General features: G+C 71.1%; 38 protein-coding genes, 3 pseudogenes and 2 CRISPR repeat arrays (1 of these 43 running past the window's edge). Of the genes and pseudogenes, 13 read left to right on the top strand and 28 right to left on the bottom strand.

Annotation, left to right across the window (positions count from 1 at the left end):
- The 8 genes from ABTY15_RS25200 to ABTY15_RS25165 all read right to left on the bottom strand — a co-directional run.
- On the bottom strand, positions 1–403 hold the 5' portion of the coding sequence (locus ABTY15_RS25200; RefSeq protein WP_350599592.1) for a dihydrofolate reductase family protein. The gene continues 248 nt to the left of window position 1, outside the view; only the first 403 of its 651 coding nucleotides appear in the window; its start codon is at positions 401–403; its stop codon lies beyond the left edge, outside the window.
- Positions 404–539: 136 nt separating this feature from the next.
- Positions 540–2,348 carry a hypothetical protein gene (locus ABTY15_RS25195; RefSeq protein ID WP_350599589.1) on the bottom strand — a complete coding sequence of 603 codons (1,809 nt, stop codon included), beginning with the start codon at positions 2,346–2,348 and terminating at the stop codon, positions 540–542.
- The gene (locus tag ABTY15_RS25190; protein ID WP_350599587.1) at positions 2,341–7,647 is read right to left on the bottom strand and encodes a hypothetical protein; all 5,307 of its coding nucleotides are present in this window, start codon (positions 7,645–7,647) and stop codon (positions 2,341–2,343) included. The genes ABTY15_RS25195 and ABTY15_RS25190 overlap by 8 nt, the downstream gene beginning before the upstream one ends.
- Complete coding sequence (locus tag ABTY15_RS25185; protein WP_350599585.1) at positions 7,644–10,880, bottom strand: hypothetical protein; 3,237 nt, start codon at positions 10,878–10,880, stop codon at positions 7,644–7,646. Before ABTY15_RS25185 ends, ABTY15_RS25190 begins: the two co-directional genes overlap by 4 nt.
- Complete coding sequence (locus ABTY15_RS25180) at positions 10,877–12,052, bottom strand: Kelch repeat-containing protein (RefSeq protein WP_350599582.1); 1,176 nt, start codon at positions 12,050–12,052, stop codon at positions 10,877–10,879. Before ABTY15_RS25180 ends, ABTY15_RS25185 begins: the two co-directional genes overlap by 4 nt.
- A 28-nt stretch (positions 12,053–12,080) precedes the next feature.
- Positions 12,081–16,715 (bottom strand): DUF6603 domain-containing protein, encoded by a 4,635-nt coding sequence (locus ABTY15_RS25175; protein ID WP_350599580.1) that lies wholly within the window; start codon positions 16,713–16,715, stop codon positions 12,081–12,083.
- Positions 16,712–18,172 (bottom strand): hypothetical protein, encoded by a 1,461-nt coding sequence (locus tag ABTY15_RS25170; protein ID WP_350599578.1) that lies wholly within the window; start codon positions 18,170–18,172, stop codon positions 16,712–16,714. Before ABTY15_RS25170 ends, ABTY15_RS25175 begins: the two co-directional genes overlap by 4 nt.
- A 161-nt stretch (positions 18,173–18,333) precedes the next feature.
- Positions 18,334–20,307 carry a hypothetical protein gene (locus tag ABTY15_RS25165; RefSeq protein WP_350599575.1) on the bottom strand — a complete coding sequence of 658 codons (1,974 nt, stop codon included), beginning with the start codon at positions 20,305–20,307 and terminating at the stop codon, positions 18,334–18,336.
- Between the two features lie 589 nt (positions 20,308–20,896).
- A CRISPR array of direct repeats spans positions 20,897–22,023; the repeat unit is 29 nt; unit sequence CGGCTGACCCCCGCGTGTGCGGGGAGGAC.
- Between the two features lie 348 nt (positions 22,024–22,371).
- Here ABTY15_RS25165 and ABTY15_RS25160 point away from each other — a divergent pair.
- Positions 22,372–23,361 carry a hypothetical protein gene (locus ABTY15_RS25160; RefSeq protein ID WP_350599573.1) on the top strand — a complete coding sequence of 330 codons (990 nt, stop codon included), beginning with the start codon at positions 22,372–22,374 and terminating at the stop codon, positions 23,359–23,361.
- A 24-nt stretch (positions 23,362–23,385) separates the two neighbouring features.
- On the opposite strand, the gene ABTY15_RS25155 is transcribed toward ABTY15_RS25160, so the two are convergent.
- The 10 genes from ABTY15_RS25155 to cas3 all read right to left on the bottom strand — a co-directional run bounded on the left by ABTY15_RS25155 (position 23,386) and on the right by cas3 (position 35,929).
- Positions 23,386–23,940: a hypothetical protein gene (locus tag ABTY15_RS25155; RefSeq protein WP_350599571.1), complete on the bottom strand. Its 555-nt coding sequence runs from the start codon at positions 23,938–23,940 to the stop codon at positions 23,386–23,388.
- Between the two features lie 120 nt (positions 23,941–24,060).
- Positions 24,061–25,287, bottom strand: a complete 1,227-nt coding sequence (locus tag ABTY15_RS25150; protein ID WP_350599569.1) for a hypothetical protein — start codon at positions 25,285–25,287, stop codon at positions 24,061–24,063.
- Positions 25,288–25,600: 313 nt separating this feature from the next.
- Positions 25,601–26,300: a CRISPR direct-repeat array (repeat unit 28 nt; unit sequence GGCTGACCCCCGCGGGCGCGGGGAGGAC).
- Positions 26,301–26,321: 21 nt separating this feature from the next.
- Positions 26,322–26,642 carry a type I-E CRISPR-associated endoribonuclease Cas2e gene (gene cas2e / locus ABTY15_RS25145; protein WP_350599567.1) on the bottom strand — a complete coding sequence of 107 codons (321 nt, stop codon included), beginning with the start codon at positions 26,640–26,642 and terminating at the stop codon, positions 26,322–26,324.
- A 43-nt stretch (positions 26,643–26,685) separates the two neighbouring features.
- Complete coding sequence (gene cas1e / locus ABTY15_RS25140) at positions 26,686–27,609, bottom strand: type I-E CRISPR-associated endonuclease Cas1e (RefSeq protein ID WP_350599634.1); 924 nt, start codon at positions 27,607–27,609, stop codon at positions 26,686–26,688.
- 62 nt (positions 27,610–27,671) lie between these two features.
- On the bottom strand, positions 27,672–28,328 hold the full coding sequence (gene cas6e / locus ABTY15_RS25135; protein ID WP_350599564.1) for a type I-E CRISPR-associated protein Cas6/Cse3/CasE: 657 nt from the start codon (positions 28,326–28,328) through the stop codon (positions 27,672–27,674).
- Positions 28,325–29,152, bottom strand: coding sequence for a type I-E CRISPR-associated protein Cas5/CasD (gene cas5e, locus ABTY15_RS25130; RefSeq protein ID WP_350599561.1), 828 nt, complete (start codon positions 29,150–29,152; stop codon positions 28,325–28,327). The genes cas6e and cas5e overlap by 4 nt, the downstream gene beginning before the upstream one ends.
- Positions 29,149–30,369: a type I-E CRISPR-associated protein Cas7/Cse4/CasC gene (cas7e, locus tag ABTY15_RS25125; protein ID WP_350599560.1), complete on the bottom strand. Its 1,221-nt coding sequence runs from the start codon at positions 30,367–30,369 to the stop codon at positions 29,149–29,151. Before cas7e ends, cas5e begins: the two co-directional genes overlap by 4 nt.
- 55 nt (positions 30,370–30,424) lie before the next feature.
- A complete protein-coding gene (gene casB / locus ABTY15_RS25120; RefSeq protein ID WP_350599557.1) occupies positions 30,425–31,246 on the bottom strand; it encodes a type I-E CRISPR-associated protein Cse2/CasB in 822 nt (273 codons plus the stop codon).
- On the bottom strand, positions 31,243–32,850 hold the full coding sequence (gene casA, locus ABTY15_RS25115) for a type I-E CRISPR-associated protein Cse1/CasA (RefSeq protein WP_350599555.1): 1,608 nt from the start codon (positions 32,848–32,850) through the stop codon (positions 31,243–31,245). Before casA ends, casB begins: the two co-directional genes overlap by 4 nt.
- Before the next feature lie 214 nt (positions 32,851–33,064).
- Complete coding sequence (gene cas3 / locus ABTY15_RS25110; RefSeq protein WP_350599554.1) at positions 33,065–35,929, bottom strand: CRISPR-associated helicase Cas3'; 2,865 nt, start codon at positions 35,927–35,929, stop codon at positions 33,065–33,067.
- Positions 35,930–36,879: 950 nt separating this feature from the next.
- On the opposite strand from cas3, the gene ABTY15_RS25105 reads away from it, so the two are divergent.
- Positions 36,880–37,569, top strand: a complete 690-nt coding sequence (locus ABTY15_RS25105) for a hypothetical protein (protein WP_350599553.1) — start codon at positions 36,880–36,882, stop codon at positions 37,567–37,569.
- Between the two features lie 18 nt (positions 37,570–37,587).
- On the opposite strand, the pseudogene ABTY15_RS25100 reads toward ABTY15_RS25105, so the two are convergent.
- The 3 genes and pseudogenes from ABTY15_RS25100 to ABTY15_RS39855 all read right to left on the bottom strand — a co-directional run.
- Positions 37,588–37,721, bottom strand: a pseudogene (locus tag ABTY15_RS25100) (IS982 family transposase); the annotation flags it as partial.
- Positions 37,722–37,883: 162 nt separating this feature from the next.
- Positions 37,884–37,961 (bottom strand): annotated as a pseudogene (locus ABTY15_RS25095) (50S ribosomal protein L28); the annotation flags it as partial.
- A gap of 579 nt (positions 37,962–38,540) precedes the next feature.
- Positions 38,541–38,717, bottom strand: coding sequence for a hypothetical protein (locus tag ABTY15_RS39855; protein WP_502893584.1), 177 nt, complete (start codon positions 38,715–38,717; stop codon positions 38,541–38,543).
- Positions 38,718–38,794: 77 nt separating this feature from the next.
- Between ABTY15_RS39855 and ABTY15_RS25090 the strand changes: the two genes are divergently transcribed.
- The 3 genes from ABTY15_RS25090 to ABTY15_RS25080 all read left to right on the top strand — a co-directional run bounded on the left by ABTY15_RS25090 (position 38,795) and on the right by ABTY15_RS25080 (position 41,330).
- On the top strand, positions 38,795–39,610 hold the full coding sequence (locus ABTY15_RS25090; protein ID WP_502893583.1) for a DUF6192 family protein: 816 nt from the start codon (positions 38,795–38,797) through the stop codon (positions 39,608–39,610).
- Between the two features lie 3 nt (positions 39,611–39,613).
- Entirely contained in the window at positions 39,614–40,042 is a 429-nt protein-coding gene (locus ABTY15_RS25085; RefSeq protein ID WP_350599552.1) for a RacP protein, read from the top strand.
- A 193-nt stretch (positions 40,043–40,235) separates the two neighbouring features.
- On the top strand, positions 40,236–41,330 hold the full coding sequence (locus ABTY15_RS25080) for an FUSC family protein (protein ID WP_350599630.1): 1,095 nt from the start codon (positions 40,236–40,238) through the stop codon (positions 41,328–41,330).
- 203 nt (positions 41,331–41,533) lie between these two features.
- Here ABTY15_RS25080 and ABTY15_RS25075 read toward each other — a convergent pair whose 3' ends face one another.
- Positions 41,534–42,394: an SDR family oxidoreductase gene (locus tag ABTY15_RS25075; protein ID WP_350599551.1), complete on the bottom strand. Its 861-nt coding sequence runs from the start codon at positions 42,392–42,394 to the stop codon at positions 41,534–41,536.
- An 89-nt stretch (positions 42,395–42,483) separates the two neighbouring features.
- Between ABTY15_RS25075 and ABTY15_RS25070 the strand changes: the two genes are divergently transcribed.
- Together ABTY15_RS25070 and ABTY15_RS25065 are read left to right on the top strand one after the other, a co-directional pair.
- Positions 42,484–43,215, top strand: a complete 732-nt coding sequence (locus ABTY15_RS25070) for a TetR/AcrR family transcriptional regulator (RefSeq protein WP_350599549.1) — start codon at positions 42,484–42,486, stop codon at positions 43,213–43,215.
- A 390-nt stretch (positions 43,216–43,605) separates the two neighbouring features.
- The gene (locus ABTY15_RS25065) at positions 43,606–46,119 is read left to right on the top strand and encodes an ATP-dependent Clp protease ATP-binding subunit (protein WP_350599548.1); all 2,514 of its coding nucleotides are present in this window, start codon (positions 43,606–43,608) and stop codon (positions 46,117–46,119) included.
- Between the two features lie 325 nt (positions 46,120–46,444).
- Here the strand turns inward: ABTY15_RS25065 and ABTY15_RS25060 are convergent, their stop codons facing one another.
- Positions 46,445–46,999: a hypothetical protein gene (locus ABTY15_RS25060; RefSeq protein WP_350599546.1), complete on the bottom strand. Its 555-nt coding sequence runs from the start codon at positions 46,997–46,999 to the stop codon at positions 46,445–46,447.
- Positions 47,000–47,193: 194 nt separating this feature from the next.
- On the opposite strand from ABTY15_RS25060, the gene ABTY15_RS25055 reads away from it, so the two are divergent.
- From ABTY15_RS25055 to ABTY15_RS25035, 5 genes and pseudogenes are all read left to right on the top strand, one after another.
- The gene (locus ABTY15_RS25055; RefSeq protein WP_350599543.1) at positions 47,194–48,363 is read left to right on the top strand and encodes a damage-control phosphatase ARMT1 family protein; all 1,170 of its coding nucleotides are present in this window, start codon (positions 47,194–47,196) and stop codon (positions 48,361–48,363) included.
- Positions 48,364–48,611: 248 nt separating this feature from the next.
- On the top strand, positions 48,612–49,361 hold the full coding sequence (locus ABTY15_RS25050; protein ID WP_350599540.1) for a hypothetical protein: 750 nt from the start codon (positions 48,612–48,614) through the stop codon (positions 49,359–49,361).
- Positions 49,351–50,082, top strand: a complete 732-nt coding sequence (locus ABTY15_RS25045; RefSeq protein WP_350599538.1) for a Fic family protein — start codon at positions 49,351–49,353, stop codon at positions 50,080–50,082. The genes ABTY15_RS25050 and ABTY15_RS25045 overlap by 11 nt, the downstream gene beginning before the upstream one ends.
- A gap of 30 nt (positions 50,083–50,112) precedes the next feature.
- Positions 50,113–50,277 (top strand): annotated as a pseudogene (locus tag ABTY15_RS25040) (suppressor of fused domain protein); the annotation flags it as partial.
- A 116-nt stretch (positions 50,278–50,393) separates the two neighbouring features.
- Positions 50,394–50,828 carry a hypothetical protein gene (locus tag ABTY15_RS25035; RefSeq protein WP_350599536.1) on the top strand — a complete coding sequence of 145 codons (435 nt, stop codon included), beginning with the start codon at positions 50,394–50,396 and terminating at the stop codon, positions 50,826–50,828.
- A gap of 62 nt (positions 50,829–50,890) precedes the next feature.
- Here ABTY15_RS25035 and ABTY15_RS25030 read toward each other — a convergent pair whose 3' ends face one another.
- From ABTY15_RS25030 to ABTY15_RS39850, 5 genes are all read right to left on the bottom strand, one after another.
- Positions 50,891–51,028: a hypothetical protein gene (locus tag ABTY15_RS25030; RefSeq protein WP_350599534.1), complete on the bottom strand. Its 138-nt coding sequence runs from the start codon at positions 51,026–51,028 to the stop codon at positions 50,891–50,893.
- A 208-nt stretch (positions 51,029–51,236) separates the two neighbouring features.
- Positions 51,237–52,844, bottom strand: coding sequence for an SMI1/KNR4 family protein (locus tag ABTY15_RS25025; protein ID WP_350599531.1), 1,608 nt, complete (start codon positions 52,842–52,844; stop codon positions 51,237–51,239).
- Between the two features lie 119 nt (positions 52,845–52,963).
- On the bottom strand, positions 52,964–53,461 hold the full coding sequence (locus ABTY15_RS25020) for a hypothetical protein (RefSeq protein ID WP_350599526.1): 498 nt from the start codon (positions 53,459–53,461) through the stop codon (positions 52,964–52,966).
- 97 nt (positions 53,462–53,558) lie between these two features.
- Entirely contained in the window at positions 53,559–54,041 is a 483-nt protein-coding gene (locus ABTY15_RS25015) for a hypothetical protein (RefSeq protein ID WP_350599628.1), read from the bottom strand.
- 844 nt (positions 54,042–54,885) lie between these two features.
- Positions 54,886–55,113, bottom strand: a complete 228-nt coding sequence (locus ABTY15_RS39850) for a barstar family protein (protein WP_502893582.1) — start codon at positions 55,111–55,113, stop codon at positions 54,886–54,888.
- 1,810 nt (positions 55,114–56,923) lie between these two features.
- On the opposite strand from ABTY15_RS39850, the gene ABTY15_RS25005 reads away from it, so the two are divergent.
- Entirely contained in the window at positions 56,924–57,667 is a 744-nt protein-coding gene (locus tag ABTY15_RS25005; RefSeq protein WP_350599524.1) for a hypothetical protein, read from the top strand.
- Positions 57,668–57,671 lie beyond the last annotated feature (4 nt).

Raw genomic sequence — 57,671 nt, 5'->3', positions numbered from 1 at the left:
CCGGGTCGCCGGCGACGAAGTGGAAGGTGGTGTCGGAGAGCGTGAACGAGGGGCGCTCGTGGTGGGTCATGACGAACACCGGCGTGCGGAACGGCGGTTCGTCACCCCACCAGCCGCGCCACTCGTGGTCCTGCCAGGGCCCGCGCTGGGGCCCGAACTTGTTGCGCCCCATGATCTCGGCGCCGATGTTGCGCGCGTAGTCCCGGGTGAAGTGGTCGTCGAGGCCCCGGCTGCCCCCGGGATCCGTGCGCATCGGCCAGCTCGCCGTGGCGCCGGCCCAGGCGAACAGCCGCTCGGGACCGGCAAGGCCGAACGGACTCTCGAAGCTCTGGTTCGCATCGGGACCGGCACCGATGCCGTCGCTCGAGACGTTGAAGTTCTGCACTCGTAAGAGCTGAGCCATGTGTTCCTCCAGTGGTGTCGGACAACGGTAGGACTCTCCGGGCCGGGAAAACTCATCGCCGTATCCACGACCGCTCGAAAACCGGGCCACCCGGTGTCCTCGCCGTCCTCGACCTCATGGCTCCGAAAGACACGCCCTAAGGGGCGCCGGTGACGATGGTGTCGAAGGCCAGCCCGCTGGAGCCCTCGCCGCGGCCGAGGCCGCGCTGGGCGCTGAGCCAGACCGCCACACGGCCGTTCTGCCAGCGGGTGCGGTTGAAGGCCACGGCGATCCTGGTTCCGGCCTGGGTGACTTCCTCCTCGTTGATGAAGTACGGGTTCCCGTCGTCGAGACCCTCGCGCAGCAGACTCGTACGGGGGGTGACGGGTTTGCCGTCGACCGGGCTGAGCATCTGGGCGCGCTGGAGTCTGATGGCACGGTTGCCGCCGGGGACATGGGCGGCGATGAAGGGCAGCCAGTTGTCGGGGACGGAGTTCATCAGCCGGTAGGAGATGGGCGCCGTGGCGGAGTCCGGTGCGGGTGCGGGGCGCAGACGCATCCGGTGGGCGAGGATCTCCGCGGCCACCTCGCTGCCCCGGCGCGGCTCTCCGGTCGGCAGCCGGACCGTCTGCTCCAGGCCCCAGACCATGTTCGCGTTCTCGTCGCGGATCAGCAGGACCTCCTCCAGTACCGGCCCCTCGGCGACCTTCGGCACGCTGGCCGGCAGGAAGAGGCTGGTGTCGGCGGCGACGTCCTCGGTGCCGAGGGTGTCGAGGGTGAACATCGACCAGCGCTGCCAGTCCTCGTCCTGGCCCGCTCCCGCAGGTTTGATCCACTGCCGCTGGCCGAAGACGTCGGTGACCGCCAGGCCGCGGACCGATGCCAGCACACCCGCCCGCAGGTCACAGGGCACCTGGTACCAGTCGTTGCTGAAGACGAGCGCGAACTCGAGGAAGACCAGCCGGGCGAGGTCGGTGCTGTCGGGCTGAACGGCGGCGAAGTTGGTCCGCCCGTCCTCCACCGCCCACCACCGCGGCAGCGGCATGCCCGAGTAGCGGACCGGTGCGGGAAACACGTTCCGGGTGACCTGTTCGGGGACCGGGACGGGGCCGCCGAGCGGGCCTGTCGGATCGATCGAGAAGGCATGCCAGTCCAGGTGTCCCCCTGGGTACTCCGGGGAGGTCAGAACCTTCTCACCCCCGTCGGGCGCGGCAGCGGAGACGGAGAACCGGTGTTCCAACCGGGTCGCGTCCCATGTGCCGTCACCGTGGGGCTGGTCGATCAGCTCGTCGAACCAGGCGACGAGCCGGGCACCGAGACTGTCCAGCTGGTCGCGCAGCACCAAGACACCGGTGATGCCGTCCCAGGCGTGCCCGTTCTCCACCTTCAGGTGCCGGTAGAGCTCGTACCCGTCCATCCGGCGCCCCTGCACGGCCTGGAGGGTCGACCACACCTCGGGGTGGGCGACCCGTGGGGCGTCCGCGTCCTTGTCGCGGTCGGGCCGCTGGACCGGGTAGCGGGTGATGTAGGCGCCGCGCAGATGCTTCAGCCCCGGCTGGAGTCCGAGCAGTTTGAGCCAGCGGCGTCCGATGGCCAGACGCAGGTCGAAGGAGACCCGGTCGTCGCCGGCCGCGAACGGCAGCGGCCGCCGTTCGGCGACGGTCTCCATCGGCCGGTCGGCGGGCAGGCTCTCGGTCGTGCTCCCGGCCGGCCGGAACCGGCTCGGGGTGGCGGCGGCCACCGAGTACATCGCGGTGACCGGCGAGCCCGCGTCCGCTCCGCGGAACTCGCCGAGCTGCCACTGCCGGCTGAGCATCCACAGCGGGTCGCGGACCTCGGCGCGGAGCGCGCGGTCGAACTCGGTGGTACGCGGTCGGCCTTCGAGGCGGTTCCACAAGCCGACGGTCGGGAACGCGCGGGTGTCCAGCGCGGAGCGCAGGTCCTTGATGCGGGGCGGCTCAGCCATGGGTCTTCCAGCGCAGGTTGGAGATGGAGAGGTCGGTGCTGATGGTGATCGGCCGCCGGGTCGCCGACATCACCGTCGCCGGCAGCAGGTGCGCGTACGCGGATGTGTCCAGGTGCTCCGGCTCGACGGCACGGGTCTTGGCCAGGTCCAGGGTCTCGCCGATCGCCGCGACCAGGTCGTCGCTGTTCCAGCTGCCGGTCCGAGCCGGGGGGACGACGAGAAGCATGGCCTGCGGCGGCTCGGAATCCGGGCCGTCGTAGTGGAACGTGATGCCGGTGGTCTCGCTCTGCGCGGGGATCACCTCGGTCCATTCGTCGAACAGCAGCCCGCAGTGCTGGTTCCCGGGCAGCAGCGACTCGGGCGCGTAGTGGGCGGTGAACAGGAGCCGGTCCTGGTCGATGACGGCGCCGGTCGCGAACTCCATGCCGAGCCAGGTGTCGCCCTGCTGGTAGGGCAGCTGGATCGGAACCAGGTCCGGCTCCTGCCAGCCGGGGAGATCACTGAGAAGGCCGCCGTTGGGGCCGCGCAGCGCGTCCGCGAGGATGACGGCCTGCTCCCACTGGCGCGGCCTGTTCCGGACGCGGGCGATGCCGTGGACCCAGTCGTCGACCGGGAAGTCGCGGTTGAAGTCCTGGGTGAGGTGGCGCAGCAGTTTGGTGCTGTCGCCCCGTGCCTTCTTCCAGTCACCGGTGAGCTGATCGGTGGCCGTGAACTCGGGTACCAGGAGTACGTCCTCGCCGAGCATCGCCTGGAGTGCCTCGGTCGCGGCGAGTACCCGGTCCGGCCCGGTCATCGCCTGGTCGTACGCGGCCAGCGCCTTGTCGGCGTCGGACAGCCGGCCGGTGACCTCGCCGTGCAGGGTCTGGGCCCGGTGCAGGAGGTCGGCTCCGAAGGCGACGGCCCGGTCCTGGAACGGGGTGAGGTCCAGTCCGGTCGGGTCGAACTCGGTCAGCGGCAGCAGCGCCGCGACCTCCGTGAACAGTCCGCTCAGTGTCTTCGTCGTCGTCCTCGCCACGTTGCGCAGGGCCTGGAGGCGGGTGTTGAACGCGGTGCGCCGGGTGCCGACGATGGAGCGCAGTTGTGCGGGCTGTGCCGGCCGGGGAGTGGTCGGCCGGGTGGTGAGGAGCCACTCGGCCTGCTGGAGCAGCCGGAACCGGGTGTCCGAGGTCGTCGACGCGGGCAGCCGGTCGTAGGTGGCGATCAGGGCGTCCGCCGCGTCGAGTGTCTTCTTCATGCGGTCGGCGGTGAGCCGGACCGCCGTCTGTACGTCGGAGTACACGGCGCGCCGCCACCGGGCCAGTTCGCCCCAGCCGCCGCGCACCAGGCCGAATCCGCCGGCCGTGACGACGAGGTCGGCGTACCCGGTCAGGAAGGAGTCGATCCCGCTGAGGACCGCCGCACGGTTCGGTGCGGCCGGCGGAGCGGGGAACAGCGGCGCCAGGGAGCCGAGATAGGCGGCTGTGTCCTGGCGGAGCTGGTCCAGGGAGGCGCGGACGGCGGCGGGCCGTTCCCGGGGCAGGGACACCGCGTCATCGCCGGCCCGGTCGACCTGCTGGGTACCGGCGCCGGGGACCAGGTCCGAGGGGCGCAGTGGCCGTGCGGTGGTCAGCAGTGTCCGCAGTGCGGCGATGAGCGGCGCGACCTCGAAGAAGGTGACCTTGTCGGCGATCGGCTCGGTGTGCCGGATGATCAGCTTCGCGTCCGGCCGGGGCTGGTCCTTGGCGATGACGAAGCCGATGATCCGGTCGTCCAGGTCGGTCGTCGCGCGGATCCGGTCGACCGTGTCGCCGGCCGGAACGACTCCGTTCACCGGGTCCTTCGCCACGGCCTCGTCGCCGAGCCGCACCCCCCACAGCATGTCGAGCGGCTGGAGTTGCAGGTCGAACTGGGTGACGGTGCGGCTGCGTTCCTGGCCGTCGACCGGATCCACCCAGGTGACCCGGACGGCGACGTTCATCTGGGTCGGCAGCAGCGTCGGCAGCCAGGCGTTGACAGCGGGCTCGGCCTGGGCCCGCGGGCCGTTGCCGCGGAGCACACCGGCGCCGTGGTCCGGGTGCAGGCCGCTGGTCAGCTTCAGACCCAGGCGGTGGGTCAGGGTGACGCCGCCGCGCGGGGTGCGCACCACCGCCGGGTCGGGCGGGAACCCCTCCTTGGCGTACGCGTCGAGCGTCGCCCCGGCCCTTTCCGTGTTGCCCGACAGCACCTGGTGGGTGGCTTCGGCCACGGCCAGGTCGGCCAGTGCGTCATGGATGTCGAGCAGCCGTTGTACCTCGGCGTTCATCGCCTGTCGTTCGGGCTCGCTCGCCTCCGGCATGGCCGAGGCGCCGAACGGGTACTCCGGGAAGGCCGGTTCCCGGGTCGCACGGCGTACCAGGGCGAGGCCGTCCACGACGTTGCGGGCCTCGATCAGCTCCACGGGATGCGCGGAGTCGACGGCCGACAGCCGCCCGGACCGGAGCGGGAACGCACCGCGCAGCGCCGGCAGGAACTTGTCCAGCTCGACATCGTTGTGCCGGTCGTGCAGGGCGCGTTCGAACCGGTAGCCGAGCAGCGCCCCCAGGGACTGGCCCTGGCGCAGCCCGTCCAGCAGGCTCAGCGCGACCCGGACGCGCTCGGAACTCAGGTTGACGGCGAAGGTTCCGGGGTTGTCGGGTGTGGCGTTGGCGACGTACCCGGCCCGCAGCACCGCGGCGGTGGTGGCGTGGGCGGGTGACGGAGCGTGTACGTAGCCGCCGTTGTGGGGGTCGTGCAGCAGCGGGGTCGATCCGTTCGGCGTGAAGAGCGCGGCGAGGCTGCCGGTCAGCTGCACCGGAGTGAGCGCGGGTGTCCGCGGCTTGATGTCGTCCAGCCATCCGTAGGCGCCGAGGTGGAGGCCGCGCCGCGGTGCCGAGGTGCCGTCGGAGCCGAAGCGCAGCTCACTGAGGCGTTCGTTGGCCAGTCCGAGCCGCCAGGCGTCCAGCCGGTAGGAGGCACAGTCCAGGTGCTCGGCCATCACCCGTTCCAGGGCTGCGGTGGGCACGTCCGCCAGCAGTTCGAGGGCCCGTACCTGCTCCATCAGCTGGGTGGTCGCGTCATGGGGGCCGGTGAGTGAGCCGATGAAGTCCACCACCAGTTGGTCGGGGTCGGTGGTGATGGCGGGATCGGGGGAGTACAGCTTGCGGAAGCGGCTCTCGCTCGGCTGGGCGGGAACGGTGTTCCTGATGTGGATGAACAGGGGGTCCGCGGCCGACACGGTCTCGCTCGCTTCGGCCGCCAGCTTGCGCGCGGCCTCCTCCCAGCCGAGCAGCACGGCGTGGCGGAGCAGCAGGTACAGCAGCGCGGCCGGCGGGCGGCCGGCGGTGAATCCCTCCTCCAGCCGGATGGTCTCCAGGGACCGGCCCGCGTTGTCGGCCAGCCACTTCAGGTAGTTGCGGCCGTCCGGGAGGTAGCCGCGGACGGTTTCGGTCTCCGACAGCGGCCGGTCGTCGACGAGCGGTCCCAGCAGGGGGTGCTGCTCCTCCGCGAACAGGCGGCGGATCACGTCGGGGTCGGGCGTCCCCGCGGCGGTGAGGCCGAGCCGGGCCAGCAGGGCGCGGATCGGCTGGGGCATGTGCAGACGGTCCTCCAGGGCAGGCAGCACCTGCGGGCCGTTGCTGCGGAAGTTCTCGCGGTTGAAGATGTCCTCGACGCTCTGGGCGTACCGCTGGTAGTACTCGGCGGAGGTGGGGTGCAGTGCCAGGATGTCGAGCAGTTGCTGATGCGGGTCGTCGGTGTGCTTGCCCAGGTACTCCACGTGCGCGGCAGCGGCCTGCCAGTCCTGCGCGGCGGCGGTGAGCAGCTTGTTCAGCTCGCGCCGGTGCGCCGAGGTCGGCAGGACCAGCCGGGACAGGGCCGTGGTGGGCAGGATGCCGTAGGGCTGCCGTCCGATCTTGACCGCCGGGATCGGGCCGCGGCCCGACACGTGCCGGACGAAGAACTCGCGGGTCTCGGCCACCACCTGCGCGGGAACGACCGGATGCATCATGGTCTGGAGGTACGAGCCCCAGGTCGCGGGCCACAGCGCGGTGTTCGCGGCGCGCGCGTCGCGCTGGTCGGTCCGGTCCGCGTTGGCCACCCCCGCGAGCACGGCGGGGTCGATCCCGAGGTACTCCGCGAACCACTGCCCGTCGGTCTTGGCGGTCCAGTCGCCGGTCGCGTCCAGGGGGCGCAGTCCGGAGGCCGTCCGCAGCACCGCGTCGGCCTCCGGGCGGGGATCCTGGCCGGCGGGCGCCTGCTCGCTGTTGTTGGTCGGCGTGCCTTGCGGGAGCAGCGCGAATCCGGCGGGACTGCGCAGCTGGCGGGTGATCAGGTCGGCGAAGTCGGCCGCGGACTGCTGCGGGGTGCTGTTCTGGCGCACACCGAACACGATCAGCCGGTCGACGCCGTCGCGGATGTGGTCGTCGAGCGGGATCGCCACCCCCATGCCGACGTCGACCGCGGCCTTGAAGTCGGTCAGCCAGCTCAGCTCCGCCGGGATGTGCAGTTCCCCGGTGTTCTTGTCGACCTTGGGTTTGTCGGTGGAGCCCGGGTCCGGACTCACCGCCAAGGAGGGCGGCACCGGTTTGCCGGGTGCGGAGAACACCTGCTCGCCTCCGACGAATCCGAGCACGGTGAACTGGTCGGGCAGCAGCTGGGCCCGCGCCGCCTGGGTCCACGAACGGGGGGCGACATCCGCCGCGGCGGGCGGCGCGAGCACCAGGAAGGCGATGACGACGCCGTCCCCGGCGCCCGCGGGGGCGCTGTCCAGGCCGATCGGGCGCCGGCGCCGGATGGCGTCGGCGCGAGCGGCGCCGACCGCCGCGATCAGCTGCACGTCGGCGGTCTGGATCAGCTTCCGGTCCCCGTGCGCCCGCCAGACCGCGGTCCAGTAGGTGACCGTCGGCGGCCGGTCGGCCGCGGCCACGGGCTGCGGGCTGAGGACCACCAGCACGGTGTTCTCGGGCGGCACGTCGTGGGGCTGCTCGTCCGGATTGGCCGGGCGGCGGCTCTGGAGCAGCCAGTTCGCACGACCGGCCGGGATCCGGCCGGTCAGCTCCCGCCATGCGGCCTGCTCGGCCGCGGCGTTGCCCCCCGCACGCCACAGGGCGATCCAGTAGGCGTCGAGCGCGCCGACCTCGGCCGCGGTGGGGCGGGGTTCGAACTTGTCGATCGCCCACTCGTCGGGGAAGACCCGTACGAGCAGTTCGGTCGCGGTGAAGCGGGTCTCCAGCCGCACCGGTCCCAGCAGTACCGGGAAGTCGTCGCTGAGCGGGAGCGCGGCGCGCAGGTCGGAAGGGGTCACGGCAGCATCTCCTGGGCGTGCACGGCCATCAGCACCGGCGCCTGGTAGAGGATGTAGGCGATGTCGGCGGAGCTGAGGCCGGCGTGCCAGAGCGGGAGGGACAGGTCCTCGACGTGCTGGTCCTGCTTCTCCGCGTCGTCCGCGGGCTGGTCGAACTCCTTGAGGACCACGGGCTGGGTGTCGCCGTCGAGCCGGATGAATCCGCTGTTCCGGGGGTCGATGTCCGGCCAGGCCAGGTCGTTCCACACCTCCACGCGAGTGGCGGGGCCGATGTCCGCACCGAACCGGGGGTCTCCGGGACGCTCCTTGATGACGAAGAACCAGCCTGCGCTGCCCGGCGGCTGCTCGCCCTTCGCCACCTTCGAGGTCAGGTCGAAGCCCAGCAGGTAGATGTCGGGGGCGACCTTCGCCTCGTACAGCGGCAGCCGGATCTCGGCGAGCGAGGGGTTCGCCTCGTCGACCAGCTCGACCGGGACCCGTTCTCTGGTGGGGTCGGGGTGGGCGTCGCTCGGGTCCCAGCGGGCCCGGTGGGCGTACACGGCCGCGTTCGGGTACTTCTTCAGGAGCTCGCCCCGGATGACCAGCACCAGTCGGTTCTCCTGCGCCCCCGTGGCGCGGTGGTCGTGCGCCCCGAGCTCGGACCCCTGATCCCAGGTGGCGATCGCCGGAATGTCGTACAGCCGCTCCCGGCGCTTCCCGGCGCTCTCACCGGGCCGCGCCGGGACCGCGCGGACGTCCCAGAACTGCCGGAACGGCGTGCCCCGCTGGTCGGTGGGGTACTCACGCCACAGCAGCTCACGGGCCATCTCGTGGTTGAGCCCCACGAGATAGGCCTCGATGAACGCCTGGTCGGTGTCCAGCAGGGTGATCGAGTTCGGCGCCACCCGGTTGAGGTTCGGCACGAACAGGTCCACCGACTGGTCCAGCAGGGCCTCGTACATGGGCATGTCCAGGACCGGGTAGGCCATGGCTTCCAGGAACTTCTCGGCGAACGGCGCCAGCCGCTGCGGCAGTTTCACCGAGCTCAGCAGGCTCCTCGGCACGGTCGTGTCGGCGCGCAGCCCGGCCAGCATCGCGTCGGTGGTGCCGGGGACGTTCAGCGGGCGCCTCGAATCGCTCCGGCCGCCCAGCGAGGCGTCGGTCCATCCCTCGTAGAGCTCGTGGAGCGCCTTCTTGAACGCCTTGGCCTCGGGGCTGTCCTCCAGACCGCCGGCGGAGGGGACGAACGGGTCACCGGGAAGGGTCAGGAGGAAGTTCTCGCTGGTCGGCAGCTGGTCCGCCGGATCGGTGCCCGCGGCGCTCGCGGCCGCGGGCGGGACCGGCGGCGCGGGATGGAGCACCCGGTCCAGCTGGGCGGGCGTGACCACGGCGGCCGGCACCGCCTTGGGCGCGGCGGCGGTGACCCCGTCGGAATCCGCGTCGATCCTCGGTACCAGCGCGTGCGGCGGCCGCTGCTCGGTGAACGGCAGCGTACGCATCAGCCGCGACCCCGGCCGGGTGATGCGCCGCATCGTGGCGGAGAGGGGCGCGGCGGTCACCCGGCTCCGCGATACCCGGAACCCGACCGCGATCCGTTCGTCCGACTCGCTCGCCGCGCCGTCGGCGGCCCGTGTGCCGGCTCCGGCCGGTGGGTCCGGCAGACGCGTGACCACCCGCGAATGGGCCGGCGCGGTCAGGGTCAGGGCCCGGCCGGACGGCACGGCGGGCGTGGTCGCCCGGGTGGCCGCGGGCGGCGGGGCCAGGTGCCTGCCGTGCAGCACGGCCCCCACCTCTCGGGCCAGCTGCGCGGCCCGGATCCGGGCGTTGGCACCGAGGACCTCGCCGACCTGGGCCCAGGCGGCCGCCATGAACTCCTCCTGCCGTTTGCGCACCACGTCGGCGCCCAGGTTCGCCGCGACCCGGTAGCGGGGGTCGAGGTTCAGCTTGTGCACCCAGTCACGGTTGTGCGGGACCGGGCTGCCGTCGCGCTCCGTCAGCAGGCGCGAGGCGGGCGCGTGCCAGCGTCCGTACAGCGGTGGGGTGATGATCGGGTCGGCCGTCGCGGCGGCCGGTCCGGCCTCCTCGGAGACGGAGGCGGCGAGGGCGGTGTGAGCGGCGGCCGGAGCCTTCGTCAGGTAGTCGTCGGCGAGGTTGATCACGCCCGCCAGGGCCCGCTGGAACGGATGCGGATAGGTGAAGCCGAGGTGCTGGAGGTCGTCCCAGTTGTCGTAGTTGTCGCTGACCCGCTCGGGCTGCTGGAGGGCACCGCCCAGCTTCAGCACCCCGCCGAGTTCCGGCGGGACGGTGATGCCGGGCACCAGGGGGCCCTGGCTGCGGTGCACGTCGATGTCGCGGCGGCAGACACTCGGATCCAGTGGCTTGGTGGGATCCAGCAGGCGCACGAGGTACTCGAAGTCGCCCGCGTTGCCCGTCGAGAAGAACCACCGGTGGTAGTACGGAAGCTGCCCGGCCGCCTCCTGACCCGGGTAGGCCGTTCCCCAGGCGGGGTGCAGGGCGCCCGGGGAACGGGACGGGTCCAGCCCCAGGCCCGCCAGCCGGCCGGTCTCGAACGCCGGTACCAGGAAGGCGTGGTAGCCGGTGAGGGGAGAGAGGCGGCGCGGGCAGATCAGTCGGGCGCACGCCTGGTCGGCGTTCTCCCGCAGGACCCGGCCGAGGGCGGACAGCACCCCGGGCATGTCGTCGGAGGCCACCGGTGTGTCCAGGGAGCCGTTGACGTGCACGTGCGCCCAGGCGCCCAGTTCTCCGGCCGGCGGCAGAGCTGCTGGTGCGGCGACGGTGATGAAGGGCAGTGGACGCCCGGCGGCCTTGCCGTCCTCGAACTCCGCGTCGGGGCCCACCCGCGAGTCCTCACCGCCGGCGAGGACGACCAGCGCGAGCCAGGGCCGCAGCCGTCGGGTCGTGGCATCGGGCGCCGCGGGACTGTACCGCCAGGGGAAGTCCTCGTCGTAGAACTCGATGTGGGCGAGGTAGTTGGGCTCGACGTTCGTGATCCACGGCCGCGGCTCCGTACGGGAGATCGCCCGGGGATCCACGCCGATGACGTCGCCCGGCCCGTACAGCTGCACCGTCTTGCTGACGTCACGGCTGAGCGGGACGGTCCCGGTCAGGGGTTCACCGGTGACCCGCAGGGCGACCGGTACGACGGCCCGGGACGCGGTCCCCGGGTCGGTGGTGATCCTCGTGGCGATCCCGGAGCGCAGCCAGGGCAGGAACGTGTAGGCGTTGGAGGTCACGGCGTGCCCGTCGCGTCGGCGTCGAACAGTTCCGAGCCGGTGGTCAGTTCCTCCGCGCCGGGCTTCGCCGCGGCCAGCCCCGATCGCACGGCACCGCCGGCGACGAGCACGAGCTTGTCCGACAGGGCCGCGGCCGCGAACGCCCACCGGCCCGTCGCCAGACCTGCCGCCGTCGTCCAGCTGCCGGTGCCGACGTCGAAGACGAGGGCGCTGGCGTACCCGACGTCGTCGCGTACGTTGTCGCTGCCGCCGATGACGAGGACCTTCGAGGCGCCGAGCGCGACGGCGCGGTGCAGGGCGCGCCCGCCGGGCATGTCGGGCACGGCGGTCCATTGGCCGGTGTCCTGGATGTACAGCTCGGCGCTCGCCCGGCTGAAGGGGTCGAACGTGCCGTCGCCGGGCCCGCCCGGCGCACGGCCGCCGGTGACCAGCACACTGGCGCCCCCTGAGAGCACGGTCGCCTGGTGACGGGCGCGCGGCACGCCGAGGCCGCCGGTCGGGGTCCACTTCTTCGTGGTGGGGTCGTACAGCTCGCAGTAGGTCAGCGCCGTGTCCTCGTCGCGGGCCGTCGGTACGGTGCCCCCGATGACGAGGACACGGCCGTTGGCCAGCACCACGGCGGGGTGGCCGCTCCGGGCGTCGGTCATCGGCTCCGCCTCGGTCCACGTGTTGTGCTCGGGGTCGTACAGCTCGGCGGAGTTCAGTGCCCTGACCGACTGGGCGGAGCGCGGCGTGGTCCCGCCCGCGACGAGGACCTGCTTGCCGACCAGGACGGCGCTGTGCCCCCACCGGGGCGTGTGCATGCCGGCGGCGGCGGACCAGGTGCCGGCGGTCGGGTCGTAGATCTCGGCCGCGGCCAGCCCGGGTGACGGGAACTGTGCCGACCCGCTGATGCCGCCCGTGACGAGGACCTTGCCGTCGGAGAGCCTGGTTGCGGTGTGCAGCCGTCTCGGGGTCTGCAGACCGGCCGTGGCGGCCCACTTCTTCGTGGTGGGGTCGTACAGGGCGGCCTGTGCGAGCGCCGCCGCCGAGCCGTCCGCGCCGCCCACGACCAGGACCCGGCCGTCGGTCAGCACGACGGCGCTGTCGTGCTGGCCGTACCAGCCGGCGGCCGACGGCAACGCCCCGGTCGCTTTCCACTGCCCGGTGGCTGCCAAAGTGGGGCTGGTCATCGCCGCGAACCCTTCCTCGTCGGTGCGTTCATGGAGTGAAGATCTCGGCGGCGTCCGTCAGGACGTCCTGTCCTTGATCGGGCGCCGCGAGCCCGGTCAGGGTGCGGCCGCCGACGGCCAGCACCCGCCCGTCGGCGAGGACCAGGGCGGCGAAGTCCCACCGGCCGGTGGCCAGTCCCCCGGTACCGCTCCACCTGCCGGTGTCCGGGTCGTACGTGACGGCGTCGCGGTAGCCGACGTGGCGGCGGGGACCGCCGGTTCCGCCGACGACCAGCACCTTGCCGGTCGGCAGCAGCACGGCGCGGTGGCGGCCGCGCCCGCCGGGCATGGGAGTGATCGGGGTCCACACCCCGGTCGCCGGGTCGTAGGTCTCGGCGGAGTCCAGCGCGCCGGCCCGGTAGGTGCGGCCCGGGCGCCCGGTGGGGGCGTCGCCACCGGTGACCAGGACCACGCCGTTCGGCAGCAGGGTCGCCCGGTGGCCGGTCCGGGCCGTGGCGAGGCTGCCGGTGGGCGTCCAGGTGCCCGTGGCGGGGTCGTACAGCTCGCAGTAGGCGAGGGAAGCCCAGCCCGCCCCGTTGAACAGCGCGCCGCCGACGACGAGGACCCGGCCGTCGTGCAGCAGTACGGCCTGGTGCCCGGTGCGCGCTTCGGTCATCGGCTTGGCGGACGCCCAGGTGCCGCCGTCGGGGTCGTACAGTTCCGCCGACGCCAGGGCGGACGGCCGGCGGGCGGTGATCCCCGTACCTCCGGCGACGAGCACCTTGCCGCCCGGTAGTGCCGTGGCGGAGTGTCCGTACCGGGGGGAGGCGGGTTGCCCCGTGGTCGCGGACCAGGTGTCCCGGAGCCGGTCGTAGAGTTCGGCGGTGCCCACCGGGGAGCCGTCCGCCGCCAGGCCGCCGACGACCAGTGCGGTGTTCTCGGAGACCTTGGTGAGGGTGTGGGCACGACGTGCGGTGGTCAGGGCGTGCGCCGGGCTCCACTTGCCGGTCGTGGGGTCGAACAGGGCGCAGTCGACGCGGGCCCGGCCGGCGCTGTCGATGCCGCCGGCCAGCAGGACCTGGCCGCCGGACAACAGCACGGCGGTGTCGCCGGCGGAGTCCGTCCCGAAGGCGGCCGGAGCGGTGTCCGTGACGCTCCAGCCGCCCGAGACGGTGGTGGAGCCGACCGCCTCGGACTCCGGGATGACGTGCAGCGTGTCGGCCAGATTCGGATCGTCCTGCACCATCCCGGCGAGCGCGTCGTCCGCCGCGGCCCGGCTGCGGAAGCTCGCCGGGGTCCCGGTGAGTCCGGCGGTGCCGGTGAGTCCGGCGGTCCCGGTGAGTCCGCCGGTGCCGGTGCCGGTCGAGAACGCGCGCTGGTTGTTGCGCTTGTGGGCGACGACGAACCGCTGCCCCGTCAACTGGAGTGTGTCCTCCGCGGCGAAGGGCTGACGCAGGGTCGCCTCGTGCTGCGACAGGGACGAGCGGCTGGTGCTGCTGCCGCGGAGCAGGTTCTGGAACACGACGGGACTGACCCGGCAGAGCTTCTTCTTCCCGGGTGCGGCCGCGGCCGTGCTCGGCGTCCGGACCGCGTCCTCGGTCTGCGCCGCAGCCGTCTGCCGTGCCTTGCTGTCGATGACGATCATCTCGTACCGGGCACTGCGGCGTACGGCGCGGGCCGAGGCGAGAGTCCCCTGCACGGCGGTCAGTTCCAGGCCCGCGTCCTGCTCCTCGTACGCCGGGCGGGACAGTTTCGCGGCGTCGTCCATGTCCTGGAACTGGGCCATGGCGAACCGGTCGCCGGTGACCGAGGCCTGGACCAGGCCGCTGTCGGGCGCCGGGGCGATGCTGAACCGCTTGCCGTCACGTGGGTGCTGAGCACCCACCCGGTCGAGCCGCACGTGCAGCGGGACGGCGCGCTGCCGCACGAACAAGGTGCCGAGCGGGTGCAGGACCAGCCCGTCGGTTCCGGACAGCGTGCGCAGATTGACCAGTGCGGCGGTGCCACCGGTGGGCAGCCGGGTCTGCCATCCTTCCACCTTGCCGATCTCGTCGCTGAGCAGCGCCAGGACGTCGATCGGCGGGAGGGTGGGATTGTGGTCCTCGCCCCAGGTCAGGTCGAAGTCCGCGGAGATCTCGAAGAACAGCAGCGAGATCGATCCGCGACCGCGCGCCCGCCATGGCGCGGGGCCTTCCAGCTGGAACCGCAGGTGGATGCCGAAGAGGCCGACACCGAAGGCCTTCAGGGCGAGGTCGGCCGCGATGTCGATGACGAACGCGAAGGGGGAGAAGCGGAACAGGGCGTCGAAGCTGAGGTGGCCTTCGAGGCCGAAATCATCGAATCCCAGGGCGAGTTCGGCCTGCGCACCGAACTGCGCGGTGTTACTGGTGACGGCGAAGTAGCCCGACACCCGGATGCGGGCGAACGGCTGGTGGATGATGTCGACCGAGATGCGCGGTGGGATCGGGAACGGCAGCGGTGGCGGCTTGAAGGACGGATGGAATCCGCCGACCGACAGGACGAGATCCCCCTCGCCCCAGCCGACGAGCAGGCCCATCCCGCCCTCGATGGTCATGAACAGGATGCGGGACTCGAACAACTGGGCGTAGAACCAAAGGCGTTGCTTGTCGAACTCGATCGCCCCGGCGAAGTTCACCTGGAGGACCAGCAGCGGCAGCTCCTTGGCCGGCAGGATGCACCGCAGCACGCCGATGATCGCGATGTTCCCGGGGATCTCGACGATGACCCCGAGGGAGACACTGATCAGGGTGGGAGTTCCCCAGCCGATCTTCGCCATCGGGCCGACGAGGAACGTGCCGGGCTGCGGAGGGAAGAAGGACCGCAGGTCACTGAGGATCCGGGGCGCGTTGGCGACCACGTCCCGGGGGAACATCACCGACTCGACGGAGCCGGTCCGCACGCCCTCCGCCAGGGCACCGAGGTTCATGCCGCGGTGCAGGCCCAGCAGGCCGCCGACCGCGAGCAGGGTGAATCCGAACCCCAGTTGGAGGCCGATCCCGCCGAACTCGGCGGTCAGGATGATCAGCAGTGAGAAGCCGGCCGAACCGTCCGGCATCCGGGTGGAGAGCAGCCCGATCGCCTTGACGTCGATGAAGCCGGCGAGTCGGAACGCCAGCGCCCCCGCGTACTCCCCCCGGTCGGGGTCGAAGGAGAGGAACCCGCCGCCGCTGACGATGTCGAGGTCCAGGGACAGCCCGACACCCGTCGGCGCCTTGAAGCGGGGCCGTACGTCGACCGGCCCGAGGTTCCCCTTGCCGCCGGGTGCCAGGTCGAGCGGGATCTCGGTGCCGAGCCCCTGGACGACGGCCTGGATCGGTCCGAGGGCTGCCTTCACGTCGGCGGTGAGTCCGAGAATGAAGGAGCTGTCCTTCACCCCGAGCAGCAGGGTGAGTGCGGAGAGGTCGACCGCGCCGAGGTTCACGTGTGAGGCGAGCTGCACTTCCAGCCCTCCGCTGCCTTCGAAGCGCAGGCCGTCGGTCGGCGTGAACCGGGCACCGAGCTCGAAGCCACCCTCGATGCTGACGTCCTTCAGCAGCTTCGCGAGGAATCCGTCGCCGCCGTCCAGGGTGATCAGCACGCTGCCCCGCCGCAGCAGCAGCCGCATCTCGACGTCGAGCCTGCCGTCCGGCAGGGCCCGGATCCGCAGCGCGGAGTCCACCTGCTCCACGGACACCCGGCTCCCGCCGGGCAGCGACAGCAGCAGCAGAGGATCGCCGGGCTCTCGGAGGTAGCTGTGCACGACCTCGGCGGTCCCGGACACGGTCGTACCGGCCGGGGGCTCGATGTGTGCCGCGCCGGGCTGGAGGACGAGCGCGGTGTGCGCGGGAACGTCGGTGTCGAGCCGAAGGGTGAGCGTCCACCGGTCGCTGGTGCGCTCGGCCGTGCCCTTGGTCAGCCCCTCGGGCAGTTCCAGCGCCAGGCCGGGCGGGGTGAGATCGGTGCGCGGTGCGAACGACGCGAACACCAGGTCCAGGGTGGGAGGCGTGGCCGTCTTGTCGAACAGCACCGGCAGCCCGGCGGAGGAGGCGATCCGGTCCAACACGGTGAGGATCTTGACCCCGTCGAAGCCCGGGGCGCCCCAGTCGTACAGAGCGCCCAACTGGGTGTTCGGCTCGCGGAGCCAACCGCCGATCCGGTCCAGGTGGAGGACGTTCTCGGTGAAGAACGGCTTCTGCGGGTCGATGAGACCGACGTTCCGGTCCGTACGCACCAGGATCCCGAGGAATTCCAGCAGTTCGTTGACGCCGAAGTCGTGACCCAGGAACCGGGCCACCAGCAGGTTGAACAGCCGCTCCGGGAGATTCGCGAGGATCGGCGTGGCGCCGGGCAGGTTCAGTCCGGTGAGTGCGACTTTCAGACCGTCGAACCCGGTGATGACGGCATTGATCTGCCCCCCGGCCCGGGCGATCTGGCGCAGGACCTCCGCCGACTGCCCGGCGTCGATCGCCGACTGGAGGTCACGCAGCAGCTCCACGAGGAAGCCGACGGCGCCGGCGGTACTGCTCAGGGCCGGCGCGATGGAGGCGGCCTGGGCGTCGGTCAGCGGGAGACCCACCTCGGCGAGGAACTGCCGTGCCCCGCCCGGGGTGAGACCGGTCAGCGGCGACAGCAGCGCGGTGAGCCGGCCGACCAGCGCTTCGAGGGTGCCGCGCTCGCCGTTCACGAGGTGAGCGCCTTCGGCACGTCCTGCATGGTCTCGACTCCCAGCAGCGCCGCCACGATCATCGGGCCGTACCGTTCCAGATCACGGCGCAGCTCCGGCCCGGCGTGCCGGACCAGCAGCGGCAGCATCGTGTCGGCCACCTGGGTGCGGGTGATGCCGTTGACGGCGGCCGGAAGGCGGTGCCCGGGTTCCGGGATCCCCTGGACGCAGTGGTGGTAGAACCCGGCTCCCTGCACCGCCTGCCAGGCCGCGGCGACGGGGCGCACGGAAGTGAGCAGCCTCCTCACCTCGCTGGAGTGCTGCGCGATCTTGCCCAGCAGCAGCCGCCCGCGGACGCTGGTCCTGAGCTCCGCACGCAGGAGTTCCAGGGCGTGCCGCTGGGCCGCGAAATCGGCGCCCGCGCGCCCGGCCAGGCCGATGCGCACCGCCTCTCCGGCGCTCGGCGCGGTGCCGGACCAGCCTTCCTCGACGGCGGGAATCTCCACTTGGAGGTAATCGAGAACCGTGCGAATCGGTGTGGCCACGCCGAAGAAGCCGACGTGGGCGAATTCCGGCCTGGTCTGGTCGATCCCCAGATTCCTCCGGATGTCCCAGTGCCGGATGATCATGCCGATGACGAGATTCTGGTGATTGATCACCACACTGCCGGAGTCGCCCTTCTGGAAGGAGAGCTTCTCGCCTCCGCGGTAACTGTCCTCCAGGGACTGGCCCGCGACCGGTGTGGGCCGGGGAAGAATCACGAACTGTCGGAAGGTCGGCAGCATCCCTTCCGTCCGGTCCGACTCGTCCCCGCGCTTGTCCATCCAGAGGATCCCCTCCGGGTCGCCGACGGGATCGGTCGGCGTCAGACCCACCAGCGTTCCGTACTTGAGCCGGCCGTTGACCGCGTTGTACACGCGCACGTACTGCTCGGGGCTCGGCAGGGTGCCCAGCGCCGGGCCCTTGCCGATCCCCAGTCCGCTGGTGACCGCACCTTTGATCGGAATGCTGGTCACCGTGCTACCGGTCTTGACCTGCCACACGTTGTGGAACCTGACGCCGGGAGCGAGGGTCGCCACAGCGCAGTCCGTCTCGCTGGCCTGGCGCGTCGCGTCCCACTTGAACCCACCCGTCCAGGTGCCCTCGTGGTATCCGCCGGCCCAGTCCCCGCTCGCCGTGGACTGGGCCTTCACGTTCGTGTCGACGACCAGTCGACCGACGCGGTCTCCGCCGGAGCAGCACGAGCTGTACTCGGGCGAGAAGACCCACATGTCGTCGAGGACCTCGAAGCCGGGGAACAGCACGTGCGAGCAGGAGAGCAGGACAGGGCGGCCGTTCCGGTCCCGGGCGAAGCACCCCAGGCTTCCCGGGCCCCCGTGGTGATTGGTCTCGATGCTGGCCCCGGCGGTGATGAACGGCGGGCCCGAGGTCGCGGCCGTCGGAAGCGCGGCCACGACATGCGTGGTCAGGCCGAGCACCGTTCGCGGCACGCCGTCGCCCTCCCCCCGGACGTACACCCGCCAGACCGGCTCCGTGCTTCCGCCGTCACCGACGCCGAGCCCGACCCCGACGACGCCCGGGAGCCGGTGCAGTCTCCGGCGCACCCCCGGCAGCAGCCTGCGCCAGCTCTCCGACGAGCTCATGACCCTTCCTCCCGTCCCGGGCCGAGACCGACCCCGAGGCAGTCCAGCAGTGGCGCGACGGGGCAGGCGACGCCGTCGCCGTTGGCGGTGGCACCCCAGAGCAGCCCGACGATGCGGCCTCGCTGGTCCAGGAGAGCGGCCCCCGAATCGCCCGGCGCGGTGAACGTCAGATCGGGATCGTGCGAGCCGACGAGCAGTTGCCCGGGGGCAACCAGCTCGCGGCCCCCGATGAACGGGCGGTCGGGGTAGGCGACATCGAGGACGCGTCCCTGCGTGAGGCCGGTGGCCGGACCGTGTTTGGTCACCCGTTCACCGGGTTCCGGGTGGCCGGTCTCCGTGGGCCAGGCACCGCCCAGGGCCTGCCGCAGCCACGCGGGGCGCTCCTGCCGGCCGTCGGGTTCGATCTCGATGAGGGCGCCGTCCACGAAGTGGTGGTCACCGCCGAACTCCACCTGCCCGAGGTGGCCGCGGCGGGCGTACCCCAGTCGGACCGGCTCGACCGACGCGGCAGCCGGGTCGCCCGAGGACGGCAGGGCCCAGACCGTCTCACCTTCCCCCGCTCCGCCGCCGAGGACGACGTGGTGGCTGGCCAGCAGGTAGCGCCTGCCGTGGGAATCGTGCACCAGGGCCCCGGCGACGCCGGGAATCCCCCGGGAGTTGACGATCCGGACCAGCGGTGGCGGGGCCGCATCGGGCAGGCCGAGCAGATCACGGAGGGTCGCCGTGCGCCGGGCCACCTCCAGCACCTGCTCCTGGTGGTCGGCGATGTCGGCCCGGAGAGACGCACTGCCCTCGACCAGCAGCACGTCCCGCATCACGCACAGCAGGTCCACCAGCCTCACCCCTTGGATCGCGGCCGGCACGGGCCAGTCCGGCTCGTCGGAGTTGCGCAGGGCGGCATGGACGAAGGCGGGCCCGCGGTGGCGGTGCCAGGTGACCAGTACGCGCCGGTTGTGGTGGACCAGGTACCGGACCTCCTCCGCGTGCCGCCGGAACGCCGGACCCAGGCGGGCGCCGAGATCGCTGCGTTCCAGGGCCGCGCACGCGCCGTGCACCGCGGGCCAGTCCACCGGACGCCCGCCGCCTCGGGCGAGCGGCATGCCGGGTACGGCGACGGCAGGTCCGGCCGTGTGAGAACCCGGCGGGGCCATCTCGGCGTTCACGTGCTGGAGCGCGGCGGAAATGAAGATCCCATGGGTGCGCGGCCCGAGGATCTGCACGGGTTGGGGCTGCCCGACGACGAGGATCGGGGCGAGCACCCCGCTCGCGATGATGCCGACGACCTTTCCGGCGTCATCGACGATCGGTGCACCCGAGTCGCCCGGCTCGGAGAAGTGCGCACCGCGGACGACGACGGTGGGGTTGCTCGCCGAGCCGCCCGGCGTCACCGCCAGGCCCGAATTCTGCGCGATGCGCGAGGCGATGATCTGCGGGGTGATGTTCGGTTCCGCGATCCGGTAGCGGTCCATGTCGAGCCGGTATTCCCTGGGCTCGGGAACCGAGCCCGATGGCAGCACCAACTCGACTTCGAACAGCCACCCTTCCGTGGGCTGGCCGGACGCCGGAACGACCGGAACCTTCCGCAGGGCGACGATCCTGCCTCCGGTCAGCTCGGTCTTCATCCCGTACTTGCGCACCGCGATCTGCCGCTCGGCCGGCACCGTCGTCACCGGGGTGGTGGTCGACAGGAACCACTCGGAGATGAGGTCCCGCACACCGGTGATCTTCCCGATCTTCGGCACGTCGTTCGATGAGCCCGCCGTGGGGTCGAGCTTGACCAGGGCGGCGTCGACCGCGAAATCGGTCTGGCCGATCCGCACCTTGGCCTGGATCGCCGTGTTGTCGGTCGGCTGGAGGGTCTCCTGCACCACGTCGCCGATGGGGTGACGGCAATCGATGCCGCAGACCGAGCTCGGAGCCGGCGAGAACACCTGGTCGACACCCTCGGCCGCCGGCCCGACGGGTGCCACACCGAGTACGTGCGCACAGGTCAGCAGGTACGTACCCGCAGCCCCGACCCGTCTGACGACCAGCCCCGCGGTGCCACTGTCGAAGTATCCGTCCCTGCCACGGGTCACCCCCTTACCCGCGTACACACTCGGGGAACTGGTGTGCGGAACGGAGCGCGCTCCGAACAGGTCATCGACGGATGGCTGCGTACAGGCCACCTGGCTCGCGCCGGGCGTGGGTGCACCGGTGTCGCCAAGCATCCTGCCTCCGGGTGGGCTGATGGCTTCCAACGTCACGGCGCTCCGCGGAGCACCACGGCTAGAGCGATATCAGCGCACAGTCCGATCCCCCGGGACCCGCCGCGTGTCAGCCGAGCAACCATCCCAACGGCGGAACCGGTCCCTCACGCCGAGGCCGAGGGGATTCGGATCCGGCCGCAGATCTCGGCCGCAACGCATCCACCCGAGGAAGCCGCCGCGTTCACGGTGGAGCCGTCGTCATCGGCCTGTTCGCCCGTGAAGTGGCCCTGACTTCCTGCGACTTCCTATGACTTCCTGGCCGCTTCGCAGCCCGCGATCGAGGTGCGCTGGCCGACCTTGTCAGCCGCTACGGTTGACTCCCGCGTGTACAGGGAGGACGGGTATTGGCACAGGGGTGGCCCGCCGTCTGCCGGCTGACCCCCGCGCGTGCGGGGAGGACCTGCTCGGCGCGGCAATCCTCGCCCACTCGGCGGGCTGACCCCCGCGTGTGCGGGGAGGACCTGGCAGCGCCGGTCCTGATCGCCGGTGCGAACGGCTGACCCCTGCGTGTGCGGGGAGGACGGGCGCTTGGGCAGCAGGTAGATGCCGGAGCGCGGCTGACCCCCGCGTGTGCGGGGAGGACTCTGGAAGATGTAGCCGCGTGCGGCGATCTTGCGGCTGACCCCCGCGTGTGCGGGGAGGACTCGCTGGCGGCCTGGGCCCGCTCCAGGTCGGTCGGCTGACCCCCGCGTGTGCGGGGAGGACCCCACGTAGTCGTGCCGGGCCGACGCCGGCGCCGGCTGACCCCCGCGTGTGCGGGGAGGACTGCGGTCTCGCCGGTCGGCCATGCCGGACTTCCGGCTGACCCCCGCGTGTGCGGGGAGGACGCAAAGCGCGGGCAGGGAACGCGCCGCCGGAACGGCTGACCCCCGCGTGTGCGGGGAGGACATCGCACGGGCCTTGAGCATCGCGGCCGGGTACGGCTGACCCCCGCGTGTGCGGGGAGGACGCCTTCGTCGGGGCGGACATGCTGCCCTGGGGCGGCTGACCCCCGCGTGTGCGGGGAGGACGTCGCGGTGAAGGTGCTGTTGTTCCACCTCGACGGCTGACCCCCGCGTGTGCGGGGAGGACATCGAGTTCCTGACTTCCCCTGAGGGTGCCGACGGCTGACCCCCGCGTGTGCGGGGAGGACCCATCACCACCGCCCGGCTCGCCCGGGCACAGCGGCTGACCCCCGCGTGTGCGGGGAGGACGGCACCGGAATGGTGCCGGAGAACGTTCCGTTCGGCTGACCCTCGCGTGTGCGGGGAGGACCCGGACGTGGACAACTGGCAGCACTACAAAACGGGCTGACCCCCGCGTGTGCGGGGAGGACACGTAGTAGCCGCCGAGGGTCGGCACGTTCATCGGCTGACCCCCGCGTGTGCGGGGAGGACATCGCTGAACTGCTGGAACAGATCGGCCCCGGCGGCTGACCCCCGCGTGTGCGGGGAGGACACTTCCTGACCTGCAGCGGAACGGCGGCTTTGCCGTTTCTTGACCGAGGTTCAGAGGGCTTACACGGCTGCTCTGATTCCGGACCCGTTCGGCCTGGACGGAACTGTTGAGGTGTCAAAGGAGCGACGTCCATGGTGCCACGGTGACGGGAGGAGGGTTCCTGCGCACCTGCAGAACATCTCCCGGCAATAACTGGACGACGCAAGCGTTGTCAGTCCTGCTTGATAGACATGGCTACGGCGTCCGCGACCTCTCCACCACGACCGGGGACAAGCGATCGCCTGACGATGACCACCGAACTTCCCCACCGCTCAGGTGGGGAAGTCGAGCTGTGGAGGGGGACTGCCCATGTCCGTTGCCGCTGTCTACGTGCCCGCGCCCTCGAAGGGGAACCTCAGGATCGGCCAGACCAGGGCCGTGTGGGGGTGGAAGGACGACACCGTCGCTAAGGGGCGGACAAGGGAGGTCCTGGACTCCCTGCGCCCGGGCGACGTCCTGTTGCTGGGCCATCGCGGGCCCAACGCGCGTGTCGCGCCCGGGGAGTGGGCCGACGCTGTCATACGCGAGCTGACCATCGCGAAGGTCGTCACCACCGTCTACCCGGGGGCGGAGACGGTCTGGCCGGACGACCTCTACCCGCACCGGATCGGCCTCGACGTCCTCGACATCGTCGACACCGGGGTCACCGGTGCGCAGCTCGGGGCGGAGGTCGCGGAGGCACTGCGGCTGTCGGCGAACAAGCAGGGTGCCCCGGTCCTGGTCGAGGCTCCGGGCGTGTTCGAGCACCTGGTGGACGCGACCTCGCAGCCGCCCGCCGTCGCCGACGAGCCGGCGGCCTCGGACCCCGAAGGCGCGCCGGATGCGGGTGTCACCGAGTTGGAGAACCGCTTCCTCGACATTCGGGCCGACTTCGACCGGCCCACCGTGACGCTGGCCCGGCGCGAGCAGGCCAAGCTGCGCAGGCTCAAGTTCCGGGCCGACGTGGTGATCGGCTGTGCGCTGTGCGGTCGGACGCTGCCGACCCGGCTGGTGCGGGCCGCGCACATCAAGCGGCGGTCGATCTGCTCGTCCATCGAGCGGCGGGACCTGGAGAACCTGATGCCGGCCTGTGTGCTCGGCTGCGACGCCCTGTTCGAGGACGGCTTCGTGTACGTCGACGAGGGCGGGACGGTGCGGGCGTCGTCGGCGGCGGAGGCATCGCATGACCTGCTCTCCGCAGCCGGCGCGCTGGCGGGTACGACGTGCACGGCGTTCGGGGAGGAGAGCGCGGTCTACTTCGGCTGGCACCGCGAGGAGATCGCCAAGGTGGGTCCGGGCGAGAGCGGCGGCACCGCCTAACGTCGCCAGTTAACGGGACAGGGTTCAGGCGGGCCGACCCCGTCGCGCGGGTCCCGTCGGCAGGTCCCGGCCGAGCGGCACCAGCGCCATGGCCGGGACGCCGTAGGTGAGGACCCGGTCGGCGTCCCTGGTGTGCTGGACGTCCGCGTCCAGCACACCGGGGAACCGCGTCCGTGTGCAGGTCCGCCGCTGGACGGCCGCGACCCAGGCGGCGGCCATCCCGACCCCCGCGTAGGCCCGCGCGCGCCCGTCCCGCCACGTCGGGTCCAGGGCGTGCCCGGCCTCGTCGGCGCACCAGGCGTGCCGCGCCACCGTCCCGTCCTCCTCCAGCACGAACCCCTCGACGTACGTCAGAGCAACCGACTTCAGCGCAGCCGATTTCAGCGCGATCCGCCACGCGTTGCGGAAGCAGTCGCCGCCGTCGCTGCGCCGTGGCATGCCCGCGGGCCAGCCGGACGGGCTCTGCAGGCGCCCCTGGGCCAGGACCACGGCCTCGGCCGACAGCCGGACGGCCGAGGCCCTGGACCGCAGCGCCCCGATGAGATCCCGCTCGGGGCGGGAGATCGTGGTGGAGGACACGCTGGCCAGTGTTGGCAGCGTCCCGCGGCGGCGCGAGCGTTGCTACGCCGTCCGATGCCCGGCCTAGGGCCGGCGCCGTACGCCGTACCCAACCCCCGTGCGGCCGACGCCGATACACGGCTACAGCATCAGCAGTGCCGCCTCGCGCAGGAGGTCATCGGCGCAGCGCGGTTCCATGACCGGGTTGAAGAACTCGTCGAGATCGATGACGCGGCGGAGTGAGGTGGCCCAGTGCTCCACCTGGGGGCGCAGGGCGTCAGGGGTGCTGCCGAGGCGTGCCAGCGTCCGGACGGCCTCGACGCCCGCTGGGTACTGGAGTTCGCGGGTGGCGAGGTCGACCAGGGTGGGGACGGCCCGGGTGGGGTCCTGGGTGATGGCGAGGTCGGCCTGGGCGGCGTGCAGTCGCGACCACGCGTACCCGGCCTGGTGGTAGGGCTCGATCATGGGTAGGAGCGGAGCCGCGGCCGGGCCCAGGCGCGTCGCCTCCGCCAGGCCGTACCTTGCTGGGCTGTCGGCGGTCAGCTGGCGTTCGAGCACGCGCAGCGCCGGGGCTGGGTCGGTGCCGAGGCGGGCCGCGGTGACGACGGCGGCGGTGACGAGTTCGTCGTCGGTGCTGCGGGCGGCTTCCTCGAGCAGAGCGGGGAGTTCGGCGTCGTGGATGTCCCAGTCCGCGAACCGGCGGACCAGGGCCGGGGTGGGGTCGCGGCGCAGGAGGTTCTTGAGTTCGGGCAGGAGGGTGTGGGCCTCGTCCGGCGTGAGGGTGGCGAGGAACGCGTCGAAGCCCAGGCCGGCCAGCTTCCGCAGGACGAGGCGCTGGTGCTCGGGGCGGCGGGTGTGGGCGGCGAGCGCGATCAGCGCGTCGGCGTGCGGGGTGGCGATGGCGGTGAGGACGCGTTGGTCGCCGAGGCGGCCCAGCGAGAGCTGGGCGCATTGGGCGGTGGAGGCGTCGTCGCTGAGGGCGTACGGGAGGAGTCGGTCGGCGAGTGCGGGGTCCGGCCGGGTGGCGCCGGGGAGCCAGCACGCGATGGCGAACAGCAGGTGGGAGAGGTCCCAGGGGGTGTGGTCGTGGAGCAGGGCGGCGGTGAGGACGGCGATGGCATCGTTCTCGCGGTCGCGCCAGGCAGCCGCGAGCCGGTGGGCACGGCGTGAGCCACGGCCTTCGCCGTCGCCCCTGTCGACGAAGCTGCGGGCCACCGTCGCGGCGGCGTCCGCGTCCTTCGCCAGCACCGCGTTGAGGCGGGCATCGGTGTCGCCGACGCCGGGGAAGTACTCGGCCCAGTTGACGGTGAAGGCGTGGTCGGCCCCGTCTTCGGCGAGGATCGCGACCAGGTCGGCCGGGTAGGACACGGCGCCTGTTCCAGCAACGCGAGGGCGGCGGCCGCGCGGACGGCGGCCGCGCGGACGGCCGGAACAGGGTCGGTGAGGGCGCGGGTGGCGGCAGTGCGTCCTACCGACTTAGCGGTGTCGCCAGAAGCTGGCAGACACCCGCCGATGAGGGGAGGAATCCCGGCAGGTGACCTGGACCGCCTTGGTGGACAGCTGACCCTCGCAAGCGCGGGGAGGACAGCGCGACGGCCAGCAGCAGCCACCCGGCCGCCGGCTGACCCTCGCGGGCGGCGGGGAGGACAGCAGTCGGCCGGCGAGAAGGCGCGCCATGACCGGCTGACCCCCGCGGGTGCAGGGAGGACGCGCAGGCGCCGGTGTCGCCGCCACCGAGGGTCGGCTGACCCTCGCGGGCGCGGGGAGGACTGGGTGGCTCGCACTCCGACCCGGTGGAGGAACGGCTGACCTCCGCGGGCGCGGGGAGGACAACAACCTCACCACCACACCCGCGCAACCGACCTGGCTGACCCCCGCGGGCGCGGGGAGGACTCATCACCGTCGACCTGCGACAGGCTGTACAACGGCTGACCCCCGCGGGCGCGGGGAGGACGTGACGGTGACGGTCGGCGTGTACCGCTTGGCCGGCTGACCCCCGCGGGCGCGGGGAGGACTACTCGCAGAACGGCGTGAACGTCCGCGACACCGGCTGACCCCCGCGGGCGCGGGGAGGACTACCTGGCGGTGATCCAGACCAGGGGCATGGCCGGCTGACCCCCGCGGGCGCGGGGAGGACAACAAGAAGCCGAGGCCCGTGCCGCGGGGCGGCGGCTGACCCCCGCGGGCGCGGGGAGGACCGCCACCCCCGGAGCCGTCGCTACCGTCACCGCGGCTGACCCCCGCGGGCGCGGGGAGGACACGGTGAAGGCGCCGTGCCTGTGCCGCTGCGGCGGCTGACCCCCGCGGGCGCGGGGAGGACGTTCCACTGGGGCTGGCCCGCTGCCCGTTTCCGGGCTGACCCCCGCGGGCGCGGGGAGGACCCTTCCCGACGTGCAGCGTTTCTACGCCTTTGCCACTTCTTGACCATCCGTAGGCCGCAGGCCAGTCATCGCGACCAGCGTCAGGCCGTCGAAGTCGACGGGCTTTCGTCGCTGTTCGCCGGCGGTGCGCAGGTCGAAGCCCTGCTCGTTGTCTGCCGAGTGGACCAGGACGGCAACGCCCGTTCCGATGCACCCGCTGACGGCCTGCCAGAGCTCCTCCCGCACCTTGGCGGAGATGGTCCCGACGTAGAGCTGGGGTGTGACCTCGACGAGCCAGCGGGTGAGGGCTCCTCGGACGTGGTCGGGGACGGCGGTTGCGGACAGGACGGTCATGGTCGCCATGGCTGCTCCCTGGCAGGGCAGGAGCGGGCCGGCGGGAGTGGCCTCACAGCGACTCCTCCCCTGCGTAGTTGACGCCGCCCGGGATGACGCCCGACACCGGGTCCCACAGGTCGACCAGTTGTTCCTCGGGGTCCAGGACGGCGATGTCCTGGTCCGGGGCGAGGAGGCGCTGGATGTCGGTGACGACGCGCGGCAGGAGGCGGAACAGGCGCAGGCCGTCGCGGAAGCCGCGGCGGGCATCGGCTTCGGGCTGTGGGGAGGCGTGCAGGGAGAAGGCGAGTGGGATGGTGAGTTCGGCCTTGTAGAGGTCGGCGATGTCGTAGACGAAGGCCTGCTGGTTGCCGCTGTGGACGAAGCCGAGGGCCGGTGAGCAGCCGAGGGCGAGGGTGGCGGCGTGGACAATGCCGTAGAGGCAGGTGTTGGCGGAGGAGAGGGCGAGGTTGACGGGGTCCTGGGTGTCCCAGGAGTCGGGGTCGTAGTTGCGGCGGAAGCGGCCGATGCGGTGCTGCTGGGCGAGGAGGCGGTAGTGGGCCTTGACCCGTTGCCCTTCCAGGCCTCGGAGTTTGGCGAGGCTGCTGCCGGTGGGGACGGTGCCGCGGCCGAAGCGCTGTTCGTACATGGCGGTGGCGACGCCCAGGCGGGCAGTGTCGTCGGCCCAGGCACGGGCCTGGCGTTCGAGCCAGGTGGTGGTGAGGGAGTCGGGCAGGGTCGCGGCGTAGCAGCGGACGCCGCCGGCTCCGGCGATGACGACGGTGGTGCCGTGGCGGGCGAGGGTGGCGAGGGCTCGGGCGGTGATGGAGGTGCCGGGGCCGAGGAGGACACAGCTGAGGGCGGCGGTGGGGAGGTAGACGGTCTCGGTGCCGCGGTGGGGGCTGGTGACCTCGGCGCAGACGCCGGTGTCGTCCTGGACGACGCGGACGATGTCGAGGTAGAGGAAGGAGAGGGAGTCGGCGATGCGCGGCAGCATGGCCACGGTGGGGGCGGCGAGTTTGCGGCGGGCGCCGCCGGGGTCGAGGCGGCGCCGGGCGGTCACTGCTGCTCCCGGTGCGGGGCGATGCTGAGGAGGCCGCAGCCGTAGGCCTTGCCCTTGCCGATTCCGTCCGTGAGGCGGGTGCGCAGGCGGTCGGCGTCGGCGATGACGGCGGTGCCCTCGAACAGGACCCGGTCGTGCCTGATGGGCCGTTGGTCGCTGCGCCGGTGTCCCTGGGCGGCGTCGAGGGGGGTGGAGTGGAGGGTGCCCAGGTTGAGGCCGCCGGCTTCGGCCTGGCGGGTCCACCAGTCGTCGGCGGCGGCGCCCTGGAGGGGGACGACGGCCTTGAGCCGGTAGAGCTCGCGGGTGGCCCGGCTGGGTTTGCGGATGGGGTTGGCGGCGATGCGGTAGCGGATGTGCAGGCCGGACCGGAGCGCGTCCAGCAGGGGGGTGAGGGTTTTGGTCGCGGCCTGGCCGTAGCCGGCGGGCAGGCGGTCGAGGTCGGGCGGTTGTGTGCTCTGGAGGAGGATCTGGGTGCCCGCGGGGGTGGTTTCGCTGCGGAAGAGGATGCCGAGCCGGCGGCGGGCCTCGGTGCCGGCGACGCCGTCGGGGAAGAGGGACATCATGCGGTGGTGCAGGTCGACGGCGCCGGCGTTGTCGCGGCGGGCGTCGCGGCTGCGCGGGTCGGGGATGATGCGGGTCAGCCACAGGGTCATGCGGGGACGCTTTCGGGGCGGGTGGTGTGCTGGTCAAGGTAGCCGCCGAGGGCGGTGAGGTAGGGGGCGGCGAGGCCTTTGCAGCGGTCGGCGGGCAGGGTGAGGGTGCGCTGGTAGCGGGGGCGGGCCCGGTAGGCGCGTCGTCGGGGGTGGAAGGTGAGGGGGTCGTCGGTGACTTCTCCGGCGGGGGTGCTTCCGTCGTCGTCGCCGGGCTGCGGGTGTTCGCCGAGGCGGTCGAGAGGCTGGTCGCCGTGGAAGACGACATCGACGGTCTTGGCGTCGGCGCGGGCCCGGCGGGCGATCGGCAGGTCGACGAGATGGCGCAGGGGGTCGTCGAGCAGGCCGAGGAGCAGCGGGCCTTCGGGTGGGCAGGAGCGTCGGCCGAGGTACGGGGGCCAGTGCGGGTTGCGCAGCGCCGATGCCCACGTGTCGAGGTGGTCCGGGTCTGCGGTGATGACGGCGGTGAAGACGGCGTCGGAGAGGTAGTAACGGTGGGACAGCAGGGTGGCGGTGGGGCCGGAGCGCTTCTTGCCCTCCGCGGTGGTGACGGTACGGGCGGCGGGCAGGCCGCCGCCGACGGTGTGCAGGTCGCGCAGGATGACGCCCGGCCGGTCGACGCGGACGGTCAGCGACAGGGCGGCGAGGTCGCCGATGTCGTCGCCGCGTTTCCTACCGAGAGCCGCGGCGAGGAGGCCGATGACGCCGGAGCGGGTGGGGAACGGCGCGGTGTCGCGTTCGTTGAACTGGCTGGTCTCACCCCAGGACTGCAGGGGCGCGGCCAGGCGCAGCAGCAGTCCCGGGGTGTGGGTGGTGGCGGGGTTCATGCGCCGGCCTTGGCGGAGGCGGTGGCGAGGGCGGATGCGGGAACGGCGGCGGAGGCGGCGTCGGGGGTGGTGCTGAAAGCGGCGTCGAGGGCGGTGTCGATGAGCTGGGGGAAGGAGTCGACGCGGGTGCCCAGACCGCTGAGGTCCTTCTCCTCGAGGCTGGCCCAGGCCGCGGCGACGGTGCCACGGTCGCCGAGGAGCTTGTTGGCGGCGGTGGCGTAGCGGGCGAGGGCGGTGCGGGAGGCGGGTGCGTAGCCGCCGTTCTCGTGGGAGGGGACGGGCTGTTCGAAGGCGGCGGCGTAGGAGAGGGGGCGGTCGCTGCGGACGGCGATGTGGACGAGGTCGGGGATGGTGTGGGGGGCGGTGGCGGTCTTCTTGGCGCGCGGGAGGGAGAGGATGAAGGCCTCGACGAATCCGGCGGCGAGTTCGCGGGCGGCAGCGTGGTCGTCGCCGAGGTTGTGGGCGAGGTCGGCGAGGTCGACGGTGGCATAGCGGTAGAAGACGCCGGCGCTGAACTCGGCGTGGCCCATGTGGGCGCTGCCGGTGGTGTCGCCCCAGGCGGAGGTGACGTCGTCGACGGCGGAGAAGTAGTCGAGTTCGACGTCGGTGCCGTGGGTGGTGAGGGCGTGGGCGACCTGGACGGCGCCGTCGACGCCGGCGTCGTCGACCTCGGCGAGCATGCGACCGAAGAGGTTGATGACGCCGTTGCGGCTGCGCAGGACCGCGTCGACGGCGTCCTTGGGCAGGACGCTCTTGTCGCTGGTCTTCTTGATGTCCTTGGCGCTTTCGAGGGCGGCGCGGTGTTCCTCGGCGAGGTCGGCGAGTTCGGCAACGGCGGTCTCGGGGACGTAGACCATGGCGTTGGTGGTGATGACGGGCGTCTTGGAGTCGGTCTCGAATTTGATGCTGCTGCCTGCGGCCACGTGCTGGCCGGCGCGCTGGGCGAGCTCGGTGGGCCAGCCGCGCTCGTCCTGGAGGAGGCGGGTGACGCGGGCACCGATGCGGCGGGTGCGCAGGGCCTGCTCGCCGAAGCTGTCCTGGAAGTACTCGCGGACGGCGCGCTTCCAGGACTGGCTGCTGACGCGGGTGCGTTCGGTGTCGCCGTAGCGGACGGTCTTGACGGAGTTGTTGTCGTCGCGGTTGAGGTTGGCGAACGGGACGCTCTGGACGACGTGGATGTCGAGGAAGCGGGGGGTGGTGCGGTCGGGACCGGGCATGCTCTGCTCCTTCGGGTGGGTGGGCACGTGGTCGTACGGGGTGGGTCTGTCGTGGTCAGGCTTGGGGTTCGGTGTCCGGTGTGCTCTCGGCGTCGGTGTCCGTGGCGCTGGTCCGGTCGTCGTCGTGCTCGCGGGCCCTGCGCTCGCCGTCCTTCTGCAGGGCGCGGTGGTAGTCCTGGAGCCAGGTCCGCTTGATGGCTCCGGAGCGGCGGCGCCATTGGCAGAGGTCGATGAGGAGCTGGGCCCAGTCGATCTCCACGTCCCGGTCCCGCAGCTGCCGAACGGCGCCGGGCAGGTGGCGGTGGAGTCCGTCGACGCTCTGGCGGGTCAGCAGGTTGAGGCGGGTCTCGGCGGAGGTCTCGCGCAGGCCGACTCCTTGGCCGCCCTTGATGACACCTTCTGCGAAGGCGTGGCCCAGACTGCGGGAAGGCGTCCGCTTGGCGGCGGTGGGTTCGGCGTCGGTCTTCTCGGCCAGGGCGCCGGATGTGTCCTGCGCCGTCTCACCGTTCGCCTCGTCAGCAGCCGGTTCGTCCTTCTTCGACGCCTTGCTCTTCGCGGCGGCGTACTGGTCACGGCGCTGCGCGGCGATCAGGGCCGCGACGGTGTAGTAGGCGCGCTGGACATCACGGTTGTGGGTCTGCTCGTCGGTGAGCCAGGAGGCGACGAAGCGGTGCATGAACGGCACGGCATCCAGGTCCTTGCCCACGCCACGGCGCAGCGCCGCGCGGACGCCGGGGTCGTCATGACTGCGCTGGTCGATCCTGGTGGTGAAGGCTCGTGCCCGTCCCGGTGTGGGGATCGGCCCGGTGCCCTTCGACGGGTTGCCCTCGTCGTCGGTGGGCTTGGCGGGGCCCGGGATGGTGGCGGTGTTGCTCACATGTCCTCCGTGCTCGTGGTGCGGCCACCGGTGCCGGCGGTCTTGGCGGGACGCTTCACCGGCCCGCCGTACAGCTCGATACGTGCGGTGGTGCAGGCCTTGGCCCCGCGCATGGTTCCGAGGGCGCTGTAGGTGACCGTGTCGTAGGCCTGTTCGGCGAGGATGCGGAAGGCCGTGGCGGCGCGGTCGAAGTCCCGTTCGTTGAGGCACTTCCAGAACTCGGCCTCGGCGGCCGGCCAGTAGCGGGCCGCGGCGTCGACGGCCCAGGTGCAGTCGCGGATCTTGGGGGCCTCGGTGAATCCGGCCCAGGCCTTCTTGACCGCCCGGTCGAGACGGTTGCCGTACTGCTCGCCCAGCATGCGGAGCCGACCGATCTCGATGGCGACCGCCGGTTTCGTCTCCTCCGCCAGGTCCAACACCGGCGGGGTCACGGCGTCGACGAACTGGACGTCCTTGGCCTGACCGTCCTGCTCGAATCCCAGCGCGCGCACCCTCAGCTCCTCCGAGACCTCCAGCGCGGTGAAGAACACCTCGGGGCGGCGTGGTTGCGTGCTGCCTGCGGGGTTCTTGAGCAGCAGCGCGTCCAGGTCGCGCCACAGCGCGCGGTGGGAGTCGGCGGGGCGCGGGTAGGGGTTGCCGTCCTTGCTGGTCTGCCAGATCAGGTACGGGTCGCCCTCGCGGGGGATCTTGTCGCGGTAGGCCCAGGTGATGAACGCGTCCTCGACCGACGCACCGGTGGCATCGGGTACGAGCAGCAGCGCGTGCTGGGAGCGGGCCGTGAGCTCGGAGCACGGGCCCTTCAGCGGCGGCGGAGCAGCGACGGGGTCGGGCAGTTCCTCGCGTTCCCACGGGCACAGGTCGCTGTCCCGGCGGACCTCCCGGCGGGGCTCGGGCAGGCCGGCCAGGAGGCTCTCGAAGAGGGTCACGCCCTCCGGGTGGTAGGACAGCGTGCTGCGCAGCGGGCCCGCCGCACTGTTGGCGGCCTTCGTGTTGCCGACGGTGCGGCTGGAGCAACGGCCGGAGGGGCCGTAGTAGTGCCAGACGAGCAGGTGCAGGGCGGCCTGGGCGGGGGTGGGCAGGTCGGGCGTGGTGCTGTTGACGTGCTGGAACCAGGAGTGGTTGTTGCCGGACGGGCGGGTGGTGATGAGCTTGTCGACGCCGGCGGTGTTCGCCGGGTCGCACTGTTCGGCCAGCCTCGGGTCCTGGAGGAAGGGGCGGGCGGGGTCGAACAGGTCGAAACGGTGGTGGCTGCGTTCGTCGAACTCCGTGACCTGCTGCTCGTCGAACTGTTCCTGGGACGCCAGGTCGATGCGGCGCCTCGACCAGCTGCCGGGCCGTCCGGCTTCGTCGAGGCCCGTCATGCGGGCGGTCATCGCGTACAGGACGCGGTACAGGGCGGAGAGTGCCGGCGGGATGGCGATCGCGATCTGTTCGATCTCGTGCGCGCGCAGCAGGAGTTCGCGCAGGCCGACCTCGTCCGGGTGGGCGCTGATGAGGTCCGTGTGGTCGCTGCTGGGGTCCTCGTGCTCGTCCTCGTGGGGGATCCAGCGGACGGGGATCCACGGTTCGTCGAAGAGGTTGTAGCTGGGTGGTGCGGATGGCATGCGGCCTCCGGCGAGGCGGGTACGGGTGATCACAGGGTGGGTAGGCTCTGCGCGTTCCCCGCGAGCGAGCGGGGGTGAGCCGTGCGGCGCTTAGGAAGCGGTCGCGTTGGCGGTCCTGTCCCCGCACAGGCGGGGGTCTCGCTGCTCCCGGACGGAAGTCGTCTCGTTCGGGGGCAGCACAGCCAACGTAGCGCCAAGTGCGGTGCTTACGAGGCTAGTTCTCGGAAATTCCCACCTCCGAGTACGCGATCCGCCGCTCACCCAGGGGGCACGTCCAGCGGCCGCCGTCACGGCGCATGCGTAGCAGCGCCAGGTCGGCCAGCAGGGGACGGTCACGCCAGGACTTCGGGACGGCGTTGTCGTCGGTGCGCCCGCCCAGCCAGCGGCCGGGCAGCGGCACGGTGTGCCGCATGATCAGTGCGATGTCGTCCCGCTTCACGGCGGTCGCGGGCAGCGGCAGGTCACGGTCGGGGGCGAGGCTCCACTCCCCGGCCGTGCGCTCGAACACGCAGACGGCTCGTCCGCTGTCGGCGCCCAGGCGGGTGGTCAGCATGTCCTCGGTGATGCCGAGGCCGCGGTCACTGAGCCGGAACAGATCACCGACCACGTCGTACGGTGCGTCGATGCCGGTCAACGCCGCCAGGTGCTCCTCGGCAATCGCCGCGACGACCCGCTCGGTGTCCATCCGCTCCAGCTCCTGTGCGGCGGCCTTCTCCAGGTCGGCTCCGAAGTCGTCGGCGTAGACCTCGTCCACGAGCCGCTGGACGTCCTCCGGAACGTTGATCACACCGCCGGACTGCCTCTCGAGCAGCAGACTGGTCCGACGCAGCAGGGAGGCGTCATAAACGGTGCCCCAGGTGCGCGGCGCGGCCACGCGCGCCTTGTCGTCGAGCGGCTCCAGCACGATCAGGCGCGGCTCGGTGGGCTTGCCGGTCCACGTCGGGCGGTTGGGGCGTTTGTGACGCTTGCCGCGGCCGGCGCGCTGCAGGAGCTGTGCGAGCGGGGCGAGGTCCGAGACGATCAGGTCGAAGTCCAGGTCGAGGGACTGTTCGACGATCTGGGTGGCCACCAGGACCGAGCCTTCGCGCGGTGATTCCGCTGCCGCGGCGTCCTTCGGCTTGCCGTAGGCGGTCTCGCACGCGGCGGTGATGCGCTGCCGTTCGTGGGCGGGGAAGCGGGAGTGGAGGAGCCGTAAGCCCCCGTCACGCGCGGCGAGTTCGGGCAGGACGGACTGCAGGTACCGGTAGGTGCGCTGGGCCTCGTCCACCGTCGTGCAGCAGACCAGGACGCAGCCGCCTTCGGCGGTGACCGGGGCCAGGATCTCACGCAGGGCCGCGCGGCGGCCCTCCCGCCCCGGCTTCGTCGTGACGTCCTCGTCCCGGACGTCCCAGTACACCTGGCGGGTCTGCACCTGGAGCGTGCGGGCCCGGCTGCTGCCGACCTGGCGCGGCTCGGACACGGCCCCGCTGTCCGCGTCGACGAAGAGCCAGCCGGGGTAGCAGGGCTCGACGGTGGTGGGCTCGTCGAAGCCCGCGCCGCGGCGGTAGGCGTCGACGAGCGACGAGGCGGCCTTGCCGGTCAGGGTCGCCGACAGCAGCACGACCGGGGCTCCGAACGCGCCGAGCCACTCCAGCAGGCGCACCAGCAGGCTGTGCATCCACGGGCCGTAGGCGTGCGCCTCGTCCACCACCAGCACCTTGTTCGAGAGGCCGAACAGCCGCAGGAACCCGTAACGGACCGGGAGCACCCCCGTGAGCGCCTGGTCGATGGTGCCGTTCGCGAGCGGCGCGAGCAGGCCCCGCCGGCCGGTGCGCAGCCACCGGCCGGCCTCCGTGTCCGCGAGCACGGCCGTCCCGTCCGTCGCACCCTCTCCCGGGGCGTAGTCCGGGCTCAACCAGGCCATGCTGTGCAACAGGGTGAGCGCGCGGTCGCCTCCGATGTTCTGCTCCGCGAACGCGCGTACCCGGGTGAACATCGCGTCCGCCGTGGCCATCGTCGGCAGCGCGAAGTAGACCCCGGACGCGCCGGAGGCCCGCGCCATCACGGACGCCGCGTGCAGGGCGGTCTCGGTCTTGCCGTCCCCGGTCGGGGCGGTGACCAGCAGCAGCCCCGGCCCGTTCACCGCGTTGGGGAGGTGCTGCGCGACATCGGCCTGCAGCGCGTTCGGGGCGAACGGGAACTGCTCGGCGAACGCCTTGCCCGGGAACACCGCACGCCCGAGCCCCGCCTCGCGCACCCAGCCAGGGGCGGCCTCGACGGCCACCCGGAAGTGCTCGGCGAGCTCGGCGTCACTGGCCTTCCAAACCGCCCTGAGCTCTCCGGGCTGCCTGGCCTCCCCGGTCTCTCCGGGCATCCGCGGCTCGATCACGTCGACCTGGCTGGCCAGCCAGTCGGCCACCACGACCAGCCCGGCGACCACGACGGCCAACTCCCCCGGCAGCACCGACTCCAGCGGCTTCTCGGCCCCGGTCACCCGGCGGACCGCATGCGCGTGCGCCAGGCGCTGCTCCCGCCACCCCGCAGCCGTCCCCATGCCGGGCTGGTAGCCGGACGGGTTGGCAATCTCCTTGGCCAGCATTGCTTCGGCAAAGCAGCCGTGGTGGCCGCCGAGGAGCTGCGCGATCTGGTGAGCGGGCGACTGCTTGACCGGCCTGCCGAGCGGATAGCCGCACTGCACGAAGAACTCGACCAGACCCCAGTGCGTCGCCGTCTCGTGTCTCAGGTAGCCGCTGCGCGCCGCCGCCGGGTTGTCATCCGTGTGGTCCAGATCCCCCACAAGCTTGGCGAACTCCTCGGCGACCTGCTGCTGGAACTGCGGCGTGATCTTCCCGACATCGTGCAGCCCGGCCCACAGCATCACCAGCTTCCGCGCCTCGTCCTCCGTGACCCCGATGGCCTCGGCGATCCGCTTCCGCACGCGCTCGCTCAGGACGGCATCCCACAGCGCGCCGGCAACGGCGGCGGTGTCCAGCAGGTGGCAGATCACGGGATAGGGGCCCGGGAGACCTGCCCTCTTGCCCCAGAGACGGGGATCCGGCTCGCCAGGTCGGGACTCACCAACGGGCTTGCTGTCAGTCATGATTGAAGGACTATCAGCTACCACCGACAAGCGGCGCGGCCACCGTATCGGGACCGCTGGCAAGCCAGGGCCTGAAGAACTTACATTCGACGCATCGCCCGAGGTCAATGGCTCCTGAACCCGCACGCGAGCGATCCGATAACGGATCCGACACCGCCATCCCAGCCGAACCCCCCAGTAGGGTGGACACTTTGGCCCTACGAGCGGGACCTCGCCACACTCAGGATTCCCAGCGCCAACATGCTCGGATCCCCAAGCGTCCAGGTTGAGTCACCAATGCGGTCTCACCCACTGGCCGACGCAACTAACGCAGCACGTCTTCCACCTGGCTTTCCAGCGCTACCGTGGCACCATCAGAAACAGGCATCTGATGGCTCATGGCACCATGTGAGCGTTCCTTGACACCTCGACAGCCCAACCGCGAAGAGGCCAACAGCCCTGTCGAGCCTCCCCGCAAGGTCAAGGAATAGCAAAGCCGCCGTTTCACTGCAGGTCGCGAAGCCTCCTCCCCGCACCCGCGGGGGTCAGCCGCCGAGCGGCTCGCCGACACCGGTGCCGGACATCTCCTCCCCGCACCCGCGGGGGTCAGCCGCCGCGACCTTCCTCGACACCCTCCTCCCCGCACCCGCGGGGGTCAGCCGGGCAAAGAGCCGCCGGACGACGCCGCGCTCACCTCCTCCCCGCACCCGCGGGGTCTGTCGGTGCGTGACCGAATCGTCGGGCCGGACGACGCCCCGCGTTGCCTTCTTCGTAGCCCTGAAACGGGACTCCTGGCCTCCGGGTTCACATGACTGTTGCCTCCTGTCGATCGTATGACCCGGAGGGTGGGGTCACCGGGCCAGCCAAACGGAGCCTCTCCGTCCAGGGTTCTCCGTGCCGAGGATCGGCCGTACGGTGCCCCGGCGGGGGCGCGACGGGTGCTCCCAGCTGCCTGTAGAGGAGTCCCTCCTTTGAGTCTTCGGCGACTGGCAACCGCACTGCTGGCCCCTCTGGCGGTGATCGTGGCGATCGTGCTGCCCGCCACGCCCGCGAACGCCTACATCCAGGGGTCTGTGATCAACACCGGGAACTGGACCGGGGTGTACATCTGGCCGAACCCGAACGGCGGCAAGAATCCGGCGGCCCAGGACCTGCCGCCCGGCACGCAGGTCTCCCTCGAGTGCACCGTCACGGGAGCCGACTTCGGCGGCGGCAGCGCCCCCTGGTACCTGGTCTCCGGCGAGTGGCCCGGCGGCGCGCCGCACAGCTGGGCCGGGTGGCTCTACGCCCCGTTCGTGGACGGGAGCCGACTGGCCAACTCCGGATCGCTCCCGAAGTGCGACCCCTACGGGGGTGTCATCATCGGCGTCAACAACGGACACAACATCGGCCAGTACTCGTGCCCGGCGGTCGACAACTGCCACGGCTACAAGAACGCGCCTGACGTTCCCATGGGCGGGGGCAACTACGTCAAGGCCGTGTGCTGGACCCGAGGACAGAACTACCTGGGGTACGGCGACATCTGGTACGAGGTGGAGCAGGCCGCCGGCGACCCGCACTACGACTCCGCCGCCTGGGTGTTCGCACCGTACGTGGACAACGGGTCCGCCGCCTACAACAACTTCATCCAGGAGTGCCGGAACCCGCACTACTCCTACTAGATGATCGATTCCAAGGGGTCAGTGATCATATGCGGTCAGTGAGCGCAGGCGGGCTGTCCCGTGTGGTCGTTGTGCCAGATCGCGGCGGTCATTGCGAGGATGCGTTGCATGACGCGGACAACGACACCGCCGGGTGTGCGGCCTCGCCTCCTTGCCCCCGTACGAGCGCGCCCCGCAGCGGTCGTGGTTGCTGCCGGCACACTGCCGGCCCGTGATTCGGCCGAGTCACGGGCCGGCGGCGCATCCGCCCACGAGGGCGGGACGATCAGTAGGACGACTTCGTGACTCCGGGGAGGAATCCGGCGCGGGCTCCTCCGGGCGCGGATGCTAACCACGGCCGCCTCGACACCGATGCTGTCGATCGTCTTGATCGCCTTGGCACTGAGCGTCAGTGTCTGTGTTCGAACCCCCCACTTTGGGTAGCCTGGACCTCTAATCTGGCCTGGTGTCCGAGGGCGCCGGGCGGGTCGGAGAGCGGAAGTGCAGGGGCTGCGGCGGTCGGCTGAGGCCGGAAGTTCGGGCTGATGCCGTGTTCTGCTCGACGGTGTGTCGTGCCAGGCAGTGGCGGGTAGACCGTCAACTGCGGATGCGGGTGGCGGCCGAACTTCGCGGTGCCGGCCGGGTCGAGTGCCCGGTGTGCGGCGAGCGGTGGGTGGCCGGCGTGGATCGGCGTTCGAACGCCGTGTCCTGCTCGCGTCGGTGCGTGATGAGGGCCTGGAGGGTCCGGAACGATTCGTTCGGCGAACGGTCACAGTGACCGCAACGCGAACGGCTTGGTCGGTCAAGTCTGTCAACTGCGGTCATCTGCAAGTGTGTTGTTGTGATCAGCCCACTGGCGCTCTGACTCTTCTGAGCGGAAGCGGGCCGCGTCCCGTCACGGTCAAATACCGTGCCCGGCCCGCGGGTTGGTGGTGAGCCATGCCCGAGGAGATCGAGAACGCCGACCAGGTCGGCAGCGTCAGCCTCAACCGCTACGAGCAGATCGTGGCTGAGCTGCGCAAGGTGGTGGAGGCCCAGTCGAAGGGCCAGTTCGTGATCGGCGACGGCGCGTTGAAGATCGAGCCGATGCGCGAGCAGTACGCCCAGGGGGAGCGGAGCGAGAGGCTCTTCACGGTCAAGGAGTCGGTGTTCCGCTTGGCGGAGGACATCGGCCTGACCTACAAGACCGTGTCGGGCATGCGGTGGACGGCCTCGAGGTGGCCGAAGGAACGCCGACAGGAGGGGGGTGTCGTTCACGGTCCACCGGATCCTGGCAAGGATCGAGGACGAGGAGGAACGCTTCGCCTCGATCCTCACCCCGCCGGAGGGCAAGTCCCGCTGGACGCCGGACGACGCCAAGCGCCGGGTCGGCTGGCAGGTCATCAAGCCGGTCACTCCGCAGGAGAAGGTCAGCGCGATCCACTCCCTGGCCCGGGACGAGGAGGTCGCCGCGACGGTGACCGGCGACTTCCTGCGACGCCCGGCCGTGGCCGCGCAGGTCAAGCCGGAGGACAAGGTCCGGGTGGTCGAGGAGCTGACCCGCGACGACCACGTCGCCGCGGCAGTCGCGCCGGAGTTCCTGCGACGCCCGGCGGTGGTCGCCAAGGTCGCCCCGGCGGAGAAGGTGAAGGTTGTCGAGGAGCTCACCCGTGACGACCACGTGGCCGCCGAGGTCACCACCGGCCTGCTGCGGCGCCCGGACGTCGCCTTCCGCGCGATGTCCGACGACACCGCACGCCACCAGGTCAACCACGCCCAGATCGAGCGCGGCCGGCAGGCCCGCGAGCACTTCGAGGAAACCAGCCCCGTCGCGCCGGCGATCCGCAAGATCGACCGGTCGGTGGAGCTCCTGGACCTGGTCACCGCCTGCCACGCGTTCGTCACCGCCTCGGGCCGGGTCGTCCCGGGCCGGCGGGACCGGCAGCTCAGCGACGACGAGCGCGTGATCATCCACGAGAACGTGGCGAGGGTGCGGGCGACGATCGACTGGATCGAGACGGCGGTCGACACCGGGCAGGTCGACGTCGACGGCGAGCTGGCTCGCCTGCTGCAAGGTGAGTAGGCGATGCCTCGCGCGTCGCAGCGCCGGTCGCCCGCCGCTGAACGGCAGGCCGACACCGTCCGCTTCGTCCTCTTCGAGGCCCGCCCGGCCGGTCTGCGCTTCGACCAGCTGGTCAGGGCCTCCGCCCTGAGCAACAGCCAGGTTCGGGCGGGGCTGGCCTGCCTGCGGGACATCATCGTCGAGAACGGCTGGCCGCCACTGATCTGGACGAGGGCGGACGGCTACAAGTTCTGCTCCGAGCCCGCCGAGCTCCAGGCCTACGAAGTCGCGGTGATCCACGAGAGGCTCACCGAGATCCGCCGGTTCATCACCGGCGTCGTCGCCCCGCACGCCGCCCTGCAGCCGAAGGGGCGGTGGATCAAGCACCTGAACACCCAGCTCGACTCCGTGGAGTCCACGCTCGACGTGATCGCCGACTACATCGACGCCTGACCGGCTGGGGCCGGCCGCCCCCAGCCATCGTCGTGAGGGGAGGGAACAGGCATGCCCGGCACCGCTGCTACCCGTCGGACACCTTCGACGACGAGTGGGCGCAGGTCTGATGGCTCGGTGTGCCGAGCGACCGGCCGACGCCGCGTCCTGTATCGAGGGAGGGCTGACAACCGATCAGGCGGAGGTGGTGGCGATGGCCGTGATCCAGGCCTCGGCGGTGTTCAAGATCAACCCGGCGGGGTTCAACCTGCGCAGAGGCATCTCCCTTCTGGTGGTGATGCTGATCCCGCTGGTCGTCCTCGGCGCGCTGGGCGAGGAGAAGTACTTCCTCAGCACGGCGTACGGCGCGCTCTACACGGGGTTGAGCGACCCGGGCGGGAAGTACGCCTACCGGGCGCCGCGGATGGCGGTGGTCGGCGCGGTCGGCGCACTGCTGACCGCGCTGGGATTCTGGCTCGGCGATCAAGCCTGGGGATGGGTGGCGCTGGCCGCGTTCGCGGTCACCCTGCTGGGCGGCCTGGCGGTGAAATACGGCGCGCACTGGTCCGGCGCCGCGCTGATGCTCAATTTCTGGTTCCTCATCGCGCTACCGCTGCCGGCTCTCTACAAGGCCGACCACGTGCACACCAGCCCCTGGCCGCAGGCGCTGGCCTGGCTGATCGGGTCGGCGCTCATGATCGGCTACGTCGGTGTCCTGTCGCTGGCCCGCCGGCGGCCCGCGCAACAGAACCCGGCCGCGGCGATGATGCCGGGGGACACCACGCCGGTACCGCTGACGCCTCCCGTCATCGCGTACGCGGTGCTCCGGGCCGTCGCCCTGGGGCTCGCGGTCGCGATCCCGTTCGGGCTGAACCTGCCGAACGCGGACTGGATCCCCATCGCCGCCCTGGCGGCGATGAAGCCGAGCCTGCAGCAATCGGAGCTGACAGCCGTGCAGCGGCTGGCCGGGGCGGTGATCGGCGCCGTGCTGGCCGTGGTGTTCCTGCTCGGGGCGGACAACAAGATCGTGCTGGGAGCAGCCGTGGTGGTGCTGGGCGCATTGGCCGGAGCGATCTGGGCGTGGAACTACACCTGGTACTGCGCCGCGGTGGCAGGGGCGGTACTGATCGGTGAGGACGTCAGCAATCCGACCAACCTTTCCGAGGAGGCGCTACGGGTGGCGTTCACCTTCGTCGGCGTCGGGATCGCCGTGGTGGTGATGCTCCTGGGCAACCTGCTGGCCAAACGCTCGTCCGGCAAGGCCCGGCCGCAGCCTGCGGCCCCGGCCGGAGGATCCGGTCGTAGCTGACGACGGTGAGCGAATAGCCCTGTTCTATTCCTGACCTGGGCAAACACTCGCCGGAGGCTTGAAAACAGGCACTCAGCTTGTGGGGCTCGCGCGGGCTCAGCCCGTGAACGGGAACGGGGGTATCCAGGATGATTCCGACGCTGTCACTGCTCTTCGCCGGGTGCGTCCATGCGGACCCGCGCCTTCTGCGCGTCGCACCGGATCTATTCGGCCCAGGCACGCTCAAGCAGGGAGCCGAAGGTAGCGGGCTCTCGCCCGATCAGCTCGGCGAGCGTCGAGTCGACGGCGGTGAACTCGCCGTTCCGCGCCGCTGCGAAGATGCTCAGCATGAGGTCGGCGATCGGGGCCGGGGCGCCGTGCGCCAGGACCTGCTCGCGGAAGGCGTCGTCGGGGATGACGGTGCGAGTGAAGGGCCGTCCGGTGGTCCGGGTCGCGATCTCGGCGACGGTGTCGAAATCGAGCGCAGCCGGGCCGGTGAGCGGCGGGGTGGGCCCCTCGAAGCGGGCCTCCTGGGCGAGGATTGCAGCGGTGGCGTCGGCGAGGTCGTCGTGGCCGGTCCAGGCGACGGGGCCGTCGGCGGGGAGGGCGATGTCGCCGGCGTGGCGGGCGGACTCCAGGAACTGCAGGGCGCTGGAGGCGTAGAAGCCGTTGCGCAGCGCGGTCCAGGGCAGGCTGGTGGCGCGCAACAGGTCCTCGGTCTGGGCGTGGTCGCGGCATGCCTGGAACCGGGCGTCGTGGGCGGCGCCCATCTGGCTGGTGTAGAGGATGCGTCCGACGCCGGCCTGCACGGCGGCGTCGATGGCGACGCGGTGGCCGGCCACGCACTCCTGGCCCGTGCGGTCGAGGGAGACGAGGAGCAGTTGCTCGGCGCCCTCGAAGGAGTGCACGAGCGAGGCAGGGTCGTCGAAGCTGCCCTGTCGGACGCGGACGCCGCGGTCGGCGAGGTCCTGGGCCTTGCGGGGATCGCGGACGCTGACGCCGACGCGGTCGGCGGGGACGCGCTCCAGGAGGCGCTCGACGGTGCGGCGGCCGAGCTTTCCGGTAGCTCCGGTCACGATGATCATTGGGTACTCCCAACACGGTTTCCAGTGGAATCACTTCAATGGTAACACTGGAAATTCCGGCGGAACCAAATCCTCGGTACCATCGGTTCATGGCTACGCGCGACACCACCGACAGCCCTCGGCGCCGCATCGTCGAGGCGGCCGTCGAGCTGCTGGAGAACGGCGGCCCTGACGCCGTGAGCACCCGCGCGGTCGCCGCCGCGGCCGGCATGCAGCCGCCTGCGATCTACCGCCTCTTCGGAGACAAGGACGGGCTCCTTGAGGCCGTCGCCGAGCACGGCTACGCGCAATTCCTAGAGAGAAAGCGCGCGCAGCTCGAGCCCGCCCCGCAGGACCCGGTGGAGGAGCTGCGCCGCGGCTGGGACATGGTGGTCGAGTTCGGGGTCTCCCGCCCGGAGTTGTTCGCGGTGATGAACCGGGCCACCGGCCAGGGATCGGACGTGGCACACCGCGCGGGCCTGGAGATCCTCCATGGGCGGGTGCGTCGGCTGGCGGCCGGGGGGTGGCTGCGGGTCGACGAGGAGCTGGCCGCCCAGATCATCCAGGCAACCGGCCAGGGCGCGGTCATCACCTGGCACTCCACCCCGGCAGACCGCCGCAATCCGGCGCTGCTGACCACCCTCCGCGAGGCCATGGTTGCCGCTATCACTCGCGCCGAACCGACGGTCCCCGCCGCGGAGACCGGCCCCGCCGCCGCGGCGGCGCGCGCGCTGCGCGCCGCTCTCCCCGACGATGCCGATGTTCTGAGCGACGCCGAGCAGCACCTGCTGCGCGAGTGGCTCACCCGCCTTGCAGCAGACGGTGGCGCTCTGCATGCCTGATCGCGCGTCAGGCGCCCTCGTGCAGGTTGAACCTACGCTTCGGCGCACTGGCCGAACTGCGCGAGGCCGGACTCATCCGGCACCTGGGCCTGCGGCCGTTCTCTCGTGCTTCATGACTCGACATCTCGAAGCGTGAAGAACGGCCGCGTCGTGTGCCCCCGGATCCCATGCATCTCAGCCAGTCGAGTGACCAGCGAGGTTAAACGCCAAGCTCAGCGCCTGCCACGCCTCCTCGTGCCCGATCGCCTGTGACATCTGCGGCTCTACCCAGGACGTCCGTCACTCACCTACTGCGTTCGCACGCCGGGACGACCCGGCGAAGAATGGCCGTGTACCGGCAATTCGACTACGGCAGGCTGCGCACAGCCGCTGTGCCGCCCGCCGGACGGGATGGTCCTTGTGACAACTTCGCCCTTCGGGTCCGGCGACCCGTTCTCCGATCTCTTCAACCGCTTCTTCGGCATGAGTCCGGCAACCTCGCCGCCAGCCGTGCAGCGCGTGCCCATCGGGCGACTGCTCAGTGATTCCTCGCACGAGCTGCTGGCGGCGGCAAGCGGCCGGGCGGCCCAGGACGGGTCCGATCTCGACACCGTGCACCTGCTGTGGGCCGCCACGCAGGTGCCGGCCGCCCGGCAGGTGCTGGAGCAGGCGGGCGCCGATCCGGACCAGCTGGCTGCGGACCTACAGGAGAACCTTCCCACCGGCACCGGCACCGGGGAGCCCGGTCTCACTCCCGCGGCGAAGCGTGCCCTGCTCGCCGCCCACGCGCGCTCCCGGACGACGGGTTCCTCGTACATCGGTCCGGAGCACATCCTCGCCGCGCTGCTGGAGGATCCGCGTTCCGGTCTCGCGCAGACGCTGGGGTCCGAGGGGGTTTCCCCGGGTGCGCTGAGGGGCGGCGGAGCCGGCCGGGAGGGGACGTCGGGCAGGAACAGCGACACCCCGACCCTGGACGAGTACGGCCGGGACCTCACCGAGGAGGCCCGCAACGGGCATCTCGACCCGGTGATCGGCCGGGCGGAGGAGATCGAGCAGACCGTGGAGGTCCTTTCCCGGCGTACCAAGAACAACCCCGTGCTCATCGGCGATCCCGGCGTCGGCAAGACCGCCATCGTCGAAGGACTGGCGCAGCGGATCGTCGCCGAAGAGGTCCCGAAGGCCCTGCGCAACCGCCGCGTCGTCAGCCTCGACATGGCCGGTCTGGTCGCCGGATCCAAGTACCGGGGAGAGTTCGAGGAGCGGCTGAAGAAGGTGATCGACGAGGTCACGGCGGCCAAGAGCGGCATCATCGTGTTCATCGACGAACTGCACACGGTCGTCGGCGCCGGCGGAGGCGGCGAGGGTGCCATGGACGCCGGCAACATTCTCAAGCCCGCGCTCGCCCGGGGCGACCTCAGCGTGGTCGGCGCCACCACCATCGACGAGTACCGCCGGTACATCGAGAAGGACGCCGCGCTCGAACGGCGCTTCCAGCCGGTCATGGTGCGCGAACCCACCGTCGAGGAGACGGTCGAGATCCTGAACGGGCTTCGCGACTCCTACGAAGCCCACCACCAGGTCCGTTACACGGACGAGGCCTTGGACGCCGCGGCCGCCCTGTCCGACCGCTACATCACCGACCGGTTCCTGCCCGACAAGGCGATCGACCTCATGGACCAGGCCGGAGCACGCGTGGGACTGCGCGGCCTCGGTGCCCCGACCGGGACCGCGAGCCTCGAGGACCGCCTCACCAAGCTGCGCAGGGAGAAGGACGAGGCCGTCAGCACCGAGGACTACGAACGCGCCGCACAGCTCAAGGAGCAGATCCGGCAGGTGGAGCAGGAGCTCGCCGGGGTCGACGGGGAGCGGGAAGAGGCCGGGAGTGTGACTGCCGAGGACATCGCCGATGTGCTCTCCGCGCGCACCGGCATTCCCGTCTCCCAGCTCACCGAGACCGAGCGCGAGCGGCTCACGAAGCTCGAAGAGGCCCTGCACGAGCGGGTGGTCGGCCAGGACGAGGCGGTCACCGCCGTGTCCCAGGCCGTGCGCCGCGGCCGGGCGGGCATGGGAGACCCCGACCGGCCCACCGGCAGCTTCCTCTTCCTCGGACCCACGGGAGTCGGCAAGACGGAACTGGCCAAGGCACTTGCGGAACTGCTCTTCGGAGACTCCGACCGGATGGTCCGCTTCGACATGAGCGAGTTCCAGGAGAAGCACACCGTCTCCCGGCTCGTCGGCTCCCCTCCCGGATACGTCGGCTACGAGGAGGCCGGGCAACTCACCGAGGCGGTGCGCCGCAAGCCGTACAGCGTCGTGCTGTTCGACGAGGTCGAAAAGGCCCACCCGGACGTCTTCAACCTGCTGCTACAGGTGCTGGACGACGGACGGCTCACCGACGCCCAGGGACGGACGATCGACTTCCGGCAGACCGTGGTCATCATGACCAGCAACATCGCCTCCAAGCGCATCCTGGACCACCAGGGGGCGGTCGAGGACATCAGGGATGACCTGATGGCCGAACTGCAGGCGCACTTCCGGCCCGAGTTCCTCAACCGCATCGACGAGATCATCGTCTTCCACGCCCTGACCCGGGCGGACCTGGTGCGCATCGTCGACCTGTTGCTGGAACGCAGCCGGCGCAGGCTCCACGCCCAGCAGATCAAGCTCGAGGTCACCGAGACCGCCAAGGAGTGGCTGGCCAACCGTGGCTACCAGCCCGAGTTCGGAGCCCGGCCGCTGCGCCGCACCATCCAGACGGAGCTCGACAACCGCCTTTCGAACATGCTGCTCAGCGGCTCGGTCAATCCGGGCGACACCGTCATCGCCGATGTCAAGGACGGCGAGCTGGCACTGACTCTCGGTCCGGCGGCCGCCTCGGGCGGCGCGGACCAGGCGGAGCCGAACACAGCAAGTTCGGCGGAGTAGCCCATCTGAACTGGGATTTCTTTCATCATGAGGCGGGGGTGGACAGCGTCGCCGCCAGGGGACGAGGCGATCCGTGCAGCCGCCTACTCCAAGCGCGAACAGGAACGTCGCCATATGCTCCAAGACGACCACGGTGCCCAGCCCTCGAAGTGAACCGATACCGGCGCAAATGGTTCCCGCAGAGACCCCCTCGCAACCTGTCTGTAGGGGGCTCTCTGCGGTGTGCAGGCAATGACTCGGCCCTACTGGCAGAGTCAGGCCACGACATCGCCGACCTGCTGCTGACCAGTCCGGCGCCCGACCTGCCTACGCGGCTTGGAGGCGCCTATCCCAGCGTGGCGCCGCGCTCCTCGGCCAGGGCCTCGAGACCGTACTTCGCCACGTGGTCCGGGTTCGTCAGGTCGATGGTGCGGATGCCGCCGGCGGCGAGCTGCTCGTTGATCTGGTCCAGGTGCTGCTGGACGAGCTGCTTCTCGGCGTCGGTGGTGCGGCCCTTGTGGGGCTTGCCGGCGTGCTCCAGGCTGGCGTAGTTGACGCGGTCCTTGGCCGCGACCGGCTGGGCCTGGCCGGGGATGGCACGAGGCACCCGCTTGGCGCCGCGCAGCACGTCGGCCATGGGGCCGGCGGACGCCAGCCGGTTGAAGGCCTCGGTCTCCATGACGACGGTCCGGGGCTCGTCCGCGTCCGGGTGGTGGAGCTCGAACGTCACCAGGTCGAGCGCCAGCTCCTCCACGGCGGACAGCTCCTCGGCGAGCGCCTCGATCTCGACCGGGCCGTCTTCGAGGCCGGGGTGTTCCCGGACGACGATGCGGACCAGCTGGGCGTCGTCTTCGACGTGCTTGCCGGTCAGGTCCGAGAAGCGGATGACTTTCTGGCCCATGGGTTCCTCTCCTGGCTGCCTTGATCCACTGCGAGAGCTTACGCTCAAGCCCCGGCCGTGTTCGTGTCGGTGGTGGCGCTGGCCCGGCCCTCCTCCGACTCGGCGGTCATCGCCCGTACGTGCGCCGGTGGCCCTGGCGAGGTCGGTGGCGGGCCGGGCGCCCACTGCTGACGCGAGAGAGACGAGCTCCCACCATGTCGACCGCACCCGTGATCCGCAGCGACGCCCCGAGGTCCTTCGCCTGGGGCGTCTTCCACGAGCGCCACCCCAGGCTCGTCCAGCAGGTCCTCGACGCGCTGCCGTACGGCCCGGCCGAGCGGGAGGCGGTCCGGCGGCTGCTGGCAGAGAGCACCACCGGTGTGCTGGAGCCGCTGGGTGCGGAGTTGCCGGATGCCGCCCAGTGGGCGGAGTGGGGTGAGGGGTTGTGGGGACGGCCGTGGGGTGAGGCGCCGTTCCTCTGGGCGGAGAGCTACTTCTACCGCCGGCTGCTCGACGCGACCGGGTACTTCCGGCCCGGTGCCTGGCAGGGGGTCGATCCGTTCGCGCCGTTCAAGAACGCCGAGTTGGCCGGGGCGGCGGTGGACGAGGAGTTGGCGGCGCTCGGTGGGCTCGAGGAGTTGCCGGTGGCGCGGCGGGCGGAGGCGCTGCTGTCGTCCGCGTTGTGGGGCAACCGCGCTGATCTGAGCTTCCAGATCACTGCGGAGAGCGGCGGATCGACCGCGTCGTCCGATCTGGTCGCCGACGACAGTGCGCTGCTGTGGGCCGAGTTGGAGCGGGTCAGGGGCGGGCGGGTCTGTGTCGTCGCGGACAACGCCGGCCGGGAGCTGCTGCCGGACCTGGTGCTGATCGACCACCTCCTGGACGTCGGCCTGGCGGCGCAGGTCGTCCTGTACGTGAAGCCGTGGCCGTACTACGTGTCGGACGCGACGATGGCCGATGTCCTCGCGGCCGTCGAACGTCTGCGGGCCGCGTCCGCGAAGGCCGCCCGGGCGAGCGGCGAGCGGTTGTGGCGCGCGATGGACAGCGGCGTGCTCGTCGTCCGGACGCACCCGTTCTTCTGTGCGCCGTTGCCGTTCCACGATCTACCGGCCGACCTCCGGGCCGAGTTCACCGGCGCGGCGATGACGATCCTCAAGGGCGACCTCAACTACCGCCGCCTGGTGGGCGATCGGCTCTGGCCGCCGACCACCCTGTTCAGCGAGGCAGCGGGCCACTTCCCGTCGGCCGTCGCGGCGTTGCGGACGCTGAAGTCGGATGTGATCGTCGGCCTCGAGGCCGGCCAGCTCGGCCGGCTCGACGGTTCCGGAACTCCGTGGCGGACCAACGGCCGCCACGCACTCGTCCAGGTCAGTCTCCGCCCGTGATCCGGGAAGACCGGGCCACCGGCCGCCCAGCCACCCGGCCACCGGGCCGTGTGCGGCTGGTGGTGCTCCGGGATGATCGCGCGGTGAGTGATGCGTCGTCGGACAGGGAAAGGTGCCCAACTACGGACAAGCGAATGTGCTCAGTTCCCTTCGCCGACTCACCTCGAGGGCGAACTGCCGGCGTGGGCTGACTCGTCACCGTGATCAACAGAGATGGGACTCGCTGGATATTCAGATGACAGGAGCGCGTGGACCTGCCAGCATCGGCCGGTTGCACCGACGGGACGGATTATCGGAGGAACGCCACGTCCATCAACTGGGACCTGATCCCGCGCCTGCTGCCATGGTCCGCCGTTGACCCCGACCGTCACGCCTTCACCTGGAGCAGTGATGAGGAGGCACAGGTCACGGCGCTGATTCGCGCCGTGGTTCCCGCTGGCGACGCGTACCTGACGAACCGGTACGACTTCGTCAACCAGGTGACAGACCTCCTGGTCGACCGCTACGGCCGGTGGGCCTGCGGATGGCACTGGGCGGTCGGCGAGGGCGGTGGCGGCGGCGTCGTCCAGAGCTGGTGCTGTCCCTCCCATTCGCTGCGGGACGGCCCCGAGTCCGCGACCGCCATCGTCGTGGCCTCCCTCCTGGAGTGGCGCGACTGGCTGGAGGAACTGGCCGAGCGCTTCGCCGAACTCGCTCCGGCAGCCGGTGCGGACGCGGAGGACCGCAGCTGGCACGTCCAGCGAGCAGCAACCCGGCTGGTGACCCTGGCCGTGGACCGGACGTGTGCCGAGAGCGGCTGGCACGGGCTCTGTGAACGCGTGCTGACGTGGTACCTCTCCTCGGCGGGCCTGGAAGGGGAGGAAGCGGGCCAGGTGGTGAAGGGCGCTATCGGCGGGCGCTTCGAGAGCTGGGCCGTGCCGAGTTCCGGCCTGGTCGACGCCGTCGGTGAGGATCTCGCGTTCGGTGTGACCGGGCACCGGCCGTACCGTGACTACTGACTCCCTCGCCGTCTGGTGCACGGTCCGGGAAGGGATTGACTGGGCGTTGGCCGGTGCCGGGACCCAGGTTCCCCTGGAACCGGCCGTCGACGGGCTCACAAGCTGGTTCGACGGCGAGGTCCGGCACCGGTGCCCGCAACGCGCCGACCGGTTGCTGGACGCGAACGCCTTGGCCCGCGCCGACGCCGCTCACCGACGCGCCCTCACTCCGGCCCTTCTCGTAAACTGGCAGCGGATCGTCCTTGGCAGATCTGAGGTCACCTTCCGGGACGGCGATGCTTTCGCGAAAGGCGGCCGCGAGCGCTACGGGCTCACGCCATCCACGTGGCGGGACTTCGCCCGCTGCCTGCGGCAGAGCACCGACCCGACGCTTCCCCTGGCAGCCCGCGCAGCCAGGGCGTATCTCGACGTGGCCTTCTTCCATCCCTTCCCGGACGGGAACGCGCGCTTGGCACTGCTGACGCTGGCCTATGTCCTGGACCTCGACGGAGTACGGCTTGACCAAGTGGCTCCCTTGCAGACCACTCGGTACGCGGACGACCCGGCCGGCAGCGCAGACCTCGCAGCCCTGGTCGCAGTCCTCATCTGCGCGTCCCGTCGCCGGGCCGCCGCCCCTGCCATGGGCTGTGGAAGGCCGCAGCGGGCTCCGGTATCACCGCAGTCCCCGGGTGATCACCGCTCGCCCCAGGGACGTGGCGCCGGAGAGACTCCTCGCACGTGAGCGCGTTCATCTCTCCACGGACCCGGTCTTGAGCACTGCCCGCTGCCTGCGGGACACGCCCGCATCCTGTGGGCCTTGCCGGTGACCACCGCCGAGATCGAGTTCCGCGGGGAGCACGGACACGAGGCGCTGGAACAGCTCTTCGACGAGGCAGGGATCGTTCCCACCGATCCCTTCAGGGCGTCGGTGGTCTGAGCCCGATCTCCGGATCCCGGTGGCTCCCGGTGTCTCCCGGATGTCCGCCTCGACACGCTCGTACGTTTATCGCGGTCTTTTGTGTTCACGCCCTTGAGCGTGAAACGTTGTTCGGCATGAAGATCACGATCACCGTTGAGGACCCGACTCCCGAAGCGCTGGAGAGGCTGCTCGCCCTCGCCGCCCTGCCCGGAGCGTCGGTGTCCGCCGAGCCGGACGACCGCTGGACACCGGAGCTCGCACGCGCCTACTACGAGAGCCTGCCGCCCCGGGCCCGGCACATCATGCGTGAGGTGATCGCGGGAGGCGGTTGGTGTTCGGTGGACCAGGCACGCGGGGACAGCGGGCAGAGCCTTCGAGGCTGCACGGGCGCCTTCGCCCGGCGGCTGCGGGAGGGCGCCCTTGCCGGTCGCTGGCCGGCCGCCTTGCCGGTGCCGGTCATGAGCGTCATCGCCGCCGGCGCGGTGGTGAAGCTGGAGATGCCCGGCCGCGGTACGGACGGCGACCCGCTTCCGGCCTTTCAGACGGCACTGATCGACGAGCGGCAGTAGATGATCACACCGTCAGGGCCCGCGCCGCAGAGGTAGGTCGCCGCGCATGTCCGGGACCCCGGTCAGCCGCCGGACCGCCAGCGCCGAAAGCGGGACCAACCCACGACGAACAGCAGCACGAGGAAGCCGACCAGTGCGAACGGCACGGCCCCCAGCATCGCCATGAGGCCACAGGGCGGCCCGGCGTCCGTTTCTCCCACGTGTCCCCCTCCCCCACCCCCACAGGTACTGCCAACAGTGTCCCGACAGCCCGGCAGCGGGTCCTGAGTACGGATACTCAGCTTGGCGCCGCCGCACGGGCAACCCGGTCAACTCGCGATCCCTCAGTGGTCGGTCAGATCTGTGAACCCCCTCCGCCGCCGTAGCGATGCCCCCGGGGACGGTGACGGCCATCGGTCGCGGCCGATCTCACTCTCCGTCAAGACCGAGAGTGCCAGTGACGGAGAACGGCTCGCCGGCGGCCAGGCCGAGTCGTTCTGCCCAGGACAGTGCCTCGCAGCGGGATGCGTCTGCCTCGGCCAGACGGGCAGCCGCCAGGGTGGGCGGGAGCTCGCCCTGGTCCAGCAGGGCGGCCCACTGGCTCCCGGTGAGGGCCAGGTAGCGCAGGTCGGGGAAGTCGGCGAGCGCGGTCAGGTCCCGGACCTCGGCCTGGGAGAGGTCCAGGCAGCGCAGGTTCGGGATGGTTCGCAGCGGAGTGATGTCGATCGGGGCGGAGGTGGCGAGGCCGAGGGAGGTCAGGTACCGGTGGCCTTCGAGCGGTGCGAGGTCGCCACCGTGCAGGGTGACGCCCAGGGACTCGACGGGCAGAGCCCGAAGCGGGGACAGATCAGCGACAGGGCGGCGCCCGAGTTCGAGTCGCCGCAGGTGGGGAGCGGCCGTGAACGGGGCGAGGTCCAGAGCGCCGGCGGGGCCATCGGAATGGATCAGGACGGCCTGGAGGCCGGGTGGGACGTCGAGGGGAACCCCGTCGATTCGCAGCTCGGGGTCGAAGCCGGGTTCGCGAGGGTCTTCCGTGAATTCGAGCTGTCCGACCACGTCCTCCTCCACCTCGTAGGCACCTTGCTCCAGCAGTTCCAGGTAGCGGGCGAGGAGTGCGGTGACGGAGTCGCAGACGTAGCGCGGCCCGTCGTCGTAGTCGTCGCCGTACTGGATCACCTGGCCGGGGCGACCGGCCGGCGCCGGGGACATGTCGACCGCCAGGCAGTTGCCGTCATCGGCGGTGGCGAACGGGAGCCAGCCCGGGTGCTGCCGGCAGCGGCGGACGGTGTCGAGCGGGTCGGCGTCGAGCACGACCGAGTTCCAGGAACTCTCCCAGCCGGACCAATCCGCGTCCCGGTCGTGCTCATTGGCGGCAGCCAGGCGCTCCAGTGGCAGCCAGCGGAGGTCGCCGAAGAGATCGGGCGCTTCGTCCCCGCTGCCGTCGGCGATCAGGTAGAGCGCACGCAGGTCGGCGGGCAGCGGCCGGCCGAGTCGGCGCTCGGCGTCGTCGAGCGCCGTGGTGGTCACGGGCGGTGGCAGCTTCTCGGGACGTCCCAGGATGTCGGCACGCCGCTCCAGGTAGGCCCGGAACCGGGCGACCGCCAGGTCGGGATCGCCAGTTGGGGCGGCGGTGCCCTCCTCCTGGGCGAAACCCGGAACGGGCAGCCGGTAGTCGTGATCCAGGACGGCCAGGAAGCCCGGATGTTCGTACTGCCGGAATACGGTCTCCCGGGTCGCGAGCAGATCGAACTCCCCGGACGGCCGGCACCGTATCTCCAGCCTGGTGCGCTCCCAGCCGCGGGCCGCGCCCACCGCCGCCGTCACGTCCTTCAGGTCCTGGAAGGTTCCGGCCAGCTCGATCACCTGGGTCGCGTGGAGCGGCTGCGGCTCCACTCCGGGGATGGCGTACTCCGTGGAGATGCCCAGGCCGAACAGGCCTTGGGCGCTGACCTGCACCGCCTCCGTCCATCCTTCGGGTGCGGTCGCCCTGAGTTTCTCGGCCACCCGCGCAACGCCCTGCTCCACCAACTCGGCCATGGTCTGCTCCCGTTCTGTCGGCACTGCTGGGTGATCATCCTGACGGCCATGGCGACGACGGTCGGCGAGGGGGCCACGCGCCTTTCGTCGGCCTGACACGCGGCGCACAGAGCCGAACCTCAGGCGAAGGCGGTCTCCGCGAAGGAGAGCCCTCCCCGCTGACCGTGGGTGAGGAGAAGCCGCGGCGAGAGCTGGGGCTCCTGTCGAAGGTACTGGTGGAATCCTGTGGCCCGGAACCTGAGATCGAAGGAGTGGCCCTCGATGTGCCACTGCGGGCCACCGCGGGCGTCCTCCGGGGTCGAGCGTCGAAGGTGGTCGATGTCGAGACTCACCGCCATGCCCTTGAAGTCGAGGTCGCCCTCGAGGTCCCAGACATCCTCGAAGACGAGCGTGGACGGCGCGATCCAGAGGCTGAAGTGCGTCTCCGGCGCGACCGGATGCACCCAACGGACGATGTAGTCGATGTCCAGCAGCAGGCGCGGCAGCGAGTCGTCGGAGGCGCCCGGCTGAACGCAGAGCCCGTGGATGGTGACCTCGTGCCACCCCATCTCGTCGAAGTCCGCGTCGCTCCAGGTGCTCTTCGTCAGGCCGGATTCCGGGTGAGTGCCTGTGATCATGGCGCCATCCAATCAGGGCAGCGCAGGGGCGACGTCCTGTTCGCCGTGCTCCGCGGCCACACCTTCTTCCGAATCCCGCTTCGGTGCGCCGGACGGTTCAACCGAGAGGATCTGCCAGAAGCACCGCTTGGTCGGCCGTGGGGTCGAACCCGAGCACCGGATATCCGTAGTCGCCCTCCGCGGTCATGGACACCGGCTTGCCCAGTCGGCGGCCGATCGCGCACAGGAGAGCGCACAGGGTGTCCACTCCCACCTGGCCCTGCAGTTCGCGCAGGTCGACGTCGAAATCGATCTCCTCGGCCGACATCGGACGGAAGATCGCCAGTACGTCCGGGACAGGCCAGACCCTCAGATCGACGCTCTCCGCACCGGCGGGACGCGACAGCACCTCGGCCGCAGACGGCAGCGGTGCGACGACACCACCCTCGCAGTACTCCCATGTCCACCCGCTGGACCGGACGAGGTCGAACACCGCCTGCCAGTCCTCGACCGAGGTACCCGGCACGGACACGTCCGGCAGAGCACCCATCAGGCCAGGGTCGAAGAAGTTCCTGACGTCGTCCCACAACAGATCCGGCATCCCGCCATCCTGCCCGGCCGACCTGGCGAGGTGCAGCCCGATTTCCTGGACGGACCCCACAGAGGCTCCCCCGGCGGCTGGCGACGGCACGATTTTCCGCGGAAAATTCTGCGCTCGCGGATCGGCTCCTCAGCCCCTCACAACGGCCAACTGGATGACGGGCTCCAGCACAGCTATCCAGTGACAGCCGAGGTTGGTGGGTCTCGTAGGCCGGTGATCGGCTCAGGGGGCGGAGCCCTGCCAGTCGGGTGAGCTGGCTGGCTGCCGCGGCGTCCGATCCGGTGGCGGCTGGATTTTCCGCGGAAAATTCAGCCGCGGGTGGCGAGCAGAGGCAGAGGCCGAACCCGGCACCTGGGACATCCCGAGCCCAGGCACTCCGCAGCCGCGAGCCGCACTGGCCGACGGCTGGTGGTGACCTGAGCCGGATGGAAGCTCGAGCCCATCCAGGCCCGCCGGCCAGTCGGTCTCCCGGTCCCCCGGACCCGCGGGCCCCTGGTCCCGCGAGGCGGTCGACTCGGAATTTTCCGCGGAAAATCCAGCGCCGACCAACTCCTACCGCATCGCGTCTGGGTGACGCTCCGAGGAGCGCATCGGGCTGGTCCCGGAAGGCTTCGAGTGGCAACGCAGTGGCCCGCCCCGGGCAGAGCCGGGGCGGGCCATGCAGCTCGTGGGCGAGGGCCTGGCAGTACCCGCCCACGGTCTGTCAGTCGATGCCAGCCGATCTCCGAAGCAACGTGGATGGGATCTGTTGGCTACTGAAGCCGCAAGACCCCAGGAGCACGCTCCTCGAAGATCTCGACCAGCCAGTCGAAGACAGTCGGTCCGCGCTGATCACGCGCCGCGGTCAACCTCTCGCTGAGAGCGGGGCGATTCGTGGGATGGCATCGCGAAAGGAGCAGCCCCAGCTGACGAACCTTCTCCTGATATCCCAGGTGGTCACGGGACGCCAGGTGATCTCGCCATTAGACGATGTGGTCATCGTCGTCGGGCTGCCCGAACCGCCACTGAGGCAGTCGCCGAAGGCATCGAGGTTCCTGCCAAAGTAGCCTTCGGCGGCCGTTGATCGTCTCACCGATCAGCCGCCAGAAGTCGTCCAGCGTTACGACCTTGATCGACCTTCAGGAGTGCCTTCCCGGCGTGGGCTGTCCGTCCCCTTCCCTGCCTCTGAGCTGGCGGTCCAGGAACTCGATCAGTCTCGTTTCCGAACGGAGCAGCCGCTCGCGTTGCTCAGGGGCAAGGGATACGAGGGCATCGACCAGAACCCGCTTCCGCGGGATGTGGACCATGTTTCCGGAGTAGATCCTGCAAAGTGAGCACCAGGCGAATCCGATGCAGCGCTCGAACATGGAGGACTCGGGCGGATAGAAGCGGTACTGGTATGAGCGGACGGGCGTCCCGCAGGCGGCGCAGATCCGGCGTTCACCGTCCAGAACGGACCAGCCGCTCCCGACCTTGCGCCAGTGCTGTCGTCCGAGCGGTGCTCTTCAAGTCGTCATGTCCAGCATTCTGCCCCAGCGGGTCTGCGCGGCAGAGCCATCCGTGAAAGTCCCGGCCATCGAGCACAGAACATGACGGCCCCTTGATCGACTTCGGAATCCGTACCCGGACCCGCTTCACCCGTGGGCGACAGGTGATCAGTTCAGGGGCGGGTCCATACCGGTCAGCTGATCCGGATGGCTGCCGCGGCGTCCCGCCCAAGGGCGGCTGGATTTTCCGCGGAAAATTCAGCGGCGGGTGGTTGGGCCGGGTGGAGACCGTACGCGGCACCCGGGACGTCGCACACTCAGCTGCTCCGCAGCCGCGATCCGCACCGGCCGACGGCCCGCAGCAACCTGAGCCGGATGAGGCCCTCGAACCCATCCAGGATCCACCGGCAGTCGGTCCCCCGGTCTCTTGAGGCGGTCGGCCCGGAATTTTCCGCGGAAAATCCAGCGACCACCAGCTCCTACTCGGCGACGTCTGGATGAGCTCGGAGGGCCTCCACGCTGGTCCGGGGAAGCTTCGAGTGGCAACACGATGGCTCACCCGGGACCGGACCGGAGGGCCACGCAACTCGTAGACGAAGGCCTGACCGTGCCCGCCCACGGTGTGTCAGTCTGGGCTGGTCGCCAAACTCCTGGCTGCGGCGCGGTGATCAAAGAACTCGCCCAGCAGTCTGAGGGGCTCACCGACGGCGTGCCAGTTCTCCCCCAGTGACCGGGGCTCCTGAAGGCGGCCATGAGGGAAGGCGAACTCAGTGACCAGGACCGGCCACACCTGGTTCGAGCCGGACGGGAGCCTCGCCACGAACCACTCCTGAACCTGTCCAGCGCCACTCCCCCGGCGGCCAGGTCGTACCCGTCGAGGACACGCCGTCACCGCTCCGAAGCCGACTCGGCCGACGTACATTCCGGGACGCTTCTTGACGCTCTCCCAGAGGTTCTGGTGCGACTGCACCAATCGATCTCGGCCCCGCCGGCGCACTGCGCCACGGCCTGCTGGCAGGTTGCTCCACCGGCCCTTGCCCGTCAGTGGTCGGGCCGGCCGGATCAAGGGGAGCAGGTCGTCGCTGCGGGCGGGCAGTAGCTCAGATTTTCCACGGAAAATTCAGGGCGCCGACAGCCAGCCCTCGGGTGCGGGTACTCGGCGACGTGCGTCGCGCGCGAGGCGGCCGCCCTTCGGCGAGGCGGGCACTGCTTCTGCAGCCGGAGGTTCCTGCCCGGCGCGAGGTGGAGCTGCCACCCGGTCGGCCGCCGCCAGGTCGGAAGCGTCGCCCGGAGCCCGAGAATTTTCCGCGGAAAATCGACGGCCCACCCGCCTCACGGCGCCAGCCGTCCCGTCTGCATCCAGGCAGCTCGAAGGGCAGTCGAACTGGACGGGCCCTCGCGCGCGAGAATCGCGGCATGGCGATGGCGCGGCGTTGGTACTCCTCGGCTCCCGTTGTGGACGGCCTCCCCCTGCTCGACGAGCCCGGGTTCTGGGCCGCGCACCTGATCGACCTGTACGAGGGCGAGTCGCCGGAGGCCTTCGGCGTGGACGCCGCCGATGCCGGCGCCATGCTGGAGCGCCTGCACGACAAGTCGGCCTGGCCGGTGTTCACGGTCCCGTTGGAGGGCGGGTCCTCGATCGTCGTGCACTACGACAGCGGCGAGGAGGAGTACACGAGCACGGACTACTTCCTGGTCCGCCCGGACAGTCCCGATGTCGTCCTGGCCAGTACGGACCAGGACCGCATCGGTCCGGGCCTGTGCTGGCCGGAGCTCTCCGGGATCCTCCGCGCCCCGAACGGAGCGGTGGGTGTGACCGATCCGCATGCCCGGCTGCTGTTACTCCTGCCGGCGCTGGGCGACTCCTCGGCTCCTGCCGAGGCCGTCGATGCTGTCGCCGAGGCGCTGATCGCCCAGGGCGCTCCCGAGGGGGGCGAGCCGCTGGCCCGGCGCCTGCTCGGCGGCCACCCGATGTGGGGTGCCCAGCCGTGGTGGTTCGACGCGGATGAGCGGAGCTGGATCTGCGACGGCGAGCACAGCCCGCGGCAGACCCCGCTCGGCGACTCTCCGAGGTCGTGGGCGGTCCGCCCGCGCCTCAGGGTCGGGGGATTTTTGGGGGGAAAATGGGCGACCGCCCCCGCCGCACCGACGAAGAGATAGGGAG

This window comes from Kitasatospora sp. NPDC097643 (assembly GCF_040302625.1).
In the GTDB taxonomy this organism is placed as follows: Bacteria; Actinomycetota; Actinomycetes; order Streptomycetales; family Streptomycetaceae; genus Kitasatospora.
The sequence above is the reverse complement of the archived record's forward strand: the minus strand, read 5'-3'. Positions and strand labels throughout refer to the sequence as shown.

Bases quoted from the DNA above. Each gene is read 5' to 3' on its own strand.
- cas3 (WP_350599554.1), bottom strand. From the start codon at position 35,929: ATGACTGACAGCAAGCCCGTTGGTGAGTCCCGACCTGGCGAGCCGGAT.
- ABTY15_RS25005 (WP_350599524.1), top strand. From the start codon at position 56,924: ATGGCGATGGCGCGGCGTTGGTACTCCTCGGCTCCCGTTGTGGACGGC.
- ABTY15_RS25195 (WP_350599589.1), bottom strand. From the start codon at position 2,348: ATGGCTGAGCCGCCCCGCATCAAGGACCTGCGCTCCGCGCTGGACACC.
- casA (WP_350599555.1), bottom strand. From the start codon at position 32,850: ATGCCATCCGCACCACCCAGCTACAACCTCTTCGACGAACCGTGGATC.
- ABTY15_RS39855 (WP_502893584.1), bottom strand. From the start codon at position 38,717: ATGTCCTCCGCCAAGCGGAACACCGACTCCTTGACCGTGAAGAGCCTC.
- ABTY15_RS25020 (WP_350599526.1), bottom strand. From the start codon at position 53,461: ATGATCACAGGCACTCACCCGGAATCCGGCCTGACGAAGAGCACCTGG.
- ABTY15_RS25015 (WP_350599628.1), bottom strand. From the start codon at position 54,041: ATGCCGGATCTGTTGTGGGACGACGTCAGGAACTTCTTCGACCCTGGC.
- ABTY15_RS25070 (WP_350599549.1), top strand. From the start codon at position 42,484: ATGGCTACGCGCGACACCACCGACAGCCCTCGGCGCCGCATCGTCGAG.
- ABTY15_RS25065 (WP_350599548.1), top strand. From the start codon at position 43,606: ATGGTCCTTGTGACAACTTCGCCCTTCGGGTCCGGCGACCCGTTCTCC.
- ABTY15_RS25085 (WP_350599552.1), top strand. From the start codon at position 39,614: ATGCCTCGCGCGTCGCAGCGCCGGTCGCCCGCCGCTGAACGGCAGGCC.
- cas1e (WP_350599634.1), bottom strand. From the start codon at position 27,609: ATGCTGCCGCGCATCGCCGACTCCCTCTCCTTCCTCTACCTCGACATC.
- cas2e (WP_350599567.1), bottom strand. From the start codon at position 26,642: ATGGCGACCATGACCGTCCTGTCCGCAACCGCCGTCCCCGACCACGTC.
- ABTY15_RS25075 (WP_350599551.1), bottom strand. From the start codon at position 42,394: ATGATCATCGTGACCGGAGCTACCGGAAAGCTCGGCCGCCGCACCGTC.
- ABTY15_RS25160 (WP_350599573.1), top strand. From the start codon at position 22,372: ATGTCCGTTGCCGCTGTCTACGTGCCCGCGCCCTCGAAGGGGAACCTC.
- ABTY15_RS25080 (WP_350599630.1), top strand. From the start codon at position 40,236: ATGGCCGTGATCCAGGCCTCGGCGGTGTTCAAGATCAACCCGGCGGGG.
- ABTY15_RS25180 (WP_350599582.1), bottom strand. From the start codon at position 12,052: ATGACCAGCCCCACTTTGGCAGCCACCGGGCAGTGGAAAGCGACCGGG.
- ABTY15_RS25055 (WP_350599543.1), top strand. From the start codon at position 47,194: ATGTCGACCGCACCCGTGATCCGCAGCGACGCCCCGAGGTCCTTCGCC.
- cas5e (WP_350599561.1), bottom strand. From the start codon at position 29,152: ATGAACCCCGCCACCACCCACACCCCGGGACTGCTGCTGCGCCTGGCC.
- ABTY15_RS25035 (WP_350599536.1), top strand. From the start codon at position 50,394: ATGAAGATCACGATCACCGTTGAGGACCCGACTCCCGAAGCGCTGGAG.
- cas7e (WP_350599560.1), bottom strand. From the start codon at position 30,369: ATGCCCGGTCCCGACCGCACCACCCCCCGCTTCCTCGACATCCACGTC.
- cas6e (WP_350599564.1), bottom strand. From the start codon at position 28,328: ATGACCCTGTGGCTGACCCGCATCATCCCCGACCCGCGCAGCCGCGAC.
- ABTY15_RS25060 (WP_350599546.1), bottom strand. From the start codon at position 46,999: ATGGGCCAGAAAGTCATCCGCTTCTCGGACCTGACCGGCAAGCACGTC.
- ABTY15_RS25025 (WP_350599531.1), bottom strand. From the start codon at position 52,844: ATGGCCGAGTTGGTGGAGCAGGGCGTTGCGCGGGTGGCCGAGAAACTC.